This window comes from Pacificoceanicola algae, from assembly GCF_049341065.1.
GTDB lineage: Bacteria > Pseudomonadota > Alphaproteobacteria > Rhodobacterales > Rhodobacteraceae > Pacificoceanicola.
On the sequence record NZ_JBMPIX010000005.1, the window covers coordinates 56,286 to 112,130 of the forward strand.

Consider the following 55,845-nt stretch of genomic DNA (forward strand, 5'->3'; position numbering starts at 1 on the left):
GCGCGGTTCTGCGAATGCACCCCAAACCCGGCTGCGTGAATGCCGCGCTCTGCGGGCTTGGCTCCTATGACGATGTGGTCAAGCTGCTGGCCGAGGCACGGCGCGGGCTGGGCCCGATGCTATCCGCTTTCGAGGTCATGTGGCCCGATTACTGGCAGGTGGTTACGGAAACGGTCGGCACGCGCTCTCCTCTGGAGGGAAAGCACGCCTTCTACGTCCTGCTGGAAACGCAAGGACTGGACGAAGAGATCGACGGGCCGCGTTTTATGAACTGGATCGAAAAGATCTACGAGGCCGGTATCGTCGAGGACGCCGCCATCAGCCAGAGCCTGTCAGACGTGCAGGATTTTTGGGACGTGCGCGATGCCTGCGCCGAGTTCATGACCTGTCTCGGGCCGCACTGTGCTTTTGACATCGGCCTGCCCGTGACCTCCATGAACGCCTTTGCTGACGCCTGCCGGGCGAGGCTTACAGCGGCGATGCCGGAGGCGCTCAGCGTCTATTATGGCCATATCGGCGACGGCAACCTGCATATCGTCGCGCTGGACCGTGCGGCGACCGACCAGCCGATGAGCCGGATCAGCGGCATCGTTTACGATACGGTGCGCGACTTCGGTGGCACCATTTCCGCCGAACACGGCATTGGCCTGCTGAAGAAACCTTACCTTCCCTATACCCGCTCTGCCGAGGAGTTGGCGCTTATGGCCCTTATCAAGGCCGCGCTTGATCCGGCCGGGCTGCTCAATCCGGGCAAAGTCATAGATACCCCTTTCGGAGACCGCGCATGAACACCTTGAAATCCCGCCTGCTGTCTGGCGAATTCGTCACCGCTGCCTGGGCCGAGTTCGGCCATCCGGACATCGCGGAAATCCTCGTGCGGCACGGCTGGCCCACCGTGCTGATCGACGGCGAACACGGCATCGGTGACCTTGAAACATGGGTCGCCGTGGCCCGCGCAGTCGAAGCGGCGGGCGGCGAGGTTATCTTACGCGTGCCCGATGGCGCCGACACCACGCTGAAAAAGGCGATGGACCGCGGTTTTCGGTCGATCATCGTGCCGATGGTGGATACGGTGGAACAGGCGATGCGGATCGCGGCGTCCTGTCACTACCCGGTGCGTGGTACCGGTGGCACCGGGCGCGGGTACGCTGCGCCGATCGTGCGCGGCTCGGACTACGGCACCCGCCCTGACTATGCCGTTCAGACGGCAAACGAAGATGTGCTGCTGTTTGTTCAGTGTGAAACACCTGAAAGCGTCGCCGCACTGTCCGAGATCGCGGATATCGAGGGGATCGACGGCATCTTTCTCGGGCCAAACGATCTGGCCGCAACGCTGGGCCACATCGAGGACATGGACCACGCCACTCCGCAGGCCGTCTTTGCCGAGGTCGAGGCGAAGGTCAAGCGCGCCGGCAAGCTTCTGGCCACGGTGCCGGGCGGCGGACGCGACTGGGCGATCTTGCGTGACAAAGGGTTCAATCTAGTCGCGGGGGTGAACGATGTGTCCTTCCTCATTGAGGCGGCCCGCACATCGGCGCAGACGCGCGACGCGCAACTGGGCAACCGGAGCGTCCCGGCGCAACCCCAAGCCGGCTACTGACACGTGGCGTCATGGGCGGAACTGCTTCACTGGGGTCATGCTCCGTGGTAGAACCGCCCAACCGTCCGCCAAAAAAGGGAATGCTCACCTGATGCCCGCAAAACCCGGGATGCAGATCGAACAGCCAAAGACCCTGACGAAGATTGTCGTTGAGCGCCTGCGCGAAGCGATCATCGACGGACAGTTTGCATTTGGCGAGAACATCTCGGAGGACAAGCTTGCCACGGCTTTCGGTGTCAGCCGCTCACCCGTGCGCGATGCGCTGAACGCGTTGCAGTTCATCGGGCTTGTCACGATCAAGCCAAAACGCGGCAGTTTCGTCTTCAATCCAACCGCGGAGGAAGTCGCGGAGATCTGCGACTATCGCCTTATGCTGGAACGCGAGGCCCTGCGGCTCGCCATGGAGTCCGACCGCGACGACTTCTTGGCCGCGCTGGATGATACTGTGCACAGGATGCGCGACCGGATGTTGGCGGGGGACGAGATCGGCTATGTCCGCATCGACACCGAATTTCATAACCTCTTCTTCGATCATTGCGGCAATGGGCTGGTGCAGAACGCCTTTCACCTTGTGGAGGCGCGTATTGCAACGATCCGCACGGCGTTGAATGCCCGGTTCAAACAGCGCCGCGAGGACAGCTTCGACCAGCATGTCGCCATTGTCGAAGGTTTGAAGCGTGGGGATTGGGCTCAGGTCCACGACGTGCTGGACAAGCACATCACCTCGATCCGAACCGATGCGATCGACGAATTGTCCCGCACAACTGCGGACGGGTGACAGGGCGTATATCGCATGATGTCCGCGCCCTGGTAAAATCAGCAGGCATTGAAAGCTGCCGTGACAAGACTTTCCCGCCTTGCTCAAACCAAAATGGCAGAAACCGTTCGGGCCTATTGATTTCCCTTTCAGAAGCTTGCGTTTGCACAACGTTTCCGGCCGAACCGGCCTGTAATCTTCCCTCAAACAGCATTCCAACCGATGAGGAGAAGACAACATGCTGACCCGAAGAGCCGCACTGATGGGCGCTGCAGGCGTTGCATCCCTGCCCATTCTGGCAAAGGCCGCCAAAGCCGAAGAGATCATGGACACGTCCATTGCTCCCCCGGTCGATCTGTCGAGCCTGAAACGCATCAAGCACAAACTGGTCCGTCCGCCGATGGTTCATGCGCATGAACAGACCGCCCCGGCCGAGCCGCGGGTCGTTCAGTTCGAGATGCAGATCGTTGAAAAAGAGGTCGAGGTTGATGAAGGCGCCTATCTTCAGGCGATGACCTTCAACGGCTCGATCCCCGGTCCGATGATGGTGGTGCACGAAGGCGACTATGTCGAACTGACGCTGTTCAATTCACCCGAAAACCTCATGCAGCACAACATCGACTTCCACGCTGCGACAGGTGCACTTGGCGGCGGCTCTCTGACCTTGGTGAACCCCGGCGAAAAGACGACGCTACGGTTCAAGGCCACACGTCCGGGCACCTTTGTCTATCACTGCGCCCCCGGTGGCCCGATGATCCCGTGGCACGTGGTCAGTGGCATGTCCGGCTGTATCATGGTGCTGCCGCGAGACGGCTTGAAAGACCCCGAGGGCAACGCAGTCAGCTATGACCGCATCTTCTATATCGGCGAGAACGACTTCTACATCCCGAAAGACGAAAACGGCGAGTACAAACGTTTCGAAGATGTGGCCGAAAGCTATCCCGACACGCTCAAGGTCATGAACGGCCTCATTCCCAGCCACGTCGTCTTCAACGGTAAGGTTGGCAGCCTGACCGGCGACAATGCTCTGCACGCGTCGCAAGGTGAAAACGTGCTGTTTGTGCACAGTCAGGCCAACCGTGACACACGTCCGCACCTGATTGGCGGACACGGTGATCTGGTCTGGGAACGCGGCAAGTTCAACAATACGCCACAGCGGGATCAGGAAACCTGGTTCATTGCGGGCGGCTCGGCTGGGGCGATGCTCTACAAATTCCTACAACCGGGCGTCTACGCCTATGTGAACCACAACCTGATCGAGGCGGTGAACCTCGGGGCAACGGCGCACGTGGTGGTCGATGGGGACTGGAACAACGACCTGATGGAGCAGGTTCAGGCGCCAACCGAATACAACGCCGCCTACGAAGGCAAGACAGCGCTGCCATAAGCTGGCCCTGTGCCGCAACTCAGAAAGGGCGGCCGGAGTACCGGTCGCCCTTTTGCGCCAGAAAAGGAACAGACAATGAATCGGCCCGTGATCTTTCCTCTGCTTGCTGCCTTGGTCGCCGGGGCTTGGTGGTTGATGCCCGGGACGCCGACACCGCCGCCCTTTGCGCCGCCCGAAGTGGTCATGGTTCCCGCAGGCAAGATCGAATGGCACCCGCTTGGGAACTTTTCGCAGGACGGCAAGGCACGGACACCGCAGCCCGTATCGCTCTTGGTGCCCGAATTCGGCATGATGAAATATCAGGTCAACCGCGAACAATATGCGATCTGTGTTCAGGATGGTGGGTGCCAGCAAGTATCCGCGAACGGCGGAGCTCTGCCGCAGACCCAGGTGAACTGGCAGGATGCCACGGCTTTTGCGGCTTGGTATTCCGACAGGACAGGTGAAGTTTGGCGTCTGCCAACCGAAACGGAATGGCAGCTGGCAGCGGCGGAACGATACGGTGATGCCTCGGCCGATCCCGATGCATTGGATCCCGGCCAACGTATGTTGGCGAATTACGAAAATGGCATCCTTCTGCGTGGCAGCGCCAGCCCGACGCTGCGTCCGCAAGGCGGGTACGGAGAAAATTCACTGGGCATCGCCGACATCTCTGGGAACATCTGGGAGTGGACGGATGGGTGCGTGGAAAATGGCATGCTTGATCCCAACGGACGCATTCTGACAACCGAGGCTTATTGCGGCGTGCGGATTGCCGGTGGCCGACACCGGGCCGCCGTAATCAATTTCGTCCGCGATGCCAGCGTCGGCGGATGCGCTGTTGGGCTTCCCCCCGACCACCTGGGATTTCGGTTGGTGCGTGGCAGCCGTTAAAGGTCTTGTCGCCCCTCGGGCTCTGCGCCTGATCCTTCGGACAAAGGGTTCGCGAGGTTTCCCGAGGAAACCTCGCGCGGCATCGCCCTAAGATGCCTGACTGTAGCGGGCGCCATCGGGTGTATAGGCATCAAAAACACTGGCGATCATTCTGGTGAGCGCGCGTCCCTCGGGTCGAATTTCCAGCCCCGACTCGTTGACAGAAACAAGGTCACCGAACCGGTCGTTGACAAGGGCGAGGTTGTATTCAAGGTCGTGGCTGGCAGGGCCGAAGCGGGCTCTCAACTCGCTCAGGTCGAGCCGGAAATCACACATGATCATCTCGATTGCGCGGGCACGCATTCGGTCATCGTCGGTCATGAAATGCCCCCGCGCCCCGGCCAGTTGCCCGGCCTCGATGCGCTGAATATAGGCGGCCGTGGCGGCTGCGTTCTGGACATACCCGCTGGGAAGTTGCGAAATCGACGAGGCGCCGATCCCGATCAGCGTCGCACATTCATCGTCGGTGTAACCTTGAAAATTGCGCCGCAATCGCCCTTTTGCAGCGGCCTCAGCCAACTGGTCCCCTTGCCGTGCAAAGTGGTCAATCCCGATCCGCGTAAACCCGGATTTGCTGAACCGCCGGGCGGCAAGTTCCGCCAGTTCGAACCGCGCCACTTCGCGCGGCAGGGCGGCTTCGTCGATCAGTCTCTGTCGCTTTGAGACCCATGGCACATGGGCATAGCCGAACAGCGCAATCCGGTCGGGTGCCAGCTCAAGCACCTTGGAGACCGTATCACTCAGCCGCGCGGCATCTTGATGCGGCAAACCATACACCAGATCGGCGTTGAGCGATCGGATGCCCGCAGCACGCAAATCATCCACGCAGGCCTTGGTGATATCATAAGGTTGAATACGGCCAATCGCTTCCTGGACCTTGGGGTCGAAGTCCTGAATACCAATGCTGGCGCGGTTCATCCCCTCGGCGGCAAGCGCGGCAATCTTCGATCTGTCCACCATCGTTGGGTCGATTTCGACAGAGAATTCCCAGTCATCGGACGGCGGGATCACGGCTTTCACCGCCCTCGCAAGGCGCTGGATCAAATGCGGCGGCAAGATCGTCGGTGTTCCGCCGCCCCAGTGCATCCGGCCCATTTGCAGGCCCTTCGGCAAGGTCGCGCTGAGCAGGGCAAGCTCTTGTTCTATCGTGCCGATATAGCTTTCGACGGGAGAAAGTGTCTTTGTACCTTGCGTCCGGCACGCGCAGAACCAGCAAAGTCGTTCGCAAAACGGGATGTGCAGATAGACCGAGACGGGAATGCCCGGGTCCAGCGCCGCAAGAGCCGCGCTCTGCATGGATGCGTCGCCCAGTGGCGCAAAGACCGGGGCCGTGGGATAAGATGTGTAGCGGGGCACCCGGGCGTCAAACAGGCCGAGGGTTCTCAGGCGGTCGATGTGTTTCATGCACCCTTTATGTGGTTTTTCACAGTGCGCCACTTTGCGCCGGATCAAACTTCACACAGGAAAAGGCGAGACGCCGATCACGGCGGTATGCAGGTGCAAAAGCCCGACCCAAAGGACCAAAGCAATGCCCGCTTTCATTGCCGTCGAACGCCCATTCGCGCGCAGCCAGCGATGATCGGCCAGCGGCGCGACCGAAAGGATGGATGTCGCGGCAAAAAAGGCCTGACGGGTGCCCGGTGCCAGATCGCGGCGGGCTTTGGCATCGAATATCGGGATCGCGGCCAGCGGCATTGCAAGGAAACTGCCGAACAGAACGACATGCGCCAGATCGCCGTTCGGGATCAGATGCGCACCCGCCCAAAGCGCCAGTGCAAGAAACAGCGGATGGCGGGAGATGGCCGCAAATCCGGGGGTGTCCGCGTCGAACGCGGCCTTTCGGTGGCCACCCAGCGTGAAGGGCTGTGATATCCCAGCGCCGCAGGTGGCAAGGATTACGGCGATCGGCATGGCAAGGTTCGGCACCCATCTTGTCCAGGGCAGTTGCGGCCAGAGCATGACATAGGGTGCACGACCGGCGGCCACGATGACCCAGACCAGAAGCGCAAGGGAAAACAGACCGTAGACACTGAAATAGGCGTGCCGCCCGATGGCAGCGATCAGCCTTTCGCGCAACCCACCAAGGCGCGGAACAAAATGGCTGGCCACAAAGCAGGTCAGCGCCAGAACGTATTCCATCCAGTCTGTCACGGGTCCTCGGCCTGTTTCATGAGTCGTACGATATGGCAGGCAAAGGCGTAGGTCGCCGGCAGGCCGATCACAAGGCCTCCGGCGGCAGCTTCCCACGGGGTCAGAACCCGCCAGCCAAGCCACGAGCCAATCAGCGAGGCAAAGAACAGGTTCACGCCCATAGCCCCCGCGCCGAACGGGTAAAGCGCGGCGAGCAACTTCAGCGAGGGTTTCATCGCCGGTTTACAAGCATCTGTACCGCCGCCAATGCGCCGATCAGCGCCAGCGAGGCGAGCAGGAACGAAAGCTCGGCGGTGGCCGTTTGTGGTTGTGGGATCGGGCGCTCGAACCCGGCGGCAAAGGCGGGGACGGGTAGCGTGGCAGCCAATAAAAAGATGCGTTTCATCTCAATGCTCCATGGTCAGGGTCTGATAGATTTCGGGAAGGGCCTTGGGCAGGCGTTCGGGATGGGGCAACAGGGTAAAGCCGATGCGCGAGAAGATGCGTGCGAACCAGTCTTGCCCATCGGCGTCGACGATTACCCCGTGCACCGCCTGTCCCAGCGCTCGCGCTTCGCGCACGGCCATCCGGCTGTCTTCGATCCCGTGCTGCCCTTCGTAGTGGTCAAGATCGTTGGGTTTGCCATCGGTCAGCACCAACAGCAGGCGGCGTTCGGCGCTCTCCTCGGCCAGTTGCGCCGAAACATGTCGGATCGCGGCGCCCAGCCGGGTGTAATGGCCGGGTTTCAACCCGCCGATGCGCGACGTCACGTCCAAAGACATCGGCTCTTCAAAACGTTTGGCACGGTGCAGGAAAACCCGGTCGCGGCGCAACGAGGAAAACCCCCAAATCGCCAAGCGATCCCCGGCGGTGTCGAGGCCCGCTGCAAGGGCAGACAGCGCCTCGCGCGCAACCTCGATCACGGAGGTGTCGCCAATTGCGGCCTCGGTCGAGCGCGAGCAATCCATCAGGATCGCCACCGAGAGGTCACGCGCCATGGGACGGCTGGCTTGCCAGACCCGGTCGCTGCCTTCGTGACCACAGGCGATGTCGGTGTGCGAAGTCACGACGGAATCGAGATCCAGATCATCGCCGTCGATCTGGCGGGGCAGGGTGACGCGGCGGGGGTGCAATGGCGCGAACTGGCGTTTGACCCGCGCGACAAGACGCGGATCGGGGGTATATTCGGCGCGCGGTTTGACCTCGGCTTCCAGCACACGCACGTGGTCAGGCATATACTCGCCGGTCCGGCGGTTCCATTCAGGATAGGTGAACTTGCCCGCCAGCCGTTCATGCTCGGCATCCTGTGGCGACAGGTCCAGCGAAAGACGCAGCCGGGTGGCGGCACGCTTCGCGTGCTGAGACAGGGTCAAATGGTCCTGATCCTCGGCTGCCTTCGCTGCGTTGTCCTGATCGTCGTCGTCGACCATCCGGTTGATGTTCAGGCTTTCTGCCCAGGACATGATCGATTCAAACCGGTGAATGATAAAGCTATCGCGCCGGTTGGCCTGATCCCGGTCTTCCCGCTTGCCCTCTTTGCGGCTTGCCGTGGCAAAGCTGGGCGCTGGCTGCGCCTCGTCCTGTTCTGCAGCGGCGGATTTCCCCGTGATGGACGGCAAAAAGCGCAACCAGAAGGGAACTGGCGCGAAAGAGCGATAGCCCCGTGGCGCGGGGCGGTCCAGCACGTCATCGCCGCCGCGCTGACATCCAATCTGGTCAAGGATCAGCCGCTCGATCGAGGCTTCAAAGCGGGGCAGCGTCGTGCGGTTACGCTGTGCGCAATGTTCCTTGCACATGGCGCTATATGCGTCGCGCAGGCCGGGACAGGCCTCAAACGTGCGGTCCATCGCCCGCGCGTTTGCCGTGATCTGGGCCAGGTCTGATCGGTAGGGATCGCTGTGCCATTCCGGCATTTCGGTAAAGGCCGCGATGGCCGCCAGCCAAAGATAGGCCGCGCGGTTCAAGTCACGCGTCGAGAAGTCTTGCATCGCCGGCGGCAGGCGAAGCCGCTCCCCGTTAAAGTCGGCGACATGCGCCATTTCGCGTGGCGATCCGATCCGGCGGAACACGCCAGGTCTGTGCTCGGAGGCTGCCAGCGGGGAGGGCACGATCTCGACCCCGGCGCCGCCGCCCAAGGCCCGAAACAGCGCGGCGATACTGGGACGCATCACCTCGAAGGTCACCGCCCGGTCAGCGCTGTCTACGGCCCCGGCCCTGCGGGTGGCCAGATCATGCCAGAGGTTGCCAACGGTTTCCTCTGGCTCCATCAAATCGAGAACATGGATCATGGCCCTACCCGTATACGCTGGCGGCAAGATCGCGCAGCGCCTGCTGCACGTCGGCCTCATCAGACAGCGGTTCGATGATCGCTGCCTCGATCGCCCGGTCGATGGGCATTCCCCCGGCGATCATCGTGGCGGCATAGATCAAAAGACGGGTCGAAACCCCCTCTTCCAGATCCATCCCGGACAATTTGCGAATGTGACCGGCCAGACGGACAAGTGCCCCAGCGCGGGATGCGTCCAACCCGCTTTCGCGTGTCACAACCTCGGTTTCGACATCCGGTTCGGGAAAGTCGAACCCGATCGAGACGAACCTTTGCCGGGTTGAGGGTTTCAGCTTTTTAAGGATGTTCTGGTAGCCGGGGTTATAGCTGGCGACGAGCATGAAGGGCCCCGGCGCCTGCAATTCTTCGCCTGTTCGGTCGATGACCAGCCTGCGCCTGTCATCGGTCAGCGGGTGCAAAACAACCGTCACATCCTTACGTGCCTCGACCACTTCGTCGAGATAGCAGATCCCGCCCTCGCGCACGGCGCGTGTCAGGGGGCCATCGACCCAGACGGTTTCCCCCCCTTTCAGAAGGTAGCGCCCGATCAGGTCGGCGGCGCTCAGGTCATCATGGCAGGCCACGGTGTGAAGCGGCAGGCCCAACCGGGCCGCCATATGTTCCACGAACCGGGTCTTGCCGCAGCCGGTCGGCCCCTTCAGAAGAAGGGGCAAACCGTTGGCATGGGCCGTCTCGAACACCGTGCATTCGTCGGCGACGGGTTGGTAGAACGGCAAGGTTGAGGGGGCCATATCTTTCATGGTCACTCTCCCGGTACGGCCACGGGGCCGGGTTTGACGATCTCGCGGCGCACCACGAGCATCGAGTAGATGAAGAGCAGCGCCCCCAGCACCACCGCCACACCCGAGCCGAAGCGCATGATGTAGAAGATGCCAAGCTGGTCCTGCACGTCCATGTAGTAGTCCCCCACAATCCGTTGCATGTGGGTCTGGATCGTTCCGGCGAAGGTCAGCGTGAAGGTCATGAAGGCCATCCCGCCAGTCATCAGCCAGAAAGACACCATGTTGAGCACCTGATTATAGGGTGCACGTTCGCGCAGTTGCGGCATTGCATAGGTGAACATGGCAAGGTTCAGGGCGACATAGGCGCCATAGAACGACAGGTGGCCATGCGCCGCGGTGATCTGCGTGCCGTGAGAATAGTAGTTCACGCCGTGCAGCGTATGCAGGAACCCCCAGACGCCCGCACCGAAGAAGGCAACCGTCGAAGACCCCAGCGACCAGAGCAGCGCGGCCTTGTTCGGATGGTTTTTGCGGCCCTTCCAGACCATGATGAAGGCAAAGGACATCATCGCGAAGAACGGCACCACCTCGAAGGTCGAAAAGATCGAGCCGATCCACTGCCAATATCCGGGCGTGCCGATCCAGTAAAAGTGGTGCCCCGTGCCGAGGATGCCCGAGAACAGCGCCGTGGCGACGATGACGTAAAGCCATTTCTCGATCACTTCGCGGTCAACCCCGGTCAGCTTCAGCATCAGGAAGCCAAGGATCGCGGCCATGACCAGTTCCCATGTCGCTTCGACCCAAAGGTGCACGACGAACCACCAGTACATCTTGTCCAGCGACAGGTTGTCGGGATTGATAAAGGCAAAGATCCAGAGCAGGCAAAGCAGCCACAGGCCCATAAGCAGAATATTGGTGATCGCCGTCTTGCGCCCCGCAAGGACGGTCAGCGTCACGTTCACCAGAAAGATCACTGCCGCCACAAGGATGCCGAACTTGACCCAAAGCGGTTGCTCAAGAAATTCGCGCCCGCCGTGGATGCCGACAAGATAGCTGCCGACAGCGCCAAGCGTGCCGACCACCAGAATGATCAGCTGAAGATAGGCCAGCTTGACCGAGAAGATCTCGCGCTCACTCTCTTCGGGGATCAGGTAGTAGGCGGCACCGAAAAAGCCCAGCAGAAGCCAGACAATCAGCGCGTTGGTGTGGATCATGCGGATGATGTTGAAGGGCAGGATCTCGGACAGGGTGTTGGGTGAAACATAGACCCAGCCCGCGAGAAGGCCGCCCAGCACCTGAATGCCGAACAGCGCCATGGCCACAAGGAAATAGGCGTAGGCCACCTTTTGAGATTGATATTTCATTGATCTTTCTCCTTAGCCCGCGTCCGTCGGCGGCCAGCTTTGGGTATCGGTGTGATCGGCCCAGCGAAGGAATTCGGCCAGCGCCTTCATCTCTTCCTCGGTGATCTCGAAGTGGGGCATTTGACGGCGGCCTTCGATGCCCGAGGGTTGCGCGGCCATCCAGCCATCCAGCATCTCGTAGGCCCCCTGCGGGTCATCCGTGACGCCCCAGCGGGTCATGACGTTGCCCAGTTCGGGCGCGAAATAGGCCCCTTCGCCATGCAGCGTGTGACAGTTGATGCAAGAATGGCGCTCCCACACGTGTTTGCCCAGCTTCACGGCTTCGGTGATGGGCATTCCGGCGGTAGAGGTATTGACGATGTAACGGTGGCTTTGCACCGTCAGGGCCACAAACACGACGACGAAGAAAATTGATCCTCCGTAGAACACGTTTCTGGCCCGCGATTTTGTGAGTATTTCAGACATGTCGCGGTTCCCGACTTTCGTTTCGGATGACCCCGTCGTAAGGGGCGATGACCGACGACTTGTTGCGCAAGCGCAAAGAACTGACCGAAAGATCGACGCATGCTGACCTCTCTGAAAGGAGAGTCCCATGCAACGCAGTGGCTTTGATGACCCGGACTTGCCGCTTTCGGTGCTGTTTTCCGAATGGCCAAGGCTGGTGCGGGTTTTTATGGATCGAGGCATGCTCTGTCCGGGCTGCCCGATCGCGCCGTTCCATACAATCACGGACGCTTGTCTGGAATACGATCTGAACGAAGACGAATTTCGCGCAGACCTGATTGCTGCGCGCGACGACCCTCGCGAGGCTGACTAGCCCTGAAGCCCGCCCAGCAGCACCAACTCATGTGGCGCCGTGACGACAATATGTTTGCGGGTCGATCGGACGATGCCCGCTTTTTCCCATGACGACAGAAGGCGGCTGACCGTGTGCAAGGTTGTGCCAGTCATGTCCGAGATGTTCTGCCGGGTGACGGGAAAGGCGATTTCGATTCCGTCATCGACCTTACGACCGCTCTGGTTCACCATTCGCAACAAAGCGCAGGCAACACGTTTTTCGACGGCCTGTGTGGCCATTTCCGTCAGAGTTTCCTGAATCTGTCCGAGACGCTGGCCAAGCGTCTTGTAGCTTTCGGTGGCGAAGCCGTCGTATTTGCCTGTGAACTCGGACCAAAGCCGCGTCGGCCAGGACAGCGCAAGCGACTCGGCGGCGGCGATGGCCGTGGCCGGATAGGTGGTGCGCTGCAAGGCAGGCGCGATTCCGAACAACTGCCCCGGCGAGATGTGCAAGACAATGATCTGATCTCCTCCGGGCGTGCTGCGGACTACCCTCAGGTATCCATCCAGCAACAAGAAGAAACGCTCTGCGTCATGCCCTTCGTTGAAAATCTCTTTGCCTTCATCGTAGCGGCGCGACGACGCAAGATCGAGGATTTCACGAATCTCCGGTCGCGTCAGCCGGCAAAAGGGCGGCAGACCAGTCAAAAGGCTTTCGTCAAGTTTGGCCACGAATGTCCCGGAAGTTTGTTTCAGAGCAACGTTCAGATCGGTGTCATAGCGCATATCGGTTCCAGACAAAACAACCGGACGACGATGAAAGGAAGTTCCGATGTTCAAGATGATGATGTCCGCCGCTTTGGTAATGGCCGCTGGGGTCGCAAGCGCAGAAACCTTCGAGGTTCATATGCTCAACAAAGGCGAGGCGGGCGCAATGGTTTTCGAACCGGCCTATGTTCATGCCGCGGTTGGCGACGTGATCCACTTTGTCCCCGTCGACAAAGGCCACAACGTCGAAAGCATCGACGACATGCTTCCCGATGGGGTCGAAGAGTTCAAAACCAAATTCAACGAGGAGTTCGAACTGGCTGTCGATCAAGAGGGCGTCTACGGCGTCAAATGCACGCCGCACTACGGTATGGGCATGGTCGCACTGATCCAGGTTGGCGAGGCTGTCAATCTCGAGGCCGCCGCTGCTGTCAAACAAAAAGGCAAGGCCAAGACCCGCATGGCCGACCTGATCGCGATGGTCGAATGACACCCTGCGGCCCATCTTAAGGCCAGATCGGGCGGTGTCTTTGGCACCGCCCGATTGCATTTTCGACAGGAGACGATCCATGACAAAGCGCGCAGAGTTTCATGGCCCCGCACTTTTTTCCTACGGGTTTCGGCCATTCTTTTTGGCGGCGATCCTGTTCGGTTTGTGCGTCGTTCCAATTTGGTGGCTGGTCTTGCAGGGCAGGGTATCCCTGACCGGGGTATTTTCGCCGACCGACTGGCACAGCCATGAAATGATTTATGGCTATGGCACAGCGGTCGTGGCCGGGTTTCTTTTCACAGCCGTTCCCAACTGGACCGGACGTTTGCCGACACGCGGCTGGCCATTGGCCGTGCTTCTGGGCCTTTGGCTTGTCGGGCGTGTTGCGGTCGCCGGATTGATCGGGTTGGGACCTATCAGCGTCGCCTTGCTTGATCAGACGTTTCTACTGGCGGTGGCGGCCATGATCGCGCGCGAGATCTTTGCCGGCAAGAACTGGAAGAACCTTAAGGTTCTTGTGCCGGTCACGCTGTTGTGGGTCTCCAATCTGGCCTTCCATTTTGAGGCCGCCTGGCAGGGCAATGCCGATATCGGCAAACGTCTCGGCATCGCACTGCTGGTGTTTTTAATCCTGCTGATCGGCGGTCGCATCGTCCCGAGTTTCACACGCAACTGGTTGGCGCGCAGGGATGCGGCCCAACTGCCTGTCGCTTTCAATCGCTTTGACGGAGCGACAATCGGGGTCAGTGTCACCGCGTTGCTGGCATGGGTGCTGGCACCGGTTGGAATGGTCTGCGGCGGGCTGTCCTTATTGGCGGCAATCCTGCAAGTCTTGCGGTTGTGGCGGTGGCAGGGGGTAAGGACCTGGCCATCGCCGTTGCTGCTGATGCTGCACATCGCCTATCTGTTCATTCCGCTCGGTTTTCTGGGTGTGGCAGCGGGCGCGCACGGGATCACAACCTTGGCCATGGGGGCGCACCTGTTGGGCATCGGCGCGATCGGCGGCATGACAATTGCAGTTATGATGCGGGCCACGATGGGCCATACAGGTCGTGATCTGAAGGCTGGCGGCATGCTGATCTTGGCCTTTACACTTCTTGTTTGCGCCGCACTATTTCGGGGGATTGCCGAATGGTTTCCCGACATGAGTGCGCAAAGCATCAATCTGGCTGTCGCGCTTTGGACCGCCGCATTCGCCTTGCTGGCATGGCGAATCTCTCCATGGCTGGCGGGCCCGAAAACGGTCCGCTGTGCAGCACCGCGCTAGGCCGTGATGACAAAAGGGATGGTATCGCCAAGTTTTTGGCTACATCTGATCTTGGTTCGGGAACCAAGCGAACATTCCTACTGACACGCCGCGCCCGAAAGGCTTCCGGTGTCCGTGCGCGTCGGATAGGTTAAATCAACAGTCCCGGGCGGAGGCTGCCGCCGCTGTTTCAGCCTTCCCCTTCAACCAGAACGGCGCTGTCGCGGTCGGCCATCTGTGCCAGTTTGACCTGCATTAGCACCGACATCTCATCGTAGTTCGTCCACTCATCGACAATCCGACCGTCCTTGATGTGGAAATGGCTCATGCCCATTATCTGCACGCGTTTGCCGGTAGGTGCACCAAGCTCTTCAAATACGCCCCAGCCAAGGTGATGCCCTTCAATAAGCCAGCGCACGGCCACCTTGGTGCCGCCTTCCTCGCACGGTTGCGAGCATATGTGCTGTGGCATGTAAAAGCCGTCGGGGAAGGAGGAATAGAGCCCGACTGTCTGGTGCGTTACTGCGCCGTGGCCGTAAAGCTCCTTCATCAGCGGTCCGTGGTACTGAACCGTCGGGGCGTAGACATCCCTGATCTTGCCGAACATCCGCTTGTTGTGGATTTCGTGTAGCCACTCGAGGACCTCACGCTCCAGATCGGTGTTCGCGATGGCGGTGTCGGGCTTGCTCTCGGGGGGGTATTGGCCGATCAGGCGGCGGTTTTCACCCATGTCCACGGCCAGAAGCCCCTTGTCGAAATAGCCTTTGGCCAGGTTTTCTGCATAGGCCTGCGGGTCGAGGCCGATCTGCTTGACCTGAGCCATCGTGTCGACCACCAGCCATTCCCGATAGATCATGTTTTCATAGACCATGCAGTCGGCGATGGTGCGCGCAACGAATGTGCGTCCCGTGGGCTTGCCATAAATGCCAAGCTGGGTGTGGCGCCCGGTGCCCGTGACCAGGTGCGAGGTATAAAAGCCGTCGTCCTCGTTGCCGTTCCAGATCACTTGGGTTGCCATGCCGCGGCGTTCGGGCAACATGAACATCCGCTGGATTGTCCCTTGTACCACCTCCTCGCGCGTATAGGTTGTGCCCAAGGCGCTATAGACCACGCAGTTGTGGGTGTAGTGGGTGTAAATCAACCCGACATCGCGCTCGTCCCAGATGCGGTGCGTGCAGCGGATGATGTAATCGACGATGTCGGTATAGATCGGGTCGAAACCCTTCATGGGCTGCACCCGTTCGCGGTCTTCCGGCACGAGATCCACAAAATCGCGGCGCTCAGCCTGAAGAACCCGCGCCTGCGTGTCGTTGCTCTGCGGGGTTGGGGTGCTGTGAGCTGCCTGATCTTTCTCAGGCTGGTCCTTCGTTGCCATCGGTTCGTCCTGATGTTCGAGTTTCAATCAATGCAGTGAACCACCAATTGCATACGCTTGCAAGTCAGGTTTCGATTCGACCACGCCGGAAATGGCTCTGCATGCGCCCAAGCACATCCACGCCCATCTGCATCAGCAGATCGAGGATATCGAGCGGCACCCAGTTTTCGCGGATCAGCCCCTCATGGTGCAGGTAGAAATCCATCACCCGCATCGTCACGGGCCGCCCAGTAGCGCCTACGCCCAGAAAGTCAGGGCCGTTGTGCATGGCAAAGACGCTGGGCCAGCCGCCAGTGACAGAATAAGCGCCGTCACCCACGCGGATATAGTGGCCGCCGCCGTGGCTTGCCTTCAATTCGGCGATCTCATCCCATTGCCCGCCGCCTTTTCGCCCCGGAAAGGCGCGTCGGAACGGCAGTTGGTGATAATCCACAAAGCCTTGAAGTCCGCGCGTGGTGCCGATGCCCGAAGGGCCGTACCACATCATTTTCGGGTGCCAATAGTCCTTCTGTGGCATATTCAGAAGGCCTTCGCGCCCAGCACCTTCAAAGTCGTTGTAAGCGCCCAAAGCTCCATGCATTGAGAGGGTTTGTGCAATGCTGGAGGCGCTCTGATCGGGGTCCTGCGGGGTGAATAGCAGCCCGTCGCCGGTGATCGGGCCGGGCCACATGCCTTCGGTCCCAAGGCTGGGCGCAAGCGGCCAGAATCCCGATTGGCGGATCACGTCGAGAACATCCCAGAGGCAATTGGTCTGAACGATCTTGCGATCCCTGATCTCATGCACCTCGCCATAGCGCAGGTAGACGGGTTGGCCGGTGGCGGGAATGGTCAGCCAATCGCGGCGGAAGGTGCCGCAGTAATGGCCCATCATGGCCACGTAGTCGCGGCCCTCGAACTGTCCGCCCAGAACGATGAGATCACGCCGCTCGAGATCCGGGAGCGCGGCCATTAGGGGCCGCCAAACCGAATCGGCCAGGAAATCCAGGCCCCGGCCTTCGTTCATCGGATGGGCGGCGCGCACCGTGACCTCAGGATGATAGAGCGCACTCATTTGGGCGCCAAGATCAACCTCTCCGGCCTCGCAAAGTGCGGACAGACCGCTGTGCACCCGCGTTTTCAGCGCGGTGATGTCTTCGATCATAGGGACCTCCTTTTGTGAATATATTGACGTCGAAAGGAAAACATTGCAATCGTATTCATGCAGCGCTACGATGGGCAATGTTCCGGGAGAGATGCCGGGCGACATGGGGCAATTGGCCATGATAAGCGCACCGCCCAAGCGGGAGTGAGGCCGGGGCCGCAAACGGGAACAGAACTGGATGGCGCCAGAGGCGCTGGCCGGTGCGCAATTTTACGACGGGAGAGATTGGAATGAATTTTCACGTGAAAGCAACAGTTGCCGCCGGCGCGCTGATTGCATCGGCGGGCGGTGTCTGGGCCGACTGTGGCATTGAAAGCGGCTCGGTTCGCATTCTGTCAAATGACTTCTCGGCGCTGCATGCAGTGGCAAATTGGGCCGAGAAATGCGCCTCCGATACCGTCGAGGTGACTAAGAACCAAACAGAAGAGCACAAGAACATCCAGGTGCCCGCACTGACAACCGATCCCGCCAGCTACACAGTGGCCGTCGTCGCTACCAACTCGGTTGTGCCGCTGCTCAGCGGCGGGCTGATCCGGCCGCTGGATGAATATGTGGAGAAATGGGGCGGTCAGCTTCAGGACAGCCAGAAGATCGTTGTCGACGGCAAGATTATGGCGATTGCCTTCATGGCCAATGCTCAGCACCTGTTTTATCGTGAAGACCTGCTCAAGGAAAATGGCATTGCGGTGCCAACCAGCTTTGATGAGATGTTTGCCGCAGCTGATAAGCTGCGAGACGCCGGCGTGATGGAAACGCCGATTTCCTCAAACTTCAAGCCGGGATGGGATATTGCGGCGGAATTCGTCAACACATACCTCGCGACGGGCAACGATTTCTTCGAGCCGGGCAGCGCCAAGCTGGCGATCGACAACGAAGACGGCCTTCTTGTCCTCGAGAACATGAAGAAGATGCTCGGCTATATGAGCCCGGACTGGGCTACATTTAACAGCAATTCGCAGAAACCTGTTTGGGAGGCCGGTGAAGCGGCATTCTCGATTTCTTGGGGATCTCGCGCGGGAGCCTATATTGCCGACGACAACCCGGCACCAGAAATTGCAGCCAACACGGCCTTTGCCGCTGCGCCCACGATCGGGGGTAAATCCATTCCCTCGGCGGCGCTGTGGTGGGATGGGTTCACTATTGCTAAGAACATTTCCGACGAAGACGCCGAGGCATCGTTCCGCGCGATGATGAATGGCGTCTCGCAGGAGATGATGGCGGAAAACATGGATGCAGCTGTTTGGCTTATCGAGGGTTATGAGCCCACGAAGGCTGCCTCTGGTGTGATCGCCGACCTCAAGGCCGGTGCGCGCGCCTATCCGATGCTGCCTTACATGGGTCTGCTGCACACTGCACTTGGCGATAACCTGGCGGAATTCCTGCAAGGCAATGAAAGCGCCGAGCAAGCTTTGGCAGATGTGACTGCGGCCTATACTACCGCCGCCACCGAAGCCGGTTACCTGAACTAAGTCCAAACCGACAGGGGCCGCCGCCGCGCGGCCCCCTTCACCCCGTTTCTTGGAACGGATTGCTTCGTGTCCGCGTCGGGCGCGACAAGGGGGAAGTCATGCCTCACAAGACGTTCATGGCCTTTATCTGGCCATCACTTCTGGCGATGGTCCTGTTCATCGCGCTGCCGATCGTATCGGTGGGGTACCAGTCGCTTTTCATCGAACACGAACAAATCCTCATCGAGGCTGAGAGCTGCGGGCCTTTCGGTTGCAATATGGAAGTCAGTGTTGATTTCGAAGCGATGCAGGAACTGCGCGAAGAGCAACCTGCAGGGCGTTTTAACGGGACAGGCACCTATACCAACGCGAGCCACCTCGCATTTGATGAGATTGGCGAGATTTTCGCCACCAGCGAAAACTTCGGGGAAATCCGAAACAGGATCATGAACCTGCCGTTCTACAAGGCGCTGATCTTCACGCTGGCCTATACCTTCATCGTGACACCGCTGGTGATCATCTTGGGCTTTGTCATCGCGGTGGTAGTCAACTCTATCCCCAGGCTGCTCAAGGGGCCGGTGATCTTCTTCTCGCTGCTGCCGATGCTGGTCACACCGCTGGTGGGTTCGCTGGTCCTGTTCTGGATGATCGACAGCCGCGGTATCATCGGGGCAGGGCTTCAGACCTTGTTCGGCGATCCCTCGCTGTCGCTCAAAGCTTCGCCGACGCTGACTTGGATAACGCTGTTCGTTTATGGCGTCTGGCACTCCGCGCCCTTTGCGTTTGTGGTGTTTTATGCGGGGTTGCAGACGGTGCCGCAGGATACGATGGAATCGGCCATGGTTGATGGAGCGAGTCGCTGGGAGCGGGTGCGCTTTGTGATCATTCCCTATCTGATGCCGCTGGCGACCTTCGTCGCGCTGATGCAGTTGATGGACAATTTCCGAATCTTCGAGCCGATCATCGGTTTCTCTGCCGCCGCCAGCGCAACCTCGCTCAGCTACTTGATCTACAACGATCTGCGTGCGGCTGAATCGCCGCTCTTCGGCTCTGCCGCGGCGACCTCGATGCTGACCATCCTGGGCGTCATCATTCTGCTTTTGCCTGTGCTGCGCCGCAATTGGCGCGAATTCAACCGCAAGACCTGAGGGAGGCAACAGTATGTCGAGTATCGCTAACAAGAAACCACCGTCGCTGGTGGCCATTTCCACAGTCTTCGTGTTGTTCTGGCTCGTGGTTGCTGCCTTTCCTTTCCTTTGGACGATGTGGGGCTCCTTCAAGGTGGAGGGGGACTTTTTCTCTCGTGCCGACTGGATGAATGCGATCACTGGGCCGGTGACGCTGCGGCAGCATGGCAGTTCCTTCACTGGCGCTGGCTATGAGGGAGCATGGATCGAACAGGAATTCTGGCGCGCGGTGGTCAACACCGGGATCGTCGTGTTCTTTACCGTGGTTATTTCGCTGACATTGGGAACGCTCGGCGGCTACGCGCTGGCGCGTTCGGGCTTCAAATATACCTTCTGGCTGCTGATGGCGGCGCTGGTTTTTCGTGCCATGCCACATGTGACGCTGGTTTCGGGCTACCTGTTGCCGTTCTTTCAGCTCAACATATGGGGTTATTTGCCGACAACGATCATCGTTCTGGTGGCAATCAACCAGCCTTTCACGCTGTGGATGCTGCACAGCTTTTTCCTGTCGATTCCGAAGGATCTGGACGAGGCCGCTATGGTCGACGGCTGCACAAGGTTCCAAGCCTTTCGGCTGGCAATCATCCCGGTGATGTGGCCGGGGGTGGTTACGACTGGTTTGTTCAGCTTTCTGCTGGCCTACAACGATTTCACCGTCACCTCGATGCTGCTCACGCAGGAAAACGCGACGATGATCCCCAAGATCAACTCGTTCCTGGGCTCGACCCAGGAAGAGGGCAAGGTGATGTATGCCGTCGCCGCCGTGGTCTCGGCCATCGTGCCGCTTTTCGTGCTCATTCTGTTCTTCCAACGCCAAATCGTAAGCGGCCTGACCGCTGGCGCCGTCAAGGGATAAGGGGCTTTCATCATGGCCAGACTGCAACTCAAGAACGTCAATAAACGCTGGGGCTCCTTTGTTGGCGTCGACAATTTCGACCTCGACATCGCGGATCAGGAATTCCTCGTCCTGCTGGGGCCGTCGGGCTGCGGGAAATCCACCACCATGCGGATGATCGCCGGGTTGGAGGATGTGACTGATGGTGAAATATGGCTGGGCGACCGGGTGGTAAACAAGCTGGAGCCGAAGGACCGGGACATCTCGATGGTGTTCCAGTCCTATGGGCTTTACCCGAATCTCAGTGTCTATGAGAACATCCGCTTCCCGCTTCGGGTGCGCAAAGTACCGAAAGAGAAGCATCACGAGATGGTCATGAAGGCCATCGAAATGGTGGAGTTGGGTGATTTCATGGATCGTCGCCCGGCCGAGCTTTCGGGGGGGCAGCGTCAGCGCGTGGCGCTGGGGCGTGCCATCGTGCGCAAGCCCACGGTCTTTCTGATGGACGAGCCGTTGTCGAACCTTGATGCCAAGCTGCGCGTAAGCACGCGGGCGCAAATCAAGAATCTGCAATCCAAGCTGAAGACCACAACTGTCTATGTGACCCACGACCAGATCGAAGCCATGACGCTGGCTGATCGCGTTGTTGTCATGAACAAGGGCAAGATCCAGCAGGTCGGAACGCCCACCGACATCTACGACAACCCGGCCAATACGTTTGTTGCCAGCTTCATCGGCTCTCCGGCGATGAACCTGGTCGAGGGCAAACTGGAAGACGGGATATTCGAAGGCGAGGGCATCCGAGTCGAGGGTCTGCCAACTGGACCCTCCGGCAATATCACGCTGGGTTTTCGCGCCGAGGATGCGGAGATCGTCGAAGGCTCTGGCCAGATCGCGGCGCCGATGTACTCGATCGAGCTTCTGGGCGAGGCATCAATGATCACCTGGCGGCTTGGTGGGGCGCTGGTTTCGATCAAGACCAACAAGGAATACCGGGCCGAGATCGGGGATATGGTTCATGCCCGCATACCGGCCGAGATCTGCCACCTGTTTGATACCGCCAGCGGAGAAAGGATCGAACGCGAATGACCGCCGAAGAGAAAGCCGAGGCAACGCGTCAGGTCATACTTCGGATGGAAAAGGCGCTTGGCGCAAATTCCAATGACATGGCGGCGCATTTCCATGAGGATTTCCGCTGGATGGGCAATCAGGGGTGCGGCACGAAAATTGGCCTCGATGCCTTTCGCCGCAACTGGCAGTTGCCTTTGCGCGCCGCGTTCACGGAACGCGACTACAAGACCGATCGCTTTATCTGCGAAGGAGAATGGGCGTCGTGTTTTGGCCATATCGAGGCTACCCATTCGGGCGAATTCATGGGGATTGCCGCCACCGGCAAGCGGGTGAAGATCCCCTATATGGATTTCTGGAAAGTGGTGGATGGGCGCATTGCTGACAACTGGGTATCGGTCGACTTTCCCGCCGTTCTGGCCCAACTGGGCTGCGATGTTTTTGACGGACAGGGCTGGGAGCACCTCGATGACGGCAAGCTCACGCCCCTAAATGCAAAAGAGGACCAAACATGACCATCACCTACCTCAAGCGTGGCAGAGCCGAAGCCGATCGCGCCGAAGACGACGCCAAGACTGCCGCTGTGGTGGCCTCTACACTCAAGGAAATCGAGCTGCGCGGCGACGAGGCGGTGCGCGAACTGGCGGTAAAATTCGATCACTACGACCGTGAAAGCTATCGCCTCAGCACCGATGAGATCGAGGCGATCATCGCCAAGGTCAGTCCGCAGGATCTGGAGGACATAAAGTTCGCACAGGCGCAGGTGAAAAACTTTGCCCAAGCGCAGCGCGACTCAATGCTCGACATCGAGATTGAAACGCTGCCCGGCGTGATTCTTGGCCACAAGAATATCCCTGTTCAGTCCGTAGGCTGCTATGTGCCAGGCGGCAAGTTTCCGATGGTTGCCAGCGCGCACATGTCAGTCGCCACGGCCAAGGTAGCGGGTGTGCCGCGCATCGTGGCTTGCACGCCCCCCTTCAACGGCGAGCCGAACCCCGGCGTGATTGCGGCGATGCATCTTGGCGGTGCGGACGAGATCTATGTGCTGGGTGGTATTCAGGCGGTCGGGGCCATGGCCATCGGCACCCAGAGCATTGCACCGGTGCATCTGCTTGTGGGTCCCGGCAATGCCTTCGTGGCCGAGGCCAAGCGCCAGCTTTTCGGCCGCGTCGGCATCGACCTGTTCGCAGGCCCGACCGAGACCATGGTGATCGCCGACGAAAGTGCTGCTGATGCGGAACTCTGCGCCACCGACCTTTTGGGTCAGGCAGAGCACGGATATAACAGTCCCTGCGTGTTGCTGACCAATTCCGAGAAACTGGCCAAGGCAACCCTGTCCGAGATTGACCGCCTTTTGGGCATCCTGCCCACTGCCGACACCGCCAAGGTCAGCTGGGATGTCTATGGCGAAGTCATCGTTTGTGACACATACGAGGAAATGCTCGAAGTGGCGGATGACATCGCATCGGAACATGTGCAGGTGATGACCGACCGCGATGACTGGTTTCTGGAGAACATGACCTGCTATGGCGCGTTGTTCCTTGGGCCACGGACGAACGTGGCCAATGGCGATAAGGTAATCGGCACCAACCATACGCTGCCGACCAAAAAGGCCGGGCGTTATACCGGCGGGCTCTGGGTGGGCAAGTACTTGAAAACCCACAGCTATCAAAAGATCACATCCGATGAGGCCGCGGCGCGCATCGGCGCCTATGGGTCGCGGCTTTGCCTGCTCGAAGGCTTTGTTGGCCATGCCGAGCAATGCAACGTGCGGGTGCGCCGCTATGGCGGTGTGAACGTGCCCTATGGCGGGGCGGCGCGCCTGCCGGAGGCGGCGGAGTGAAGTTGCCGCGTACACCTTCCCTGCGCCTTGATGGCAAACGCGCGCTGGTGACCGGCGCGTCTTCGGGCATCGGTCAGGCCTGCGCCGTGGCGCTGGCCGAGGCGGGCGCGCATGTGATCTGCGCGGCGCGCGGTCTGGATCGTTTGAACGAGACGGTGGATGCGATGCAGGTCGAGGGCTGGTCGGCTGAAGCACTGGCGATTGACATCAGTGATCTGGAGGCCATGCGCAAAGCGCTGGCAGGCGTAAGCCTTGATGTCGTGGTCAACTCGGCCGGTCTGGCCCGCCACAGCCCGGCACTTGAGACCACACCCGAGGATTTTGACGTGGTCATGGGCGTCAACCTGCGCGCCGCCTATTTCCTTTCCGTCGCGGCAGCGAAATCCATGTCCGATAGGGGCGGGTCGATCATTCATATCAGCAGTCAAATGGGCCATGTCGGCGGAATTGACAGAGCCGTGTACTGCGCTTCGAAACATGGGCTTGAAGGCATGATCAAGTCGATGGCCATTGAATGGGGCAAAGCGCAGATCCGGGTCAATTCAATTTGCCCGACCTTCATCCGCACGCCGCTGACTGAACAAACCTTCAACAACCCTGAGCGCGCAGCATGGATCGCGGAAAAGATAAAACTTGGCCGCGTCGGCGAGGTGGAAGACATCATGGGGGCCGTGCTTTATCTGGCTTCCGATGCCTCGGCTCTGGTAACCGGTACGTCGTTGTTGATTGACGGAGGTTGGACGGCGGATTGATGGCAGGTGAACGTGTAACATCGATACAGGTGGCGCGGCGCGCCGGGGTGAGCCAATCGGCAGTGAGCCGGGTTTTCACTCCCGGCGCCAGCGTGTCCAAGGCGACCCGCGAAAAGGTCGAGCGCGCCTCCGAGGAACTGGGTTATCGGCCCAATGTTCTGGCGCGCGCGATGATCACCGGGCGGTCGCGCATCATCGGTCTGGTTGTCGCCTACCTGGAAAACCAGTTTTACCCGGAAGTGGTAGAGCGCCTGTCGGTTGCGCTTCAGAACAAGGGTTATCATGTGCTGGTCTTCATGTCCTCGCCGACGGTGGGTGACGTGCAGGACGTGATGCGCGAAATTCTGGATTATCAGGTGGATGGCATCGTTCTGGCTTCGGTCTCCATGTCTTCTGTGCTGGCGCGGCGCTGCCATGACCACGGTATCCCGGTGGTACTGTTCAACCGCGAACAGGACGATCCCGGTATGTCCTCGGTGACCACCAACAACTACCTCGGCGGACGCGAGATTGCCGCGCATTTCGCGGCCGCGGGTCACCAGAAGATCGGCTATATCGCAGGGCTCGAAGAAGCCTCGACCCAAAGGGATCGCGAGGCGGGCTTTATTGCCGGATTGGAGGAAGCCGGATTGTCGCTTGGGGCGCGCGAACTGGGCAACTTCGAATACGACCGCACCCGCGCAGCCGCACTGGAGATGTTTGCCGGGCGCGACTTTCCCGAAGCGGTGTTCGTCTGCAACGATCACATGGCCTTTGCCACGATGGATGTGATCCGGTCCAAGCTGGGCCTGCGCATCCCCGAAGACGTGGCCGTGGCCGGATTTGACGATGTGCCTATCGCCGCCTGGCCCGCCTATGACCTGACAAGCTATCGCCAGCCCATCAACCGACTGGTGGCGCATACCGTGGACATCCTTCTGCGCCGTATCGACGACAGTGCGGCCCCACCCGAGCGCATAAAACTCGATGGCGAGTTGAAGGTGCGCGGATCGACCAAGAACACTGGAGACACCTGAATGCGGGGATTTGACCCGAAGTGGTGCGATGTGCCGCATTACATCATCGGTATCACCAAGCAGATTTGGGAGGACCGCGAGATTGGTGCTTTGCGGCATCTTTATGCGCCGGGGCTGATCGTCCGCTCGCCCGCCTCGGTGGTGAGGGAAAATTCCAATGTCATCGCCGCCACCATGGCCACGCTGGCGGAATTTCCCGACCGAGAGCTTCTGGGTGAGGATGTGATCTGGTGCGAGGACGAACAAGGTGCCACGGATACATCCGATGCCTTCCTGTCGTCGCACCGGCTGATCTGTACCGCGACGCACAGCCATCCCGGCGTGTATGGCGCACCGACGGGACGCCGGGTGACTTATCGCATTTTGGCCGATTGTGCGATCCGAGATGGCGCGGTCTATGACGAATGGCTGGTGCGCGACCAATCCGCCATTGTGACTCAGATGGGCTTTGACCAAGTCGACTGGACCCGCGAACTGATCACTCGCGAGGGCGGGCCGGAGCAATGCGTGAAGCCGATGACCCCCGCAAATGACGTGGCCGGCCCCTATGACCGGCCCGGAAACGACAATGAATGGGGCCAGCGCTATGCCGACGTGCTCGGTTCCATCATGGCCGCCAACATGGACGTTATCCCACGCGCATATGACCGTGCGGTGGAACTGCACTACCCCGGCGGTCAGGACGGTCTTGGTTGGGGCGATGCCGATCGGTTCTGGATGGGGCTGCGCGCCGCCTTTCCGACGGCCGATTTCAAGATCGAGCATGTGGTGGGTCGCGACGACCCCCTGATGCCACCCCGTGCCGCGGTGCGTTGGAGCCTTCACGGCAGACACTCGGGCTGGGGCCGGTTCGGGCAACCGACCGGTGCGGATATCTATGTCATGGGGATCAGCCATTGCGATTTCGGCCCTTTCGGGGGCGCGGGCCAGTGGGGTCAGCCGACAGTGCGCCGCGAATTCACCTTGATTGACGAAACCGCGATCTGGAAACAGATCCTCCTGCAAACCGGAGATCACGAATGAAGGGGTTTTCCGACAATTTTCGAGACCTGCCTGATTACATCCTGAAGATCACCAAGGAGATCTGGGAAGATCGCGGGCTGGCCAAGCTGCATCGGTATTATGGCAGGGACATTCCCATGCGCTTCCCTTCGGGATTGCTGACGGGCAATGCGGGCGTGATCGACGGCACAATGGCCACGCTGGCCGAATTTCCCGACCGGCAGCTTCTGGGTGAGGATGTGATCTGGTCCGAAGGGCCGGAAGAGGGCCGTTACCTGTCTTCGCACCGCATCGTGACGATGGGCACCCACACCGGCCACGGCGCCTTTGGTCCGCCCACGGGCAAGAGCTTTGCCATCCGGGTGATCGCCGATTGCGCCGCCAGGGCCGATGTCATCGACGATGAATGGTTGATCCGTGATGTCGGCGGCATTGCCCGGCAGCTGGGATGGGACCCTGCGGATTATGCCCGTTACCAGATCGAGATGGAGGGCGGGCCGGACAAATGCCAACGCCCTTTTCAGCCCGGTGACGACGTGCAAGGACCATATACCGGGCGCGGCAATGACAGCGAATGGGGGGCGCGGCTGGCGGATATCCTGACCCGGATGATGGACAAGGATTTCACCGTAGTCCGACAGGAATACGATCGCGCGGTGCGCACCGAGCACTGGGGCGCACGCGGCGGCTGGTCCTACGACTTCGCGGAAACTGACTGGATGCGGCTGCGCTCTTCCTTCCCCAACGCCAAGTTTGAAATCCACCACCAGATTGGCCGCGCCGACCCGGGTACAGCCAACCGCGCGGCGGTGCGCTGGTCTCTTACCGGCAGGCATTCCGGTCACGGCTTTTTCGGCGCGCCCACCGGGGCCGAGGTGCATGTGATGGGGGCCACCCACGCCGAATGGGGCCAATGGGGCCTGCGCCGGGAATTCACCATCATCGACGAGGTTGCGATCTGGAAGCAAATCCTGCTTCACGAGGGCCGGGCGTCATGATCTCTCACGCGCGATGGATGGATGTTTTGCACGGCTATCTGGCCAGTCGTCGCGCCCGGCGGCTCAACAATCACCCACCCGGGTGTGCGAGCAAATTCGAAGCAATTTGTTCAACCCGCCGCGGCACGCGAGGCCCGGCAAACCTAGGAACGCCATCATGACTCCGCAAGACATGGAAACCCGCATCGTCCGCTACGGCGACTTGCACCCTTGCAAGACCGCCTTTATTGACGCCCATACCCCGGGCAGCGACCAGAAGGAGAACTTTACCATCATCGGTGGCGGGGTCTCGGAATCCCCCGATCAGCACGTGCACATTACAATTCCGCACGGATTCAACATCGGTGCCGCCGGTCAGCCGCCGAAGTGCCGCAACTCGATGCACAACCATCGCACCGCCGAAGTGTTTTTCGTACTTTCAGGACGCTGGCGCTTTTTCTGGGGCGAAAAGGGCGATGCGGGTGAGGTGATCCTTGAAGAAGGCGACATCTTCAACATCCCGACCAACATCTTTCGCGGGTTCGAGAATGTCGGCACCGACTACGGGATGATCATGGCAATCCTTGGCGGCGATGATGCCGGCGGCGGCGTGATCTGGGCCCCGCATGTGATCGAGGATGCCAAGGCGCATGGGCTGATCCTGGGCGACAACGGCAAGCTATATGACAGCAAGAAGGGTCAGAGTCTGCCGAAAGGCGTCGGACCCATGCCGCTCCTGACCAAGGAAGAGCTGGCCAAGGTCGATTGTCCCTCAGCGAAAGAGGTGGTCGGCGGCTTTGTGCGCCGTTATCTCGACATGGTGGCGCTGGCAAACGAGGGCCCGGTCAAGGTGATCGGAGTGACCGGCATCATCCGTGACAAGCCCGGCTTCGAGGTAGATTTTCTCACCCGCGCCAATGCGCGCGCAGAAGTGCACGAGCACGATAAGCCTTCGGTCCTGATGCCGGTCAAGGGCCACTGGCGCGTTGAGTGGGACGGCGGCAGCGCCACCTTGGCGCCCGGCGACACAATGAGCGTGCCCGAAAACCTCGCGCATTCCGCGGTGCCGTCGATGACGGGAGAGGCGGCACTCTATCATGTCATCGCCACCGGAGATCCCGCCGGTCAGACTTGGCGGGGCTAAGGTGAAGGCCGCCGATCCGGTAGCCATTCAGGCGGTCAACGGGGCCGCAGTCTTTACCTGTCACGGGCGAGGGGAGCGCGCGCTCATTGAGGCATCGGGTTGGTCTATTGGCCGAAGTCCCGGAATGAAACAGCCACAGCCTGCTGATGGCCGGAAAGGAGAAATAGGATATGCCAGTAAAGACCACCCATGTCGGATCGTTGCCACGCAGCCAGAAGGTCGTGGACTTCATTTTTGCACGCGAGAATGGCCAGGATTACGAGGCTGCCGCATTTGACGCCGCCATGACCGAGGCGGTGAACGAGACGGTGAAAAAACAGGCCAATGCGGGCATCGACATCGTCTCGGATGGCGAAACATCGAAGATCAGCTATGCGACCTATGTCAAGGATCGCTACACCGGCTTCGACGGTGACAGCCCGCGCAACGCGCCTGCCGACTTGAAACTTTTCCCCTCGTTTCTCAAGCGCATTGCCGAGGATGGCGGCACGCCGCAATATGCCCGGCCGATGTGCGTGGGCGAGGTCAAGTCCAAGGGGCAGGGCGAACTGGAAAAGGACATTGCCAATCTCAAGGCGGCGATGAAGGCGCATGGCGTCGATCGTGGCTTCATGAATGCGGCATCGCCCGGTGTGATATCGCTCTTTCTTCAAAATGATTTCTACAAGACGCGCGAGGCCTATCTTGCCGCGCTGGCCGACGCGATGAAGGCGGAATACGAGACCATCGTCGCCTCTGGTCTTGACCTGCAACTCGATTGTCCCGACCTCGCCCTGTCGCGGCACATGCTGTTCAACGACCTGTCCGACGACGAGTTCGTCCAAGTCGCGGCAAGCCACGTAGAGGCGCTGAACCATGCCTTGCAGGACGTGCCGCAGGACAAGGTCCGCGTGCACATCTGCTGGGGCAATTATGAAGGCCCGCATGTCTGCGACATCCCGATGGCAAAGATGTACGATACGCTGATGGCGACCAAGTCGCGCTATGTGTTGTTCGAAACCTCCAACCCGCGTCACGGCCATGAATGGAGTGTCTTCCGCGACCGCAAGGCCGATATTCCCGAAGACAAGGTGCTGGTGCCGGGTGTTGTTGACACAACGACCAACTTTGTCGAACATCCGGATCTCGTGGCGCAGCGCATTGCACGCTTTACCGATATCGTAGGTGCGGATCGGGTGATCGCCGGGTCCGACTGCGGTTTCGGCACCTTTGCGGGCTTCGGCGCGGTTGATCCTGATATTGCCTTTGCCAAGCTTTCGGCGCTGGCTGAGGGGGCAAAGCGCGCTTCATGACCCCGCTGGTCCTTTTGCCCGGGATGATGTGCGACGCGCGGCTGTTCGCTCCGCAGATTGCCGCCTTTTCCGGTTCTCGCGCCGTGCACTGCGCCCCTATTGGTGCGCACGATACGATGGCGGCGCTGGCGATCGAAATCCTGACAAATGCGCCGCCGCGCTTTGCGCTGGCAGGGCTCAGCATGGGTGGCATAGTCGCCATGGAAGTGCTGCGCCGGGCGCCGGACCGCGTGGCGGCGCTTGCCCTGCTCGACACTAATCCCAAGGCAGAGCCGGAAGAGATCCGCGCCCGCCGCGTGCCGCAAATGGACAAGGTCCGCGAGGGGCATCTGGCGCAGGTGATGCGCGACGAGATGAAGCCCAACTACCTCACCGACGGCCCATTGCGGAGCGAGATCCTCGATCTCTGCATGGAGATGGCATTGGGGTTGGGAAAAGAGGTTTTTCTCAACCAGTCGCGGGCCTTGGCCAACCGTCCCGACCAACAAGACACCTTGCGTGCCTACAGCGGACCGGCGCTTGTACTTTGCGGGCGCGATGACGCGCTTTGTCCGGTGGCGCGGCATCAGTTGATGCATGATCTGATCGCGGGCAGCACCCTTCGCTTGATTGAAAATGCAGGGCACCTGCCCACGCTTGAGCAACCCGACGAAACCAATGCCGCGCTGGCGACCTGGCTGGAGAGAACTGATGGATGACACCTTATTGAAGCTTTTGCGCAGCGTGGATACGCCCACGGTCTGCAACGCCATCGAAGTGGCGCAAGGCAAACGCGGCTTCAACGATTTCACACGTGGCACCATGCTCAGTTCCGACCCTGACGGCGGCGCTGTCGTAGGTTATGCGGTGACCGCGAAAATCTCGGCGCTCGCCCCGCCCACCGAACCGGCGGATGTGATCCGCGCGCGGCGTATGGCCTATTACAAGGCGATGGCGGACGGCCCGAAACCTTCGGTTGCCGTGGTGGAAGACGTGGATTACCCGAATTGCATCGGCGCCTACTGGGGAGAGGTCAACACCACGGTGCACAAGGGGTTCGGCATGTCCGGCACGCTCACCAACGGGGTGATGCGCGACCTTGGCGATCTGGCGCCGGACTTCCCGGTGATCGCGGGCTCGGTCGGTCCGAGCCACGGCTTTGTGCACGTCACGGAACTGGACACTCCTGTCTCGATCTTTGGTCTCACGGTGCAACCCGGCGATCTGGTGCATGCGGACCGGCATGGCGCATTGGTGATCCCGGCCGATATCGTGGATCAGATCGCCGCGGCAATCGACAAGATGCAAAGCACCGAACATCTCGTGCTTGGCCCTGCGCGCGAAAAAGGCTTTGATTTTGACAAATTCGAGGCCGCTTGGACTGCGTTCGAAAAAGCCCGGACCTGACCAGCCGTGACCGCCGCGCAGATCAATCCCTGTGACCTGAGCATTGCCGAAGCAGGCGCCGCTCTGCGCAGAGGCGCGCTGAGCTCCGTTGCGCTCATTCAGGCGCATCTTGACCGGATTGCCATGCGTGATCCGCAGATCGGTGCTTTCATCCACGTGGCCAAAGCCGACGCCTTGGTGGCGGCCGAGATCGCAGACAAGCAATTGGCCGCCGGTCTGGACCGAGGACCGCTGCACGGCATTCCCTTTGCGGTGAAAGACATTATCGACGTCGCGGGGTGGCCGATACGCTGGGGATCGCGCGGACAGGCGACGCGCATCGCGGGCGAAACGGCCGATGCGGTTACGGCGATTCTGGCGGCAGGTGCGGTGCCTCTTGGTGTTGTCGCGACCTATGAACTGGCCACGGTCGGACCGGATACCACGGCGCTGAGCCGCCCGCCTGTCAACCCTTGGAACGCGTCCCACATCACTGGCGGTTCATCGTCCGGATGCGCGGCAGCGGTGGCGGCGGGGCTGGTGCGCATCGCGCTAGGCACTGACACCGGCGGCTCGGTTCGCAGCCCGGCGGCCTATTGCGGCGTGGTGGGGTTGAAGCCCACTTTTGACGCGATATCGCGCATGGGGGTCATGACGCTCTCTCCCTCGCTCGACCATGTCGGCGTGCTGGCGCACAGTGTCGACGACGCGGGGCTTGCCTTTGCCGCGCTTACCGGTGGCTCATGGCAGCCCGGTGGCATATCCGGGCTGTCACTGGCCTATGGCCGGGGCTGGGCAGTGGACCCGTCGGCGCATCCATCGCTTCTGCCGCTGCTTGACGACGCCGCCGGAGCGCTCAGCCTCTGCGGCGCGCGGATTGTTCCTGTCGACTTGCCGGAATATGGCTCGGCAGAGGCTGCCGGATCTGACATCATTCTGGCCGAAGGACATGCGGTGCACGGAGAAATGATTGAGGCCGATCCAGCGGCAATCGGCGATATGGCCCGCGCAAGCATCCGCGCGGGGCACTCTATCCCGGCCCAAAGGCTGGCTCGCGCGCGCGAATGCGTGGCCCGTCTTACCTCGGCCATTGACGCGGTGCTTGCCGATCACGATGCGCTTTTGCTGCCCACGACGCTTGCTCCAGCGCCGCGTTTTTCCGCTTTCGCCGCGGGCAAGCCCGTCTGGACGGCCATGCGCACCATCCCATTCAACATGACAGGCCATCCTGCGCTGTCGGTTCCCATGGGTTTGGCTGATTGGTTGCCGCTGGGACTTCAGATCGTCGGGCGCAAGGGCGGTGAAGACGTAATTCTGCGGATCGGCGCCGCCTTTGAGGCGGCGACCGATCACTCTGCGCTTCAGCCTTCGCTGGACTGAAGCCTGTCAAGCCGGAGTTGCGCGGCACGGCGGTGGCCATCCAGCCCCTCGCTCGTGCTCTGGCGTACGGCAGGCGGTGCCACCTGTTTCACGCCTTCGGGTTCCATCCATTGGTGTGTAACCACCTTGACATAGGTGCCCACCCAAAGCCCGCCGGTATAACGCCCCGCCGCCATGGTGGGCAGGGTGTGGTTGGTGCCGCAACATTTGTCGGAATAGACAACGCTGGCCAATTCACCGATGAAGAGCGAGCCATAGTTGCGCAGCTTCTTGGCGAAGGATTTTGGATCAGCTGTATGCACCTGAAGGTGCTCGGCTGCGATGTAATCGGAATAGGCAATCATCGCGGCCTCATCCGCGCAAATCGCGATCTCGCCATAGTCGTCCCAAGCCTGCCGTGCGGTTTTCGCCGTGGCAAGTTCCTGCAGCTGACGAGCAACTTCCGCTTCTACTTTTTCGGCCAAAACGGCATCCGTGGTGATCAGCCCAACCCGAGTGCGCACGTCATGCTCGGCCTGCGCCAGCAAATCGGTGGCGATCATCTCGGCATCGCCGGTCGCATCGGCCAGCGTGTAAATCTCGGAGGGGCCGGCAAGCTGATCGATGCCCACTGGACCGAAGACTTGACGCTTGGCTTCGTTGACGAAGGCGTTGCCAGGGCCGACGATCTTGTTCACCGCAGGCACGGTTTCCGTGCCATAGGCCATGGCAGCAATCGCCTGCGCCCCGCCGATGCGGAAAATCCGGTGCGCGCCGGACAGGTGACACCCGGCGATCATTGCAGGATGTGCGTTGGGCGGCAGGCAGGCGATGATTTCATCGACGCCCGCAACCTTGGCCGGGACAATGGTCATCACGGGGGCGGAAAGCAGTGGATAACGCCCACCCGGTACGTAGCAGCCGACCCGTTCCAGCGGGATGATACGATGGCCAAGGTGCACGCCATCGCGAATTTCCACCTCCAACGGAAGCATCGTGGCAAGCTGCGCTTCAGCAAATTTGGTTACGTTTGCAATCGCAAACTCCGTGTCCTTGCGCGTTTGTGAATCGAGCGCGGAAAGCGCCGCCTCCCGCTCTTCCTCGGTGACCTCGAAAGCGGTCAGTTGGCTTTTGTCGAATTGCAGGGCGAAATCAGCCACGGCCGCGTCGCCCCGGGTTTTAACTTCATGTAATACATTGGAAACAGTATCATGGATATCCGCCGTTCCAGCCTCACTAGAGAGGCGTGGGGCGCGAAGCCAAGTGACGCCATCGACAGGCGGTTGCGAAGTTGGCACAATGTTTCCTTTCTGGCTGAATTTTCGAATTTATTCTGCCAATCATGCTTTCTTGATCACAAATTTGCAAACGTATTCTCATTACGCTGCGGTGGGAGTCCGGAGCACAGGATGGCGTGTTGAAACGCTGTGCAAACTTTGGACTGCGATCAAAGTACAAGCTTGTGCGATACGAAATGTGATCACTGTAGCATCGTTTGCGATCTGGTCTCGTCCGCACCGTCAGACGCCCGCGCTGCAGTCCGGCTCGGTCCACGAACTAACATTTGCGTGAACATTGGCGCAGCGGTTTGACCAAGCGGGATCTCGGGTTATCTCAATTTTCAGAAATTACTGAAAACTCTGCAAATCATGGTGACGACAAATGAAGATGCCACCGCTCCATCAGGAATTTGTGCTCCATTTCGGTGAAATGGGTAGCCGATGGGGAATAAATCGAACTGTTGGGCAGATCTACGCCTTGCTGTTTCTCTCGGCCGATGCGCTGACGGCCGACCAGATCACTGATGCTCTTGGCATCAGTCGGTCCAACACCTCGATGGGGCTGAAAGAATTGCAGGCTTGGCGGCTGGTGTGCATGAAACACGTGCCCGGCGATCGAAAGGACCATTTCACCACGCCCGACGACCTGTGGGAAATCGTTCGAATCCTGATCGAGGAACGTAAGAAGCGTGAGATCGACCCGACGCTGACAAAGCTGCGCGCGCTGGAAATACAGGGGCCGACGGGGGACGATTACTCTGAGGCACGCATCGCCGAGCTGCGCGAGATGATCGAGATGGTGACGGAGTTCTACGAGGACATGGCCCGGCTGGAGACCGAGAAACTGGTCCGCCTGATGACCTACGGCAGCAAGATTGCGGGCCTCATTGACAAGGTGGGCGGCGTATTTCCGTCCACGCAACGTTAAAGGACACGACAGAATGGAAGCGCTCGACACACTTCTGCTCAGCCGCATCCAATTTGCGGCGAATATCTCTTTTCACATCCTGTTCCCGACGATCACCATCGCCTTGGGCTGGGTGCTGCTGTTCTTTCGCTTGCGTTTTGCGCGTACGGGTGACGAAAAATGGATGGCGGCCTACCGTTTCTGGGTGAAGGTCTTTGCCCTCAGCTTCGCCATGGGCGTTGTCTCGGGGATCACCATGTCATTCCAGTTCGGCACCAATTGGCCGGGCTTCATGGAAACGGTGGGCAACATCGCCGGACCGTTGCTGGCCTATGAGGTTCTGACCGCCTTCTTCCTCGAGGCGGCCTTTGTGGGGATCATGCTTTTCGGCTATTCCCGTGTGCCGTCCTGGCTGCACATTACGGCGACGGCACTGGTGGCCTTTGGCACGATGCTGTCCACCTTCTGGATCGTCGTGCTGAACAGCTGGATGCACACGCCGCAAGGCTATGAGGTGATCGACGGCGTGGCCTATGCCACAAGCTGGTGGGATATCATCTTCAACCCCTCCATGCCGTACCGCTTTGCCCATATGGTGCTGGCGTCTTTCCTGACGGTGTCGTTCCTGGTGGCCGGAGTCTCGGCCTTCCGCTGGATCATCGGGGACCGCTCGCGCGAGGTGCGGGCGATGTTGAAGACCGGCGTTGCCATTGCCGCGCTGCTGATCCCGGTGCAGATTTTCGTGGGCGATATGCATGGCCTGAACACACTTGAGCATCAGCCTCAGAAGGTTGCGGCAATGGAGGCCAACTGGGAGACCGGGCCGAATGTTCCACTGCTGCTCTTTGCCCTGCCGGACGAACAGGCGCGCGAGAACCGGTTCGAGATCGGCATTCCAAATGGCGCCTCACTCATCCTCACGCACCACCTGGACGGGGTCGTGCCAGGTCTTAACGATTTCGTGGCCGAGGACGGCACGCCCATGCACCCGCCGGTGACGCCTGTGTTCTGGTCGTTTCGTGTGATGGTGGGCACGGGTATGGCCATGCTTGCCCTGAGTTGGAGCGCTGCTTTCTTTATGTGGCTCCGTCGTAACTGGCACCAGGGTCGCATAAAAGGTCACTGGATGGCAGTCGAAGGTCTGCCCAAGCCGCTGCTCTGGGGACTGGTCCCCATGGCCTTCTCGGGATGGGTGGCGACGCTGGCCGGCTGGTACACGACCGAGATCGGCCGCCAGCCGTGGCTGGTGCAGGGTATCATGACCACCGACATGGCCGTGGCCGACGTGCCGACGCCGATGGTGATGGGCACCTTGGTCACCTACCTAGCGGTCTATGCCGCGCTGCTGGTCGCCTATGTCGGCGTGATCGTCCACCTCGCGCAAAAGGCCGCGCGTGGGAACGATACCGGCGATGACAGCATGACACGTTCGGGCGAAGCGTCTGTCGCAGCCCTCAGCCCCGCGGAGTAAACCAATGCTTCCTGACTTCACAAACCCCGCCGACTGGCTGCCTTGGGCCTTCGCCTCTCTGATGGGGATGTCGATCCTGATCTACGTCGTGCTGGATGGCTTCGACCTTGGCATTGGGATCCTGTTTCCCTTTGGCACCAAGGAAGAACAGGATCGCATGATCGGGTCCATCGGCCCGTTCTGGGATGCCAACGAAACCTGGCTGGTACTGGCGGTGGGGCTGCTGCTGGTGGCCTTCCCTACGGCACACGGGATGATCCTGTCCACGCTATACCTGCCGGTTTTTGTGATGCTGATCGGGTTGATCCTGCGTGGCGTTGCATTCGAGTTCCGCGCCAAGGCAAAGGGCAGGCAAAAAGTGCTATGGAATCGTCTCTTCTTTGTTGGTTCGCTGGCGACGGCTTTGGCACAGGGCTTCATGCTGGGCCTCTACATCATGGGGCTTGAGCAGACGCCCGAGACCTACCTGTTTGCCACGCTCACCTCGATTTTTCTGGCGGTAGGCTATAGCTTCATCGGCGCAACCTGGCTGGTACACAAGACCACCGACAACCTGCAGCTCAAAGGCCTGCGTTTGGCTCGGCACAGCCTGTGGGCGGTTATCGCGGGGATCGTGGCGGTGTCACTGGCGACGCCGCTGGTGAGCGACCGGATTTTTGGCAAATGGTTCACCTTTCCAGAGATCCTCTGGCTGGCGCCCTTGCCGTTGATCTCGGGCGCGCTGATCGCGGCGCTCTGGGTCATGTTGCGGCGCATGCCCTTTGCCGGGGATCGGTGGAACTGGTTGCCCTTTGCGACCTCCAGCGCCATCTTTGCTCTGGCTTACGTCGGGCTCGCCTACAGCTTTTATCCCTATGTGGTGCCAGATCGGCTGACGATCTACGAAGCTGCCGCCGCGCCCGAAAGCCTGATGATCATTCTGGTAGGGGCCTGTTTCGTTGTCCCGACTATCATCGCTTACTCGGTTCTGGCCTATGTGATCTTCCGCGGCAAGGCGACCGAACTGAGCTACGAGTGAAGCAAGGCCGAGAATTTGGCGGGCCTGACGTCCGCCATGTCGATCACTCGACGACGACGACCCCGGTGAATCTCTCCTGCACGACGGCACCGATCAGGTCTGCCATATGCTGGATCAAGGCGCGATGAGCCGAACGGCGGCGCCATGCCAGCCCGATAGATCGGGTGACCCTGTCCTTGCGGAAAGGTCGCACGGCGACATCGCCGGTTTCCGTCGACACTTCGGAGTGAACGTAGAGGGCAGGGAGGAGGCTGATCCCCATGTTCAGCGCGGTCATCTGGCGCAGCGCATCTAGGCTGGTCCCTTCGTAATCGCGCCGAAGATTGGCGCCAAGGTCGTCGCAAAGCGCCGCAACCTGCGCATGAAGTCGGTAGGCGTCGGATAGGGTCAGCACGTCCTGAGCGGCAAGATCATCGTCTGTGATCGCCTGTTTTTGCGACAGCGGGTGATCCCATGCCATGACCAGTTTCAGCGGTTCGCGGAACAGCCGCAACACCTCTGCATCGCCCGAGGGCACGGGCAATTGCGTCAGGATGAGGTCGAGTTGACCAGTCAGAAGCTCCTCCTGCAAAACGACTGGCGTGGCATCGCACACGATCACCTTCAGGCTCGGGTAGGTCTCGTGGAGCTGGCGCATCACATAGGGCAGCAGGTACGGCCCCAGCGTTGGGGTGGAGCCAAGCCGGATCGTCCCGCTGAACCCCTTGCGCGCGTCTTGGGCCAGCGCGCGCAGGGTCGCGGTCTCATCCAGCACCCGGCGCGCTTGCTCCAGAACCGCCCGCCCATGCGGAGTAAGGATCGCGCCGCGCTGGCCGCGCTCCACCAATTCCAGCCCCAGCGCCTCTTCCAGCGCCACGATCTGCTGGCTGAGCGAGGGCTGGCTGATCCCGACACGTTCCGCCGCCCTACGGTAGTGGCGTGTGTCCGCGAGAGCCACAAAATAGGTCAGCTGCCTGAGAGTGAGATCGGTGGGCATCGGGTGATCCTTCGGCGTTCGGGGCTTTTGAATAAGATAGGAAAAGCCGATCAGAGTTTCAGGGTCTCCCGCCTTTTTCCAATTGTTTTTATGCCCACATCCTTGGTGCGATCGCGAAGGATTGCCCCGATAAGAAAATTGAACAGGAGACCAGCCATGAAGAAGACGTCCGCTGAAAAACTGCATTCGATCAAGGCAAGGGTCGCAAATCTGCACCGCCGCCGTCACGATTTGGCGATGCGGATCGACGAAGAGTTGCAACGGCCGGCGCCATGCAGCGTGGCCTTGCAACACCTCAAGCGCCAGCGCCTTCGTCTGAAGGACCAGATCACCCATTACAACGCGCTTCTGCGCAGCCCGGACCGCTCGCGGTTCCCAGTGCAGGCGGTGTGAAGGCGGTGATGTATTTCAGCTATATCTACCGCACGACTGGCCTCAGGATGATGCACAGCACGGACCTTGATGACATGCGCCGCGCTCTAAGTGGCGAGGACCGGAATGGTCCGGACGGCGACGGCCCCCATAACAAAAAGCTGAAACCCGAACGCGGGGGCCTGACTTGCGTCGACGCATCCTGATAGATTGACCGGCAATCGGCGGAGGGGCCATGCGCCCCTCCGATCCTGCCGTTGCGCAAGCCCTGCGAACCACAAGCACTTGGCCGCCTTTCCGTGATGGACGTCGTTGCCGACATCTGAAGATATCGCCGCGCGTCGCGCCTTGGATATTTTTCGCCGATTTCAAAGCGTTTACTTCGGTTCGCGTGGCGGCGCGGGGCAATCGGCGCGATCAACCCAATGCTGGCGGTGGCGATGGGAGCCAGTCGTCTGCGCGTCGTGTCCGCTATTGTATCTGAAAGACGAAGGAAATCAGCATTGAAAACAATGCAATAACGAGAAGGAGAAGCGGGATATCGCGTGGCATAGCCTTGTCGTCAAGCTCTGCCTTCGCGGCAATTTGGGACCGCAAAGTATGCATGCGGATATAGGCCAGCAAGATCACCAGCCCTCCGGTCAACAGCAACAGGACCTCCGACCACGTGGTAGATTGGGCAGACTGCAATCGCGGCAGCGCAAGGCCAAAAGCCACGACGGAAATGGCGGTTCGGACCCAAGCCAGGAAGGTCCGTTCGTTGGCGGCATGATCGTTGTAGTGCAATATCATGGATCGTACTCTGTCTGTGTTGGTTTTGGGCTCAGGACTTTGGGAACGGGGTGCTGTGAGTCAAGCCATTTGGCGCTAGAACAAGTTTCTCAGCCAGCCGAGCTGAGACAGTGATCTTTTGCATGTCGATCCGCGTTCACAAGCTGGCCGGTTTCATCGACCGAATTTGATCCGCCTTTCGGGTGGAACAGCGGTATGTATGCGTGTGACTGTCGTCAGCCACTTACAAAAAGAGCGTAGACAGAACCGGAAAAAGCGCAACCAAGGCCAACACGAACAACATCACTGCGATGAAGGGAATGGTCGCCGCAAAGATTTGCTCGACCGAGACGTTTGGATCATTGAGCGTGTTGTGGACCGTGAATACCGAGATTCCAAATGGCGGCGTCAGCAGCCCGATCTCGACGGCCAGAACCGTCACGATCCCGAAATGGCTCAGGTCAATGCCCATGCCTTGCGCAATCGGGGCTGCAATCGGAACCATGATCAGCAATATCGAGGTGCTATCGAGGATCATGCCCATCAGCAGGATGATGACCGCGTAGAAAAACAGGAACCCCAGCGGGCCAAAACCCGAGTCTTGAACCAGGCCGGCGATCGCATTCGGCAGGCCCGCAATGGACAACATCCTGGAATAGAAGCTGGCCGCGATCAGCAAAAGCAGGATCGACACCGAAATGACGCCGGTCTGCTTCATCACCTCCCACAGCTTGTACCGGTTCAGGGATCGCCGCGAAATCGCAACCAAAAGAGCGCCAAAAGCCCCGATACCGCCTGCTTCGGTCGGGGTGAAGTACCCCGTGTAAAGTCCGCCCAGAACCAGCACAACCAGCATAACGATAGGGAAAAGCTTGGCCGCCATGGTCGGCAGCGGCATTTTTGCAGCCTCCACGTCCAATCGGCGGGCTTTTGACGCCTCGGGATCGATCAGGACAAACCCCGGGAACAGGTAGGTCACGCCAATCAGCATGGTCACAAAACCACCTGCCAGCATGATGCCGGGGACAATTCCCGCGATGAACATGCCGCCGATCGATACCTCGGCCAGAACACCATAGATGATCAGCAACAGGCTGGGTGGAATAAGCATGCCCAGTACCGAAGAGCCGGCAACCGTTCCTGCAGCAAATTCGGGACGATACCCGTGACGAGTCATTTCCGGCACGGCCACACGCGTGAAAACCGCGGCAGAGGCAATCGAAACGCCGGTCACAGCCGCAAAGATCGTGTTGGCCGCAACGGTGGCCACGCCCAGCCCGCAGATCATCCGGCGCAGAAGTTCCTCGGCTACCTCGAATGTATCCCGGCCAACATTCGATACGCTGACCAAAAGCCCCATCAAGACGAACAAAGGGATCGTCGCAAAAAGATAGTCCGCAATGCCGCTGTAGGCGGTCAGTTCCAGCATCTTGAAGGCGAGGCCCATGTTGTCGCGGATGATCCAGATGCCCGCGAAGGCCACGGCAAACAGCGCATAAGCGATCTGCATGCCAAGCAGCACCAGCCCGATCAGAACCGCGATCAGAATGAAACCAACGGTGAGTGTGGTCATGAGTGAAAGCCCCGGAAGTTGCGCGTTTCCTCGGAGAGCCGGTAAAGCGCGGACATAGCGGCGACCGCAGACCCCAGAACCGTGATGGCGCGGAAGGGCGCCGTTGGAATGGTAAACACCCCCTGTACGCCAAAAAACTCGGCCCCTTGCCACGCGTCGATCAGCTTGGGCCAGGACGCCCAGAAGATCAGGGCGAAAACCACAGCGCCTGTCAGGGCAAAACACGCCTCAAGCAAGAAAACCATGCGCGGCGCGGCACGATTGAGCCTCCGAACAAGGAAGTCCGCCCGCGTCAGACGCTTTTGCTGAATGGCGGCGGCGACCTGCAGGAAAACGATGGCCACGACGGTGCGGGCGGCGATTTCCGACACGCCGGTAATCGGCGCGTCAAAGAAGTTTCGTCCCAGAACATCCGCCACAACAAGTGCCATAAGGCCGCCGATACACAGCGTGCCAACAGAGGACATGACAGCCGCCACGGTTCCCAAAACCGCGCCAACCGGAGCGTCGGCAAACTTGGGGACGAAGGCTTCGTTGGTTTCGCTGGGGCTGTCCTGGCTCATCCGCGCTTACTCATGGGTTGGAGATATCAAGAATACACCCGTCGGGACTGTGTCCAGACGGGTGCCGTTTTCAGATGCGCGCTGGTTCAGCGCCCTTCGTCCCAGTTGCGCAGCGGTGTCGCACCGCGTTCGCGCAGGGCGTCGAAATAGGCCTTCAGCACAACCTTGCCGGCCTCGCCGGTCTGTTCCAGCCAAGGAGCAACGATATCCGGCAGGCCGTTGACCCATGCTGCCTTTTCCGACTCGGGCAGATCGCGCACGGTCAGGCCCGCCGCCTGCATTTCAGTCATCGCGCGTTCGGCCAGATCGGCAACATAGTCGCCGTGGGCCACCGAGGTCGCCTTGGCCGCTTCGCGGAAGGCTTGCTGCACGGGTTCGGGCAGACCGTTGAAGAAGTCTTCGTTGGCCGCGATACCGCCGAAGTACATGGATCCGATGCCAACGCGGGTCAGCTCGGGCGCCACTTCGTAAACGCGGGTGGGCAGAATGCCGGATGCAAAGGACAAGGTGCCTTCGGTCACGCCGGTCTGGATGTTGGTGTAATAGGTGGTCAGCGCACCATCGACGGGCGTGGCCCCTGTGCCTTGCAGCCAGTTTGCCGAGGTGCCCGGCGCGTTCAGCTTGCGGTTCTGCAGGTCGGCCATCGTGTTGACCGGGAAGGTCGCGTAGATGTCATAGCTGTCGGTGATCAGCGATGACAGATGCACCATGCCGTTCTCGGACCAGCTATTGGCCAACTCGGGCAGGTTCTGGCTCAGATCGTCGAAGATCTCGATGATCATCTTATGATCCGATGTGGCAAAGGGTGTGAAATAGGTGACGTTCTGCAAGGGCATGTTCGCCCCTTCCCAGACGGTGCCGACCATGCCCACATCCACGATGCCATCCATGACAGCCTCGCGGGTGTCGGTGAATTTGTAGAGCGTGCCGGCATAGGCCTCGACCCAGTTCACTTGATAGTCGTTGCCTGCTTCTGCAAGAATCCGGTTCACCTCGGGCTGAAAGGTATTCTTCATCGCATATACCCAGATGTTGGCCTCTGGATGCGAAGAGCCGATGTTGACGGTGATCTGTTCCTGCGCCGAGGCCCAGCCCGCTGCGGAAATGCTAAGCGCGGCAACCGCGCTGAAAGTTGTGAACTTCATGTTTTTCCTCCCTTGGCGAAGATGCTTGGTGCATCTTCTTGTTGTTTCAATCGTCTATCGCCCCAAGCGCCCGCAGAATGCGTTCCGGCGTAAAGGGCATTTCGGTGACCTGCGCGCCCATAGGGCGCAAGGCGTCGTTGATCGCATTCATCACGGCAGCGGGGGCCCCGGCGGTTCCGGCCTCTCCGGCCCCCTTCGCTCCCAGCGTGCTTTCCTTTGTCGGGGTCTCAACGTGGCCGATCACCATGTCGGGCATCTCGGCAGCCATGGGGACAAGGTAGTCGGCCATGGATCCGTTCAGCAGTTGTCCGTCCTCGTCGTAGTGGATTTCCTCGAACAGTGCCCCGCCAAGCCCCTGAACGATGCCACCGCGGATTTGTTCATCGACCAGTTGCGGGTTGATGATGCGTCCACAATCCTCGACACACCAGTGTCTTAGCAGGGTCACGATGCCGGTGTCCGTATCAACTTCGAGGTAGCTGGCCTGCACACCGTTGGTGAAGGCAAAAGGGTATTCTGAGGTGATGTAATGCCGCGTCTGCACCAGCTCGCGCGGCAACCCTTCGGGCAGCGTATCCCCCCGGAAATAGACGATCCGGCCCAATTCCTCCAGCGGCATACGCGCCGCCCCGGTATCGCTGTCGACCACTTCGCCATCGCGAATGTCGAGGCTCGATTGATCCGCCTGAAGCATCGCCGCCGCGATCTCGAGGATCGAGTCGCGCAGTGCCCGTGCAGAGCGCAGCGCCGCTTCGCCTCCTATGCCAGCGCCGCGCGACGCCCAGGTGCCGCCACCATAGGGCGTGACCTGCGTATCGCCGGTGATGACCCGCACCTTGGACGGCGGCACGCCGACACCTTCGGCGACGATCTGGCTCAGCATCGCCTCGGTGCCTTGCCCTTGTTCAGTGACGCCCGACAGCGCGACGATCGATCCGTCCGGGTCCATCCGCACGGTGCAACCGTCCTGCGCCGAAATGCGCGCGCCACCGATACCGTACATGAAGGGCGACGGGTTTGTCAGCTCGATGAAACTGGCGATGCCGATGCCGCGATGCACGCCGCGGCTGCGGGCCTCGGCCTGATCAGCGCGGAGCGCGTCGTAATCCATCAGCTGCATGAGCTTGTCCATGCTCTGATGATGCGACAGGCCTTCAAACCGCATCTTGGCGGGCGAGGTCACCGGATAGACATCGTCGGCATACATGTTGCGGCGACGGATCTCGACCGGGTCCATGCCCAGCTCTGCGGCGGCCATATCCACCAGCCCTTCGGTGATCGCAACGGCAATGGGATGGCCGACAGCACGATACTGGCAGGTTGGGGTCTTGTTCTGGAAAACAACCGTTGTCTTGGCGCGGTAGTTGGCGAAATCATAGGGTCCGCCGCACAGGTTGACGACCTGATTTCCCTCGATCGCCGAGGTGCGGGGATAGACCGAATAAGCGCCAATCGCGGTCCAGTCATCAATGTCAAAGGCGAGGATCTTGCCGGCCTCATCTACCGCGATCCTGCCCTCGATCTCGTGGTCTCGGGCATGGATATCGGTGCTGAAGCTTTCCAGACGGTCTGCAATGAATTTGACCGGCCGTCCCATGATCTTGGCAATCGCTGCAGTGGCCATCTCATCGGGGTAGACATGCACCTTGATGCCGTACGACCCACCCACATCGCCGCAAATCACACGCACGCGGGATTCGGGCACGTCCAGATGCGTTGCCAGCACGGATTGCATCATGTGCGGCGCCTGCGTCGCATGCCATGCGGTCAACTGACCTTCTGCCCGGTTCCAATCCACAAGGATCGAGCGTGGTTCGAGTGTGACACCCGTATGGCGCGCAGTGCGAAATCGCGCCGTGACGACTTTGTGCGCAGAGGCAAAGGCGCTTTGCACATCGCCCTCTTCATGCAGGCGCTCAAACGCCAGATTGTCCCCCATTTCGGGGTGGAGCACTGGGGTGTCCTTGTCCAACGCGGTCATCATGTCGCCCACGATGGGCAGTGGGTCATAGTCTATGGCAACCAGATCCGCGGCATCTTCTGCCGCCGCGCGCGAGGTCGCGACCACCGCGACGACCGGCTCTCCGACCCAGCAGGCACGATCCACGGCCATCGGGTGTTCGGGTGGCGATTTCAGCCCCTTGAGATGCGCAAGCACAGCGACCCAAGGCGTGCAGACCTCGGCCAGATCAGTGCCAGTGAACACGCGCACGACGCCCTTGGCAGATTTCGCCTCGGAGACATCGATGCTGTTGATTTTGGCATGTGCAAAGGGCGAGCGGACAAAGGCCACGTGAACCATGCGCGGCAGAACGATATCATCAACGTATTTGCCACGCCCTTCGACCAAACGCCCGGCGTTGGGGCGCGGGACGGTCTTGCCGATGTAGGAATTGGGGCGGTCGGGGTTGCCAAACTGAACGGTCATGAGCTTGCCTTTCCAGCGCGTTGCCGGGCGACGGCATCAACGGCATCAACGATGGCCTCATAGCCCGTGCAGCGACAATAATTGCCGGACAGATGTTCGCGGATCGCGCTGCGCTCTGGAATGCCGCCCCGTGCCAAAAGCTCCTCGGCTGCAACCAACATGCCGGGGGTACAAAACCCGCACTGCAGGGCGTTGCGGGCGACAAAGGCGTCCTGCAAATCGCGGATTGCGTCGTTGTCCGATAGCCCTTCGACCGTCCAGACTTCGGCCCCGTCCAACTGCGCTGCCAGCATAAGACATCCCCGTACGGCCTGTCCGTTCACCCGGATCGTGCAGGCCCCGCAGACACCGTGTTCGCAGCTTGCATGCGCGCCGGTCAGGCCCAGCTCTTGGCGTAGAAAGTCGATGACGTGCTGCTCGGCGGGCACGCGCGCTTCGACTTTTTCGCCATTGACGCTCAGGCCGATGTCGACCTTGTCGCGGAAAATCTCGCTCATGCCGTCTCTCCTGTCAGGGTCGCCACCGCGCGGCGCAGCAGTACGCCAGCGATATGGCGGCGGTATCCGGCGCTGGCCTGGGTGTCAGAAGGCGGGTCCATTTCGGTGCGTAGCGCGGCAACAGCTCCGTCGATATCGCCTGAATCCAGTTGCGCCATGGCCTTGCGAGCCAGCACAGGTCGCGGCCCCACCGAAAGCAACGAAACCCGATGTCCGGCGCTGCGTTTCACAAGGCAAAGCCCGACCAGGGCATAGTCTCCGGACCGCCGTGTGACCTCTTGCAAGATCTGCTGTTCTTCCGGTCCGGCCTTGGGCAGGGTGATTGCGGTCAGGATTTCATCCGGGTGCAGCGCGGTTTCGAATACCTCGCGGAAAAAGTCGTCAGCGGCGATGGCGCGGTCACCATCGGGGCCGGTCACATGAATCGTCGCGTCGAGCGCAAGAACACAGGCCGGGAACTCTGCCGCGGGGTCCGCATGAGCCAGCGCGCCGCCGATGGTGCCGCGGTTACGGATCGCAGCATGGGCGATGTAAGCGACCGCATCGTGCAGGAGCGGCGCATGGTCTCTGATCAGGGGGTCGGTGCCGATCTGCGCATGACAAGTCAGTGCGCCGATGCGCAACCTGTCACCTTCGTCAGTGACACCCGACAGCTCTGAAATGCGCGAAATGTCGATCAGCAGGTCGCCGGTCGTCAGCCGCATGTTCATGGCCGCGACAAGGCTTTGCCCACCCGCAAGAACGCGGCCCATCCCATCAGCCGAGCCGAGCAATTCGATCGCGTGACGCAGGTCATTTGCCCGGGCATAGCCGCCCGCCGATGCTTTCATGCGCTGTCCTCCCTGATAGTCGACAATCCTCCTCGCCGACTATTGATCATATGATCTATAAAGCGAATGTCATTGCAAGAAGAATCTTTTCTGACCAAAAGACAGGGCATGGACATGAGCAAGAAAACCGCCGCTCCCAAGGACGCGCCGCACAAGGCCAGGCGACAGCGTTTGCCTGCGGATGAACGCCGCGAGCAAATCATTGACGGCGCCGTAGCGTTCTTCGCCAGAGTCGGTCTGGAGGGGAAAACCCGCGATCTTGCCAAGGATCTCGGCATCACACAGTCCCTGCTTTTCAATTACTTCGAAACGAAGGACGCCCTGATCGAGGCAGTTTATGCACAGGTCTATATTGATCGTCTTTCGCCCGACTGGCCTGTCCTTCTGGCGGATAGAAGCGTGCCCTTGCGCAGCCGACTGCTCGCCTTCTATTCAGACTACAGCAAGCTGATTTTTGAATATGAGTGGATGCGCATCTTCATGTTTTCAGGTCTGGCGGGGGCCGAGCTGAACAGGCGATATCTGGAACACATGCATAAAATGATTCTGCATCCCCTGCTGGAAGAGGTGCGTGCCGCCTCGTCCCAAGGGATCATGCCGGACATGGAAGACCTCTGGAATCTGCATGGTGGCATCGTCTATATCGGCATCCGCCAGCACATCTACCGGATGCCTTGCCCCGAAAATCCCGGTCCCGCGATTGAACGAACGGTAGACCGCTTTCTTCAGGCGTTCTCGGTTCCACTATCCTGACGGTTGGGTGCGCCAAACGAAAATGGCATCAGCCCGGTCCAAACCGTTGACGCCTTCAGAGGTACTGCTTATCGGCCCAGCGATCACTATCTGACAGTTGGCCGCATTTTGCGATGCGGCTTTGCGGCTCAATCTGCCGGGTATCGCTGAAAACGCCGAGAACAGCTCTGCCTAATGGATTTGCACCGTGCCGCTCAAATATGGTGTCGCGCCGCTCAATGACGATTAATCTGTTCAGCGCCTTCCTGATTGGCTTTTGGAGCGAATGGCTGAGAGGCCAGTCGCAAATTTCACAGGAAAGATCTATCGACCGGCGTGGTTGTTCATGAGGATCACCGGGGGATCAAGAGACTCATAAGGCCTGTGAAGGGCTTCCATGCGATCACATCGGCAAGATCAGCTTTGGATGGCATCGAAACGGCTCACCCGATCATCAAGGCCAACTCAACGAAAGTTGTTCCTTCGTGATTTATCAAAGCCTTGCAGCTTGATCTGGACAAGCTTTCTTATCATCCAAGTTTCCCGAAAAATTGCGACACAACTCGTCTGTGCCAAATCCGTGACAGTATCGGCGGCCATAGTATTGGTTGTCTTTGTGGCAGGGCAATCTCGCTTTAGTTGCAATTTTCTTGACTCACCGCAGATGTGTCGAGCATGGTCATGACGCTGGTTCACTTCTTTCATATGAGTGAAGCGCTGGGGTTTTGCCATTTGAGCAAATGCAACCTCGCGCCTGTTGCTGTTTGTATTTTCAAGATTTTTCACAATCTAATTCGGCAAAGGGCAATACATGCAGCGCGACGATTGCGACGCTCGATACGTCATTTCTATTGATCCAAAGAAACTGGAAATTTCCGTCAAGCTACATCTTTCGGGCAAAGCCGTCAGTGACGGCATGACCCTGACGGTGCCAAGTTGGGTGCCGGGCGACTATGAATTCGAACCCTACGGCCGCGATCTTTTCCAGATCTCCGCCAGCGATCCCGATACCGACGAGAGCGTGGAAATCTTTCGGGATGGATGGAATGGATACCGCCTGACAGGTGTTCGTGACCGGGTCGACATATGCTACACAGCCTGCGCCTATACCCCCGATCTTGGCGATGCGATGGGGTTGGTGGACAGCAACTATGCAATCCTTCTGGCGACGCGCTACTTGTTCAATCCCGACTATTTGGGCGACTGCGAGGTCCACTATGTCAATCTGCCGGACGGCTGGGACATCCACCATCCCTCTGGCGCGCAACGGCTGGGCGATGCGACGGCGTGGCGCTATCCGAGCTTCGAGATCCTGCTCGACACGCCGGTGGTGCTGGGCAATCCCACCGTCCACACGCGGACGATCAAAAGCGTGCCGTTCCACTTTGTCTTTGTCGATCAGGCGGTTGGCTTTGATCAAAAAGTCGTTGAATTCCTTGATCTTGTTGAGGCCGCGATCAAAGCCATTCATGATATTTTTGGGCTATTTCCCTTTGAAGATTACACCTTCATCTTGTCGCAGAATCCTCAGGCGGACTGGGGGCTGGAACATCTGACCAGCAACATGAGCGGGCTTGGACCGGACGTCTACGTCGATCCGGCAGCCTTTGCCGCAGGTGTCAGGGTCTGCGCGCATGAGCTGTTCCACGCCTGGAACGTGCGCCGACTACGGCCCGCGCCGCTGGGGCAATTATCAAAACAGCTGACCTGCGGTTGCTTTACCGAAGGGCTTTGGATGGCCGAAGGCTTTACCCGATACTACGAATTCCTCGTCAGCACGCGTGCCGGAGCCTATGACCCTGATCATTTCTTCAGTGCTGTGTTTGGCTATTGGCAACATCTGTCGCGTCAGCCTGCTTTTGGTCGCGTGTCGGCGGTCGATTCCTCTTATGCCTCATATCTCAATCACGCCAAATACCCCGGGCGGGTCAACAACAGCATTGACTATTACGACAAGGGAATGCTGATTGCCTTCGCCTTGGACAGCCGCCTGCGACGCATCCGTTCTGGCGCATCACTGGATGCCGCGTTCCGCGATTTCTATTTGGAATTCTTTGGCCAGGGCCAGACGCTGCCACCTGAATATCTTGGCTATACAACCACACAGGTAATCGACTTTTTCAATGGCGTAGAGGGCGGTCTCGGCGATACTCTAGGCAACTGGTTGAAATACCCAGCCGGGATCGACACCGTCGCCGATCTGGTCGCGCTGGGACTGGAACCCGTGGTGGAAGAGAGCCACGCCATCGGTGTCTTTTTCCTCAATGACGGAGCGCCCGAGATCTACGGCGTCGCCGATGACATGCCCGCTTCGGTGGGCCTTGCGCCGGGCGACGTGATCACCGCCGTGAACGGGTTTGCCTATACCCGCGCTGCGATGGACTGGGCCGCAGCGTCGCCGGCGCCGCTCACGCTGTCGGTCAGGCGAGGCCACAGATTACTGGAATTCACGATGACACCGCAACCGCATGGCCGTGTCACGGGGCTGCGCTGGACCGGGACAGGCGAGCAGGCGGAGCTGATTGCCGATTGGCTGGGCCGGGATTTCTCCCCGACCCAAGGTCAGGTCTTTGCGGTGACATTCTACGAAAATTTCCACGGGGTCGAGGCAATGATCTGACGGACACCCGCCGCCGGAACACCGGATGGCTGGACAAGGGGGAGAGGACAATATGGCAGACCAGAAATACGACCTGATCGTACTCGGAGGAGGTGCCATCGGGCTTTCGACGGCCTGGCACGCGGGCAAGAGAGGCTGGCGGACCTTGGTGCTCGAGAAGTTCGGCGTTCTGAACAATGCCGGGAGTTCGGCTGGGGCCTCGCGCCAGTTTCGTCTGCAATACGCACAGAGCTATATGGCCGAGTTATCGCTTGCCTCGCAATCTTTCTGGGCAGAGCTTCAGGGCCATACCCAGAAAACCCTGATCCGGCAATGCGGCAGCCTTTGGTTTGGCGACCCCAACCTGTCTTCACAGGAAGGCGGGATCGCGGCGGCGGAAAAGGTCATGGACGGGCTCGATATTCCCTATACCAGCCTGACCGCTGCGGAAATCGAGGCGCAGTTTCCGTTCCAAAACCTGCCCAAAGATTACACAGGCTTCTTTCAAGCCAGCGGCGGGATCATTGATCTAAAGGCTACGGAAGAGGCGGCGTTTGACGCCGCACTGGCCACCGGGTTCGTTGATGTGCACGAATGGGAGCCGTCGACGGCTATCAGCGAAAATGGCGGCGGTATCACGGTGACCACTGCACGCGGACACTATGACGGCGCGAGGCTTGCGATTTGCACCGGGGCTTACGTCAACGAGACGCTGGCGCCGCTGGATCTGGCGCTTGGTATCAATATCTGGCAGATGTCCTCGGCTTATTTCGCGGTCACCGATGCCGCTACCCGGCTGCCCACTTGGTTCGTCTTTCAGGACCCCAGCGACAGTGCGCTTTTCTACGGGTTTCCCGAGGTCGACTGGTCACATCCCGGCTATGCCCGTGTGGCGACGGATTTCCCCGATGTCACCCTGACGAACCCCGACAAACGCAGCTTTCGGCCCTCCGCCAAGAACCTCGCGCTTGATTCCGAATGGGTGGCGCAGCACATGACCGGCCTTGATCCGGTGCCGCGCTTCACCTCAACCTGCCTGATCGCGCTGGCGAAGGATTCCTCACGCGAGCTGCTGCTTGATTACACGCCCGCCTGGGGCCGCAAGCATTCCAACATCGTGACCTACACCGCCGGCTGGGCGGGTAAATACGTGCCGATCCTTGGCGACATGATCGTGCGGATGCTGGATCAGCCGAGTGACCAGCTGGATTATGGCAAGTTCCAGATTCCATTGGAAAAATTCGCCATCGACTGGACCACTGCAAGCGAAAGCCGGGAGGGCAGAGCATGACCAGAACCTATACAATCTTCGGGGCGGGGCCGGGCGGCCTCTATACGGCGTGGCGCCTGCTCTCCAGTGGCAAGACCGGCAAAGGCGACAAGGTGGTCCTGTACGAGTGGGGCACATATGATTTCGACGGCGATGGCAAGCACCGCCAACCCGCCGGGCGCATCTGCTCGCAACACATTCCCGCCCCGTCCGGTGAGGGGGAGGATCTGTCGGGCAGCTATATCGAAATCGGTGGCATGCGGTTCCTGGAATGGGACGGCTCGCAACACGAGACCGACAAGGACGGCCAACCGACCTCGGCACCCTCACCGGGGCACCGGCTCGTGTCCCAGACGATCCGCGATCTGGGCATGCAGGGCGATGTGGTGGATTTCCTGACCACCGAAAATCCCCTGTATTTCCTGAGGGGCGAACATTTCTACCAAGACCAGCTTGGCGGCGGACCGGGCGACGTCCGCGCGCCCTACAATACCCCTGGCAACAACGAGGCCCCGGCCACCGATATTTTTACCAACATCTCAAACCTGATCACTGGCGACGCCGATCTGACCACCCGGACCGCGCAATGCAATTTCTACGCCAACGGAACGCTGCCAGAGTCCTTCAACTCCTTCGTCTACAGCGGCGGTGAGATCGCAAGCAACGTTGGCTACTGGAACGTGTTCTACGACCAGGCCGGAAACGAGGGTTTCAACTATGCCGCCGATGCCGGGGGCTATAGCTCAAACGTGATCAACTGGAACGCCGCCGACGCGGCTTTCTACAACGGCGAATTCGCCCCGGGTGGCAAGTTCAAGACCATCGCGGGCGGGTATTCGCGGCTGTTTGTCGAACTGTACCGACAGGCTGTGGCCGCCGCCGAAGACTGCGGCGCGACGTTTGAGTTGCACCAAGGCACGCGGTTGCATTCGATCTGGATGCAGCACGACGAGATCGCTTTTAGGCTCGCCACCGCCGAAGATCCCTTTGCAGCCACTGGCAGAGCGCAGACCACCGATTGCGCCTTTCTCGCCATGCCGCCGGAATCGGTAGAGCTGGTGGCGCAGGCGACACGCTATGACAGCCCGCCCGACGGCACCGACTTTCTCAACGATGGCACGGTGGCGAACTATCTGGAATCGGTCATCCGCCAGAGTTCCTACAAGGTAGCGATGTTCTTTGACTCCTGTTGGTGGAAGGATGCGAAATACCCGCCAAAGCTGACCTCTGACGGGGTCACCGACAATGTCTTTGGTCCGACCATCACCGACCTGCCGCTGCGCCAGATCTATTACTTCGGCGACAACGCGCTTCCGGGCTACGCGGGCAAGCCGGTATATGGTTTGCTGGCATCTTACGATGACGAACGCTTTGTGGATTTCTGGGCGCAGCTTGAATTGCCCGGCGATGCACGTCGCGAGGTGGCCGATAGCCGCAACACCGAGCCGCTGCAGGGCGGCACGGTGGCCCCGCCCGAGATGGAGCGCATGCTGCGCCTGCAACTGGCCAAGGTGCACTATGGCGATCCCAATGCCGCGCATCAGATCCCGCAGGCGCTCAGCACCTATTACCTGAACTGGAGTCGCAATCCGTTCGGCGCGGGCTACCACGCATGGGCGGCGCATTACGACATCACCGACGTGATGCAAAGGCTGCGTGCCCCTGCGCAGATAGCAGGCCTGAAGGGGGCTCCGGTCTATCTTGTCGGCTCGGCGTTCTCCAACGATCAGGCCTGGGTCGAAGGCGCGTTCTGCACCGCGGAGTCTGTTCTGGTGGATTATCTCGATATGTCGCCGCTGATCGACACTTCCATCTACAAACTGATTTGCGGCTGAACCCCAATATTAAGAAGGACGTCCGACATGGTTGCTATCCCTCCAAAATTCACACCTGAGGTTCTCAAAGAGCAGGGCGAACAGGCTGATTACGGCGTGCTCAAGCAGCTTGAAGGCACATGGGTCAACGTGAATCCCACCGCCGCACCGACGCTATGGGGCGTGCACACGACCTGCATGCCGTCGCCGGGCACCAATTCAGAGATGATCCCCGGCAAGTTCACCTTCCTGTGCCAGAACTACACCGAAGAGCTGACCTTTTCGCTGGTGCCCGGCGGTGTGCGCAACCGGGCCGGTGCAAACGAGCAATTCTGCGGCGCGGTCAAATACGACACGGCCATCCGCGACCTAAACGGCAACCTGCTGCACGAGGAAAACGGTATGTATCTCTGGCTCGACCAGATCTACAACCATCCCGCCGACGACGAGAGCGTCGAGCAGGATCTTGGCGCGCCAGAGCTGGCGTCCGGTGCCGGTGCCAACGGGCCGGTCTATGTGCCAGACTATTCGGTCGCGCGCAGCGGCGTGATCCCGCATGGCAGCACCATGCAAATGTTCGGGCACAGTAGCGAGCACAAGGGCAAGCCGGAATTTCCAACCGGCAAGGCAGCCTGGCAAGAGCCACATCTGTCGATCTCGCCAAGCATGGGCGGCGCAGGCGCCACGCCTTCGACCCCCATCGACCTTGACGCACCGCCGCCCGACTGGGTGTTCGACACTGGTCTGCCGATCAGCGATCCCAGCGGAAACCGCACCTATACGCAGCGCATTCTGGCGCATGAGCTATATCCCTACTCGGTGCGCCCCGACCTAATTCTGCGTGACGCGATCAAAGACCAGAACATCACAGGCTACACCATGTTGGCGCTGGACACCGAAGAGGCGACCGGGGCGCAGGGCGGCGTGCTTAACACGCCGATCGTGCGGCGCTACGTGCCGGTTGTGCGGATGGACATGCAGATGTGGATCGAAACCGTGGTGGAGGACGGCGAGGAGATCCTTCAACTGCAATATGCTCAGATCGTGGATTTCGAGTTCCACTTTGGCACCGATGGCGGCGTCACCCGCTGGCCGCATATTCAGGTCAATACCCTGCGCAAGAAGGCCTGACGCCACTATTGGCGTGACTGACCTTTGGAAGGCGCCAAGAACCGGTCTTCCCAACTTGGGTGGACCGGCACCGTTTATTTTCGAAATCTGCCTTCCAAAGGCGCGCGCGTCTTGCAGGTTTCAATAAGTCAGAAGTGGATTGGCTCCGGACGGTGGCCAGTTGTTGTCGTTTGAATACGCCCAGTACTCGAACGGGTTATCGTAATAGGCCGCGGTCTCGACCAAACTGCCCCAATCCTCGTCGGTGTTGAAGAACCACACGACCGAACCAACGATGAACCCGCCAACCGCCCAGACAATATAGGTCGCCTGGAATAACGGGCCGAAGATGCGGGCCTGCCAGATGTGCAGTTCCTCGTGGTTGGCGATGAAGCTGGCATTGATCCCCGCCGCCCCGCGCCCCTGACCGGCGTTCGAGATCACGTTGCCTTGGGTGAAAGCAAAGCTTTCTTTCAGCGCAAAGCCGCCTTCGTAGACATGTCGATTTTGACGACGGCTAAGATCTTCGCGGTAATTGGCATCGCCGTAGAACAAGTTTATGACATGCACAACGTTGCCCAGCGAGGTGCCGATCAGGCCCCAGGTCGAATCCGACAGGAAAGCAAACCACCCCTCAGCGCTGGTCCAGTCATAGATGCCGTGGACGCCGCTGATCAGCCCGTTCATACCCCCCATGATCGCGCCGATTGGCCCGCCCACGGTCCAGCCGAGCCAGGCGCCGGCCGCTGTGGTCAGCCCGGTTTCGAGCGCCGTCAGCAGGCTGCCCCAGCCTTGGCCGTTCGCCAGCCCGTAGATCAGCCCGCTCACGAAACCCACGACAAAGCCGACAGCCGCGACGATCAGGTCGTCGAGCCCGAACCAGAGCCCGCTCGGATCCTTGAACACCAGCGGATTGTTCAGCGCATAGCCGTAGGCGCAGTAGCCTTGCGGTGTCCGCGCGGGCTTGTCGGGGTTTTCGAAGACATACCAGTCCGGCGAAACGAAGCGGCCAAGCCCGGGGTGGTACATCCGCATCCCAAGTTGAGTCAGGCCGGTCTCGGGGTCGCGCTCGCGTCCGAGATACCGGTCAAGCGCCGCCCCCGGGGTCTGTGGCAGCCCGAATGGCGTGTAGCGCTGCTGCTCGATCGCTGCCCCGGCAGCGTCCATGCTCGTCATGACGCTGCCATGGTGGTCGGCAAAGAAATAGGCCCTCCGGTCCGGCTGACCCTGCGCCACGTGCTCGGTCGCGAGCAAAGTCTTGCCAAGATAGAGGTGCCGCAGAGTGTGGTCTCCGTGGCGTTCATAAAGCCCGGCGGCATACCGCACGACCTGCGCCGCACCGCCGCCGACGGGCGTGACGGTGCGCAAAACCCGTCGACCACGGTGATCGTAGGCATAGGCGATCACCGTGCCATCGTCGCGCACAGCGCGGATCAGCCGGTCGAACGCGTCAAATTCCATCTGTGCAAGACCGCCGCCCGAGGCCATGTGACCTCGCGCATCATATCCGATTGGCTGCGGCGCCCCGCCGCCGTCGGTGAAAGAGGTGAGAAGTCCGGGCCGCGCGGCATCGCCATAGGTCAGTCTACGCGACGCGGTCTCGGGCAGATCGGTGAGGTTCCCGGCGTCGTCATATCGATAGTTTCCGGAACTGAGCAACGCGCCTCCGGCGTCATTGGCCCTGACCTCAAAGCGGCTCAGGCGATGCAGACCGTCGTAGGAAAACACCTGATGAATTCGGTCGCCGGGCCGGGCATCGGTCAGCGCCGTGACATTCCCGGTCGTGTCATAACCATAGTCGAGCTGCCGGATGACGGCGGCACCGAGCCGCGCCGAAAGCTGCGAGAGCCGGCGCGAGTCCGGCTCATGCTGCGCCGCTATTCTTACGCCATTGCCAAGCAAATAGCCGGTCACGGTGCCTTCGGCATTGTAGTCGACTTTGCTGGCAAGGCCCGGCACGCCGATCACAGCGCCGCTGCCGTCAAGCGCCACCGGAACTCGGGTGCCGTCGGGATAGGTCACGGCGCTCAGGTGTCCCTGAAGGTCGTACTCCCGGACGATGGCAAGTGTCTCGCCCCCGGCGGTGGTCTCTTCCCTGAGCGATTGACCCGAAGGGGCATAGCTGTACCGGGTCTCGACCCCGCCGTCACGGGCAAGCGCCACGCGACCATCAAGGAAGCGGCCT

The 55,845-nt window shown here is 60.1% G+C and carries 55 protein-coding genes (2 of these 55 running past the window's edge); 33 read left to right on the forward strand and 22 right to left on the reverse strand.

Annotated features, from left to right (window positions below; translation table 11 throughout):
* The 5 genes from ACOYQJ_RS09360 to ACOYQJ_RS09380 all read left to right on the forward strand — a co-directional run.
* Window positions 1–788: the 3' portion of an FAD-binding oxidoreductase gene (locus ACOYQJ_RS09360; RefSeq protein WP_422905759.1), read on the forward strand. The gene continues 628 nt to the left of window position 1, outside the view; only the last 788 of its 1,416 coding nucleotides appear in the window; its start codon lies off the left edge, out of view; its stop codon occupies window positions 786–788.
* Window positions 785–1,600 carry an HpcH/HpaI aldolase family protein gene (locus ACOYQJ_RS09365; RefSeq protein ID WP_422905760.1) on the forward strand — a complete coding sequence of 272 codons (816 nt, stop codon included), beginning with the start codon at window positions 785–787 and terminating at the stop codon, window positions 1,598–1,600. The genes ACOYQJ_RS09360 and ACOYQJ_RS09365 overlap by 4 nt, the downstream gene beginning before the upstream one ends.
* Before the next feature lie 91 nt (window positions 1,601–1,691).
* Window positions 1,692–2,378: a GntR family transcriptional regulator gene (locus tag ACOYQJ_RS09370; RefSeq protein ID WP_422905761.1), complete on the forward strand. Its 687-nt coding sequence runs from the start codon at window positions 1,692–1,694 to the stop codon at window positions 2,376–2,378.
* Window positions 2,379–2,595: 217 nt separating this feature from the next.
* The gene (gene nirK, locus ACOYQJ_RS09375; RefSeq protein WP_422905762.1) at window positions 2,596–3,744 is read left to right on the forward strand and encodes a copper-containing nitrite reductase; all 1,149 of its coding nucleotides are present in this window, start codon (window positions 2,596–2,598) and stop codon (window positions 3,742–3,744) included.
* Window positions 3,745–3,819: 75 nt separating this feature from the next.
* Entirely contained in the window at window positions 3,820–4,617 is a 798-nt protein-coding gene (locus ACOYQJ_RS09380; protein ID WP_422905763.1) for a formylglycine-generating enzyme family protein, read from the forward strand.
* Window positions 4,618–4,704: 87 nt separating this feature from the next.
* Here the strand turns inward: ACOYQJ_RS09380 and hemN are convergent, their stop codons facing one another.
* Genes hemN through ACOYQJ_RS09420 form a run of 8 tightly spaced genes read right to left on the reverse strand, consistent with a single transcriptional unit; the run spans window position 4,705 to window position 11,684 of the window.
* Entirely contained in the window at window positions 4,705–6,060 is a 1,356-nt protein-coding gene (gene hemN / locus ACOYQJ_RS09385; protein ID WP_422905764.1) for an oxygen-independent coproporphyrinogen III oxidase, read from the reverse strand.
* 51 nt (window positions 6,061–6,111) lie between these two features.
* Window positions 6,112–6,807, reverse strand: coding sequence for an NnrU family protein (locus ACOYQJ_RS09390; RefSeq protein WP_422905765.1), 696 nt, complete (start codon window positions 6,805–6,807; stop codon window positions 6,112–6,114).
* A complete protein-coding gene (locus ACOYQJ_RS09395; protein WP_422905766.1) occupies window positions 6,804–7,022 on the reverse strand; it encodes an NnrT protein in 219 nt (72 codons plus the stop codon). Before ACOYQJ_RS09395 ends, ACOYQJ_RS09390 begins: the two co-directional genes overlap by 4 nt.
* Window positions 7,019–7,192 (reverse strand): hypothetical protein, encoded by a 174-nt coding sequence (locus tag ACOYQJ_RS09400; protein WP_422905767.1) that lies wholly within the window; start codon window positions 7,190–7,192, stop codon window positions 7,019–7,021. Before ACOYQJ_RS09400 ends, ACOYQJ_RS09395 begins: the two co-directional genes overlap by 4 nt.
* A 1-nt stretch (window position 7,193) precedes the next feature.
* Window positions 7,194–9,074 (reverse strand): nitric oxide reductase activation protein NorD, encoded by a 1,881-nt coding sequence (locus tag ACOYQJ_RS09405; RefSeq protein ID WP_422905768.1) that lies wholly within the window; start codon window positions 9,072–9,074, stop codon window positions 7,194–7,196.
* A gap of 4 nt (window positions 9,075–9,078) precedes the next feature.
* Complete coding sequence (locus ACOYQJ_RS09410) at window positions 9,079–9,873, reverse strand: CbbQ/NirQ/NorQ/GpvN family protein (RefSeq protein WP_422905769.1); 795 nt, start codon at window positions 9,871–9,873, stop codon at window positions 9,079–9,081.
* A 2-nt stretch (window positions 9,874–9,875) separates the two neighbouring features.
* On the reverse strand, window positions 9,876–11,219 hold the full coding sequence (locus ACOYQJ_RS09415) for a cbb3-type cytochrome c oxidase subunit I (protein ID WP_422905770.1): 1,344 nt from the start codon (window positions 11,217–11,219) through the stop codon (window positions 9,876–9,878).
* A gap of 12 nt (window positions 11,220–11,231) precedes the next feature.
* Window positions 11,232–11,684, reverse strand: a complete 453-nt coding sequence (locus tag ACOYQJ_RS09420) for a c-type cytochrome (protein ID WP_422905771.1) — start codon at window positions 11,682–11,684, stop codon at window positions 11,232–11,234.
* 127 nt (window positions 11,685–11,811) lie between these two features.
* Between ACOYQJ_RS09420 and ACOYQJ_RS09425 the strand changes: the two genes are divergently transcribed.
* A complete protein-coding gene (locus ACOYQJ_RS09425) occupies window positions 11,812–12,036 on the forward strand; it encodes a DUF1858 domain-containing protein (RefSeq protein ID WP_422905772.1) in 225 nt (74 codons plus the stop codon).
* On the opposite strand, the gene ACOYQJ_RS09430 is transcribed toward ACOYQJ_RS09425, so the two are convergent.
* On the reverse strand, window positions 12,033–12,728 hold the full coding sequence (locus tag ACOYQJ_RS09430) for a Crp/Fnr family transcriptional regulator (RefSeq protein ID WP_422905982.1): 696 nt from the start codon (window positions 12,726–12,728) through the stop codon (window positions 12,033–12,035). The genes ACOYQJ_RS09425 and ACOYQJ_RS09430 overlap by 4 nt on opposite strands.
* A gap of 100 nt (window positions 12,729–12,828) precedes the next feature.
* On the opposite strand from ACOYQJ_RS09430, the gene ACOYQJ_RS09435 reads away from it, so the two are divergent.
* Both ACOYQJ_RS09435 and ACOYQJ_RS09440 read left to right on the forward strand, forming a co-directional pair.
* Window positions 12,829–13,254, forward strand: a complete 426-nt coding sequence (locus tag ACOYQJ_RS09435; protein ID WP_422905773.1) for a pseudoazurin — start codon at window positions 12,829–12,831, stop codon at window positions 13,252–13,254.
* Window positions 13,255–13,333: 79 nt separating this feature from the next.
* Window positions 13,334–14,521, forward strand: a complete 1,188-nt coding sequence (locus tag ACOYQJ_RS09440; protein ID WP_422905774.1) for an NnrS family protein — start codon at window positions 13,334–13,336, stop codon at window positions 14,519–14,521.
* A gap of 169 nt (window positions 14,522–14,690) precedes the next feature.
* Here the strand turns inward: ACOYQJ_RS09440 and ACOYQJ_RS09445 are convergent, their stop codons facing one another.
* Window positions 14,691–15,875, reverse strand: a complete 1,185-nt coding sequence (locus tag ACOYQJ_RS09445; RefSeq protein WP_422905775.1) for a nuclear transport factor 2 family protein — start codon at window positions 15,873–15,875, stop codon at window positions 14,691–14,693.
* A 64-nt stretch (window positions 15,876–15,939) separates the two neighbouring features.
* Entirely contained in the window at window positions 15,940–17,016 is a 1,077-nt protein-coding gene (locus ACOYQJ_RS09450) for a nuclear transport factor 2 family protein (RefSeq protein ID WP_422905776.1), read from the reverse strand.
* A gap of 230 nt (window positions 17,017–17,246) precedes the next feature.
* On the opposite strand from ACOYQJ_RS09450, the gene ACOYQJ_RS09455 reads away from it, so the two are divergent.
* From ACOYQJ_RS09455 to ACOYQJ_RS09525, 15 genes are all read left to right on the forward strand, one after another.
* On the forward strand, window positions 17,247–18,485 hold the full coding sequence (locus ACOYQJ_RS09455) for an ABC transporter substrate-binding protein (protein ID WP_422905777.1): 1,239 nt from the start codon (window positions 17,247–17,249) through the stop codon (window positions 18,483–18,485).
* Window positions 18,486–18,583: 98 nt separating this feature from the next.
* On the forward strand, window positions 18,584–19,612 hold the full coding sequence (locus ACOYQJ_RS09460; RefSeq protein ID WP_422905778.1) for a carbohydrate ABC transporter permease: 1,029 nt from the start codon (window positions 18,584–18,586) through the stop codon (window positions 19,610–19,612).
* 13 nt (window positions 19,613–19,625) lie between these two features.
* Window positions 19,626–20,507: a carbohydrate ABC transporter permease gene (locus ACOYQJ_RS09465; RefSeq protein WP_422905779.1), complete on the forward strand. Its 882-nt coding sequence runs from the start codon at window positions 19,626–19,628 to the stop codon at window positions 20,505–20,507.
* Window positions 20,508–20,519: 12 nt separating this feature from the next.
* Window positions 20,520–21,575: an ABC transporter ATP-binding protein gene (locus ACOYQJ_RS09470; RefSeq protein ID WP_422905780.1), complete on the forward strand. Its 1,056-nt coding sequence runs from the start codon at window positions 20,520–20,522 to the stop codon at window positions 21,573–21,575.
* Window positions 21,572–22,069 carry an ester cyclase gene (locus ACOYQJ_RS09475; RefSeq protein WP_422905781.1) on the forward strand — a complete coding sequence of 166 codons (498 nt, stop codon included), beginning with the start codon at window positions 21,572–21,574 and terminating at the stop codon, window positions 22,067–22,069. Before ACOYQJ_RS09470 ends, ACOYQJ_RS09475 begins: the two co-directional genes overlap by 4 nt.
* On the forward strand, window positions 22,066–23,397 hold the full coding sequence (gene hisD / locus ACOYQJ_RS09480) for a histidinol dehydrogenase (RefSeq protein WP_422905782.1): 1,332 nt from the start codon (window positions 22,066–22,068) through the stop codon (window positions 23,395–23,397). The genes ACOYQJ_RS09475 and hisD (ACOYQJ_RS09480) overlap by 4 nt, the downstream gene beginning before the upstream one ends.
* Window positions 23,394–24,149, forward strand: a complete 756-nt coding sequence (locus tag ACOYQJ_RS09485) for an SDR family NAD(P)-dependent oxidoreductase (protein ID WP_422905783.1) — start codon at window positions 23,394–23,396, stop codon at window positions 24,147–24,149. Before hisD (ACOYQJ_RS09480) ends, ACOYQJ_RS09485 begins: the two co-directional genes overlap by 4 nt.
* Window positions 24,149–25,165, forward strand: a complete 1,017-nt coding sequence (locus ACOYQJ_RS09490; RefSeq protein ID WP_422905784.1) for a LacI family DNA-binding transcriptional regulator — start codon at window positions 24,149–24,151, stop codon at window positions 25,163–25,165. Before ACOYQJ_RS09485 ends, ACOYQJ_RS09490 begins: the two co-directional genes overlap by 1 nt.
* A complete protein-coding gene (locus ACOYQJ_RS09495) occupies window positions 25,166–26,188 on the forward strand; it encodes a nuclear transport factor 2 family protein (protein ID WP_422905785.1) in 1,023 nt (340 codons plus the stop codon).
* The gene (locus tag ACOYQJ_RS09500) at window positions 26,185–27,165 is read left to right on the forward strand and encodes a nuclear transport factor 2 family protein (protein ID WP_422905786.1); all 981 of its coding nucleotides are present in this window, start codon (window positions 26,185–26,187) and stop codon (window positions 27,163–27,165) included. Before ACOYQJ_RS09495 ends, ACOYQJ_RS09500 begins: the two co-directional genes overlap by 4 nt.
* 157 nt (window positions 27,166–27,322) lie before the next feature.
* A complete protein-coding gene (locus tag ACOYQJ_RS09505; protein WP_422905787.1) occupies window positions 27,323–28,288 on the forward strand; it encodes a cupin domain-containing protein in 966 nt (321 codons plus the stop codon).
* Between the two features lie 170 nt (window positions 28,289–28,458).
* Window positions 28,459–29,580 carry a cobalamin-independent methionine synthase II family protein gene (locus ACOYQJ_RS09510; protein ID WP_422905788.1) on the forward strand — a complete coding sequence of 374 codons (1,122 nt, stop codon included), beginning with the start codon at window positions 28,459–28,461 and terminating at the stop codon, window positions 29,578–29,580.
* Window positions 29,577–30,278 carry an alpha/beta fold hydrolase gene (locus tag ACOYQJ_RS09515; protein WP_422905789.1) on the forward strand — a complete coding sequence of 234 codons (702 nt, stop codon included), beginning with the start codon at window positions 29,577–29,579 and terminating at the stop codon, window positions 30,276–30,278. The genes ACOYQJ_RS09510 and ACOYQJ_RS09515 overlap by 4 nt, the downstream gene beginning before the upstream one ends.
* Entirely contained in the window at window positions 30,271–30,966 is a 696-nt protein-coding gene (locus ACOYQJ_RS09520; protein ID WP_422905790.1) for an RraA family protein, read from the forward strand. Before ACOYQJ_RS09515 ends, ACOYQJ_RS09520 begins: the two co-directional genes overlap by 8 nt.
* 6 nt (window positions 30,967–30,972) lie before the next feature.
* Complete coding sequence (locus ACOYQJ_RS09525; RefSeq protein ID WP_422905791.1) at window positions 30,973–32,325, forward strand: amidase; 1,353 nt, start codon at window positions 30,973–30,975, stop codon at window positions 32,323–32,325.
* On the opposite strand, the gene hisD (ACOYQJ_RS09530) is transcribed toward ACOYQJ_RS09525, so the two are convergent.
* A complete protein-coding gene (gene hisD / locus ACOYQJ_RS09530) occupies window positions 32,307–33,602 on the reverse strand; it encodes a histidinol dehydrogenase (RefSeq protein ID WP_422905792.1) in 1,296 nt (431 codons plus the stop codon). The genes ACOYQJ_RS09525 and hisD (ACOYQJ_RS09530) overlap by 19 nt on opposite strands.
* A 364-nt stretch (window positions 33,603–33,966) precedes the next feature.
* On the opposite strand from hisD (ACOYQJ_RS09530), the gene ACOYQJ_RS09535 reads away from it, so the two are divergent.
* From ACOYQJ_RS09535 to ACOYQJ_RS09545, 3 genes are read left to right on the forward strand one after another with little or no spacing between them, the layout of a single operon-like run.
* Entirely contained in the window at window positions 33,967–34,512 is a 546-nt protein-coding gene (locus tag ACOYQJ_RS09535; protein WP_422905793.1) for a GbsR/MarR family transcriptional regulator, read from the forward strand.
* 13 nt (window positions 34,513–34,525) lie between these two features.
* Window positions 34,526–35,962, forward strand: a complete 1,437-nt coding sequence (locus ACOYQJ_RS09540) for a cytochrome ubiquinol oxidase subunit I (protein WP_422905794.1) — start codon at window positions 34,526–34,528, stop codon at window positions 35,960–35,962.
* A 4-nt stretch (window positions 35,963–35,966) separates the two neighbouring features.
* Entirely contained in the window at window positions 35,967–36,980 is a 1,014-nt protein-coding gene (locus tag ACOYQJ_RS09545; protein ID WP_422905795.1) for a cytochrome d ubiquinol oxidase subunit II, read from the forward strand.
* A gap of 43 nt (window positions 36,981–37,023) precedes the next feature.
* Here the strand turns inward: ACOYQJ_RS09545 and ACOYQJ_RS09550 are convergent, their stop codons facing one another.
* On the reverse strand, window positions 37,024–37,956 hold the full coding sequence (locus tag ACOYQJ_RS09550; RefSeq protein ID WP_422905796.1) for a hydrogen peroxide-inducible genes activator: 933 nt from the start codon (window positions 37,954–37,956) through the stop codon (window positions 37,024–37,026).
* 156 nt (window positions 37,957–38,112) lie between these two features.
* Here ACOYQJ_RS09550 and ACOYQJ_RS09555 point away from each other — a divergent pair, with 156 nt between their 5' ends.
* On the forward strand, window positions 38,113–38,349 hold the full coding sequence (locus ACOYQJ_RS09555; protein ID WP_422905797.1) for a YdcH family protein: 237 nt from the start codon (window positions 38,113–38,115) through the stop codon (window positions 38,347–38,349).
* An 8-nt stretch (window positions 38,350–38,357) separates the two neighbouring features.
* Complete coding sequence (locus tag ACOYQJ_RS09560) at window positions 38,358–38,534, forward strand: hypothetical protein (RefSeq protein WP_422905798.1); 177 nt, start codon at window positions 38,358–38,360, stop codon at window positions 38,532–38,534.
* Window positions 38,535–38,799: 265 nt separating this feature from the next.
* Here ACOYQJ_RS09560 and ACOYQJ_RS09565 read toward each other — a convergent pair whose 3' ends face one another.
* The 7 genes from ACOYQJ_RS09565 to ACOYQJ_RS09595 form a co-directional block, all read right to left on the reverse strand.
* On the reverse strand, window positions 38,800–39,120 hold the full coding sequence (locus tag ACOYQJ_RS09565) for a DUF202 domain-containing protein (RefSeq protein WP_422905799.1): 321 nt from the start codon (window positions 39,118–39,120) through the stop codon (window positions 38,800–38,802).
* Window positions 39,121–39,343: 223 nt separating this feature from the next.
* Window positions 39,344–40,672 (reverse strand): TRAP transporter large permease, encoded by a 1,329-nt coding sequence (locus ACOYQJ_RS09570; protein WP_422905800.1) that lies wholly within the window; start codon window positions 40,670–40,672, stop codon window positions 39,344–39,346.
* Complete coding sequence (locus tag ACOYQJ_RS09575; protein WP_422905801.1) at window positions 40,669–41,235, reverse strand: TRAP transporter small permease subunit; 567 nt, start codon at window positions 41,233–41,235, stop codon at window positions 40,669–40,671. Before ACOYQJ_RS09575 ends, ACOYQJ_RS09570 begins: the two co-directional genes overlap by 4 nt.
* Window positions 41,236–41,321: 86 nt before the next feature.
* Window positions 41,322–42,380: a C4-dicarboxylate TRAP transporter substrate-binding protein gene (locus ACOYQJ_RS09580; RefSeq protein WP_422905802.1), complete on the reverse strand. Its 1,059-nt coding sequence runs from the start codon at window positions 42,378–42,380 to the stop codon at window positions 41,322–41,324.
* 46 nt (window positions 42,381–42,426) lie between these two features.
* The gene (locus tag ACOYQJ_RS09585; protein ID WP_422905803.1) at window positions 42,427–44,808 is read right to left on the reverse strand and encodes a xanthine dehydrogenase family protein molybdopterin-binding subunit; all 2,382 of its coding nucleotides are present in this window, start codon (window positions 44,806–44,808) and stop codon (window positions 42,427–42,429) included.
* Window positions 44,805–45,305: a (2Fe-2S)-binding protein gene (locus tag ACOYQJ_RS09590; protein WP_422905804.1), complete on the reverse strand. Its 501-nt coding sequence runs from the start codon at window positions 45,303–45,305 to the stop codon at window positions 44,805–44,807. Before ACOYQJ_RS09590 ends, ACOYQJ_RS09585 begins: the two co-directional genes overlap by 4 nt.
* Window positions 45,302–46,135 carry an FAD binding domain-containing protein gene (locus ACOYQJ_RS09595; protein WP_422905805.1) on the reverse strand — a complete coding sequence of 278 codons (834 nt, stop codon included), beginning with the start codon at window positions 46,133–46,135 and terminating at the stop codon, window positions 45,302–45,304. Before ACOYQJ_RS09595 ends, ACOYQJ_RS09590 begins: the two co-directional genes overlap by 4 nt.
* A 114-nt stretch (window positions 46,136–46,249) precedes the next feature.
* On the opposite strand from ACOYQJ_RS09595, the gene ACOYQJ_RS09600 reads away from it, so the two are divergent.
* On the forward strand, window positions 46,250–46,888 hold the full coding sequence (locus ACOYQJ_RS09600; protein WP_422905806.1) for a TetR/AcrR family transcriptional regulator: 639 nt from the start codon (window positions 46,250–46,252) through the stop codon (window positions 46,886–46,888).
* 444 nt (window positions 46,889–47,332) lie between these two features.
* On the opposite strand, the gene ACOYQJ_RS09605 is transcribed toward ACOYQJ_RS09600, so the two are convergent.
* Window positions 47,333–47,653, reverse strand: a complete 321-nt coding sequence (locus tag ACOYQJ_RS09605; protein WP_422905807.1) for a hypothetical protein — start codon at window positions 47,651–47,653, stop codon at window positions 47,333–47,335.
* A 25-nt stretch (window positions 47,654–47,678) separates the two neighbouring features.
* Between ACOYQJ_RS09605 and ACOYQJ_RS09610 the strand changes: the two genes are divergently transcribed.
* Genes ACOYQJ_RS09610 through ACOYQJ_RS09625 form a run of 4 tightly spaced genes read left to right on the forward strand, consistent with a single transcriptional unit; the run spans window position 47,679 to window position 53,681 of the window.
* Window positions 47,679–49,487: a M61 family metallopeptidase gene (locus ACOYQJ_RS09610; protein WP_422905808.1), complete on the forward strand. Its 1,809-nt coding sequence runs from the start codon at window positions 47,679–47,681 to the stop codon at window positions 49,485–49,487.
* Between the two features lie 52 nt (window positions 49,488–49,539).
* A complete protein-coding gene (locus tag ACOYQJ_RS09615; protein ID WP_422905809.1) occupies window positions 49,540–50,757 on the forward strand; it encodes an FAD-dependent oxidoreductase in 1,218 nt (405 codons plus the stop codon).
* Window positions 50,754–52,571, forward strand: coding sequence for a flavin monoamine oxidase family protein (locus ACOYQJ_RS09620; RefSeq protein WP_422905810.1), 1,818 nt, complete (start codon window positions 50,754–50,756; stop codon window positions 52,569–52,571). The genes ACOYQJ_RS09615 and ACOYQJ_RS09620 overlap by 4 nt, the downstream gene beginning before the upstream one ends.
* A 27-nt stretch (window positions 52,572–52,598) precedes the next feature.
* On the forward strand, window positions 52,599–53,681 hold the full coding sequence (locus ACOYQJ_RS09625) for a peroxidase, FMP-type (RefSeq protein ID WP_422905811.1): 1,083 nt from the start codon (window positions 52,599–52,601) through the stop codon (window positions 53,679–53,681).
* 120 nt (window positions 53,682–53,801) lie between these two features.
* On the opposite strand, the gene ACOYQJ_RS09630 is transcribed toward ACOYQJ_RS09625, so the two are convergent.
* On the reverse strand, window positions 53,802–55,845 hold the 3' end of the coding sequence (locus tag ACOYQJ_RS09630; RefSeq protein WP_422905812.1) for a toxin TcdB middle/N-terminal domain-containing protein. 3,908 nt of this gene lie beyond the right edge of the window; only the last 2,044 of its 5,952 coding nucleotides appear in the window; its start codon lies beyond the right edge, outside the window; its stop codon occupies window positions 53,802–53,804.

What these genes read in the sequence shown, in the direction of transcription:
- ACOYQJ_RS09445 (WP_422905775.1), bottom strand. Translation starts at nt 15,875, where the DNA reads ATGGCAACGAAGGACCAGCCTGAGAAAGATCAGGCAGCTCACAGCACC.
- ACOYQJ_RS09565 (WP_422905799.1), bottom strand. Translation starts at nt 39,120, where the DNA reads ATGATATTGCACTACAACGATCATGCCGCCAACGAACGGACCTTCCTG.
- ACOYQJ_RS09540 (WP_422905794.1), top strand. Translation starts at nt 34,526, where the DNA reads ATGGAAGCGCTCGACACACTTCTGCTCAGCCGCATCCAATTTGCGGCG.
- ACOYQJ_RS09570 (WP_422905800.1), bottom strand. Translation starts at nt 40,672, where the DNA reads ATGACCACACTCACCGTTGGTTTCATTCTGATCGCGGTTCTGATCGGG.
- hisD (WP_422905782.1), top strand. Translation starts at nt 22,066, where the DNA reads ATGACCATCACCTACCTCAAGCGTGGCAGAGCCGAAGCCGATCGCGCC.
- ACOYQJ_RS09585 (WP_422905803.1), bottom strand. Translation starts at nt 44,808, where the DNA reads ATGACCGTTCAGTTTGGCAACCCCGACCGCCCCAATTCCTACATCGGC.
- ACOYQJ_RS09500 (WP_422905786.1), top strand. Translation starts at nt 26,185, where the DNA reads ATGAAGGGGTTTTCCGACAATTTTCGAGACCTGCCTGATTACATCCTG.
- ACOYQJ_RS09610 (WP_422905808.1), top strand. Translation starts at nt 47,679, where the DNA reads ATGCAGCGCGACGATTGCGACGCTCGATACGTCATTTCTATTGATCCA.
- ACOYQJ_RS09365 (WP_422905760.1), top strand. Translation starts at nt 785, where the DNA reads ATGAACACCTTGAAATCCCGCCTGCTGTCTGGCGAATTCGTCACCGCT.
- ACOYQJ_RS09550 (WP_422905796.1), bottom strand. Translation starts at nt 37,956, where the DNA reads ATGCCCACCGATCTCACTCTCAGGCAGCTGACCTATTTTGTGGCTCTC.
- ACOYQJ_RS09465 (WP_422905779.1), top strand. Translation starts at nt 19,626, where the DNA reads ATGTCGAGTATCGCTAACAAGAAACCACCGTCGCTGGTGGCCATTTCC.
- ACOYQJ_RS09560 (WP_422905798.1), top strand. Translation starts at nt 38,358, where the DNA reads ATGTATTTCAGCTATATCTACCGCACGACTGGCCTCAGGATGATGCAC.
- ACOYQJ_RS09615 (WP_422905809.1), top strand. Translation starts at nt 49,540, where the DNA reads ATGGCAGACCAGAAATACGACCTGATCGTACTCGGAGGAGGTGCCATC.
- ACOYQJ_RS09455 (WP_422905777.1), top strand. Translation starts at nt 17,247, where the DNA reads ATGAATTTTCACGTGAAAGCAACAGTTGCCGCCGGCGCGCTGATTGCA.
- ACOYQJ_RS09580 (WP_422905802.1), bottom strand. Translation starts at nt 42,380, where the DNA reads ATGAAGTTCACAACTTTCAGCGCGGTTGCCGCGCTTAGCATTTCCGCA.
- hemN (WP_422905764.1), bottom strand. Translation starts at nt 6,060, where the DNA reads ATGAAACACATCGACCGCCTGAGAACCCTCGGCCTGTTTGACGCCCGG.
- ACOYQJ_RS09370 (WP_422905761.1), top strand. Translation starts at nt 1,692, where the DNA reads ATGCCCGCAAAACCCGGGATGCAGATCGAACAGCCAAAGACCCTGACG.
- ACOYQJ_RS09595 (WP_422905805.1), bottom strand. Translation starts at nt 46,135, where the DNA reads ATGAAAGCATCGGCGGGCGGCTATGCCCGGGCAAATGACCTGCGTCAC.
- ACOYQJ_RS09475 (WP_422905781.1), top strand. Translation starts at nt 21,572, where the DNA reads ATGACCGCCGAAGAGAAAGCCGAGGCAACGCGTCAGGTCATACTTCGG.
- ACOYQJ_RS09440 (WP_422905774.1), top strand. Translation starts at nt 13,334, where the DNA reads ATGACAAAGCGCGCAGAGTTTCATGGCCCCGCACTTTTTTCCTACGGG.
- ACOYQJ_RS09405 (WP_422905768.1), bottom strand. Translation starts at nt 9,074, where the DNA reads ATGATCCATGTTCTCGATTTGATGGAGCCAGAGGAAACCGTTGGCAAC.
- ACOYQJ_RS09515 (WP_422905789.1), top strand. Translation starts at nt 29,577, where the DNA reads ATGACCCCGCTGGTCCTTTTGCCCGGGATGATGTGCGACGCGCGGCTG.
- ACOYQJ_RS09545 (WP_422905795.1), top strand. Translation starts at nt 35,967, where the DNA reads ATGCTTCCTGACTTCACAAACCCCGCCGACTGGCTGCCTTGGGCCTTC.
- nirK (WP_422905762.1), top strand. Translation starts at nt 2,596, where the DNA reads ATGCTGACCCGAAGAGCCGCACTGATGGGCGCTGCAGGCGTTGCATCC.
- ACOYQJ_RS09590 (WP_422905804.1), bottom strand. Translation starts at nt 45,305, where the DNA reads ATGAGCGAGATTTTCCGCGACAAGGTCGACATCGGCCTGAGCGTCAAT.
- ACOYQJ_RS09555 (WP_422905797.1), top strand. Translation starts at nt 38,113, where the DNA reads ATGAAGAAGACGTCCGCTGAAAAACTGCATTCGATCAAGGCAAGGGTC.
- ACOYQJ_RS09420 (WP_422905771.1), bottom strand. Translation starts at nt 11,684, where the DNA reads ATGTCTGAAATACTCACAAAATCGCGGGCCAGAAACGTGTTCTACGGA.
- ACOYQJ_RS09625 (WP_422905811.1), top strand. Translation starts at nt 52,599, where the DNA reads ATGGTTGCTATCCCTCCAAAATTCACACCTGAGGTTCTCAAAGAGCAG.
- ACOYQJ_RS09600 (WP_422905806.1), top strand. Translation starts at nt 46,250, where the DNA reads ATGAGCAAGAAAACCGCCGCTCCCAAGGACGCGCCGCACAAGGCCAGG.
- ACOYQJ_RS09450 (WP_422905776.1), bottom strand. Translation starts at nt 17,016, where the DNA reads ATGATCGAAGACATCACCGCGCTGAAAACGCGGGTGCACAGCGGTCTG.
- ACOYQJ_RS09400 (WP_422905767.1), bottom strand. Translation starts at nt 7,192, where the DNA reads ATGAAACGCATCTTTTTATTGGCTGCCACGCTACCCGTCCCCGCCTTT.
- ACOYQJ_RS09395 (WP_422905766.1), bottom strand. Translation starts at nt 7,022, where the DNA reads ATGAAACCCTCGCTGAAGTTGCTCGCCGCGCTTTACCCGTTCGGCGCG.
- ACOYQJ_RS09470 (WP_422905780.1), top strand. Translation starts at nt 20,520, where the DNA reads ATGGCCAGACTGCAACTCAAGAACGTCAATAAACGCTGGGGCTCCTTT.
- ACOYQJ_RS09380 (WP_422905763.1), top strand. Translation starts at nt 3,820, where the DNA reads ATGAATCGGCCCGTGATCTTTCCTCTGCTTGCTGCCTTGGTCGCCGGG.
- ACOYQJ_RS09435 (WP_422905773.1), top strand. Translation starts at nt 12,829, where the DNA reads ATGTTCAAGATGATGATGTCCGCCGCTTTGGTAATGGCCGCTGGGGTC.
- ACOYQJ_RS09620 (WP_422905810.1), top strand. Translation starts at nt 50,754, where the DNA reads ATGACCAGAACCTATACAATCTTCGGGGCGGGGCCGGGCGGCCTCTAT.
- ACOYQJ_RS09535 (WP_422905793.1), top strand. Translation starts at nt 33,967, where the DNA reads ATGAAGATGCCACCGCTCCATCAGGAATTTGTGCTCCATTTCGGTGAA.
- ACOYQJ_RS09490 (WP_422905784.1), top strand. Translation starts at nt 24,149, where the DNA reads ATGGCAGGTGAACGTGTAACATCGATACAGGTGGCGCGGCGCGCCGGG.
- ACOYQJ_RS09575 (WP_422905801.1), bottom strand. Translation starts at nt 41,235, where the DNA reads ATGAGCCAGGACAGCCCCAGCGAAACCAACGAAGCCTTCGTCCCCAAG.
- ACOYQJ_RS09520 (WP_422905790.1), top strand. Translation starts at nt 30,271, where the DNA reads ATGGATGACACCTTATTGAAGCTTTTGCGCAGCGTGGATACGCCCACG.
- ACOYQJ_RS09410 (WP_422905769.1), bottom strand. Translation starts at nt 9,873, where the DNA reads ATGAAAGATATGGCCCCCTCAACCTTGCCGTTCTACCAACCCGTCGCC.
- ACOYQJ_RS09460 (WP_422905778.1), top strand. Translation starts at nt 18,584, where the DNA reads ATGCCTCACAAGACGTTCATGGCCTTTATCTGGCCATCACTTCTGGCG.
- ACOYQJ_RS09495 (WP_422905785.1), top strand. Translation starts at nt 25,166, where the DNA reads ATGCGGGGATTTGACCCGAAGTGGTGCGATGTGCCGCATTACATCATC.
- ACOYQJ_RS09510 (WP_422905788.1), top strand. Translation starts at nt 28,459, where the DNA reads ATGCCAGTAAAGACCACCCATGTCGGATCGTTGCCACGCAGCCAGAAG.
- ACOYQJ_RS09415 (WP_422905770.1), bottom strand. Translation starts at nt 11,219, where the DNA reads ATGAAATATCAATCTCAAAAGGTGGCCTACGCCTATTTCCTTGTGGCC.
- ACOYQJ_RS09425 (WP_422905772.1), top strand. Translation starts at nt 11,812, where the DNA reads ATGCAACGCAGTGGCTTTGATGACCCGGACTTGCCGCTTTCGGTGCTG.
- ACOYQJ_RS09505 (WP_422905787.1), top strand. Translation starts at nt 27,323, where the DNA reads ATGACTCCGCAAGACATGGAAACCCGCATCGTCCGCTACGGCGACTTG.